The organism is Marmoricola sp. URHA0025 HA25 (assembly GCF_054059435.1).
The window spans coordinates 1128135-1183445 of the sequence record NZ_JBSSCD010000001.1 but is presented as its reverse complement, the minus strand read 5'-3'; the positions used below and the strand labels follow the sequence as shown (position 1 = coordinate 1183445).

General features: G+C 71.2%; 57 protein-coding genes and 2 pseudogenes (1 of these 59 cut by a window edge). 24 read left to right on the top strand and 35 right to left on the bottom strand.

What is annotated here, in order from left to right; all coding sequences use genetic code 11:
- Positions 1 to 659, bottom strand: partial view of an acyl-CoA dehydrogenase family protein gene (locus ACVW00_RS05735; protein WP_457109942.1) — the 5' portion only. It extends 514 nt beyond the left edge of the window; only the first 659 of its 1173 coding nucleotides appear in the window; its start codon is at positions 657 to 659; the stop codon falls past the left edge of the window.
- Between the two features lie 109 nt (positions 660 to 768).
- Between ACVW00_RS05735 and ACVW00_RS05730 the strand changes: the two genes are divergently transcribed.
- The 3 genes from ACVW00_RS05730 (at position 769) to ACVW00_RS05720 (ending at position 1997) form a co-directional block, all read left to right on the top strand.
- On the top strand, positions 769 to 1197 hold the full coding sequence (locus ACVW00_RS05730; RefSeq protein ID WP_457109941.1) for a CoA-binding protein: 429 nt from the start codon (positions 769 to 771) through the stop codon (positions 1195 to 1197).
- Positions 1198 to 1240: 43 nt separating this feature from the next.
- A complete protein-coding gene (gene arfB / locus ACVW00_RS05725) occupies positions 1241 to 1654 on the top strand; it encodes an alternative ribosome rescue aminoacyl-tRNA hydrolase ArfB (RefSeq protein ID WP_457109940.1) in 414 nt (137 codons plus the stop codon).
- Between the two features lie 97 nt (positions 1655 to 1751).
- Positions 1752 to 1997, top strand: a complete 246-nt coding sequence (locus ACVW00_RS05720) for a dsRBD fold-containing protein (RefSeq protein WP_457109939.1) — start codon at positions 1752 to 1754, stop codon at positions 1995 to 1997.
- Positions 1998 to 2006: 9 nt separating this feature from the next.
- Here the strand turns inward: ACVW00_RS05720 and purE are convergent, their stop codons facing one another.
- Both purE and ACVW00_RS05710 read right to left on the bottom strand, forming a co-directional pair.
- Entirely contained in the window at positions 2007 to 2534 is a 528-nt protein-coding gene (gene purE / locus ACVW00_RS05715; protein WP_457109938.1) for a 5-(carboxyamino)imidazole ribonucleotide mutase, read from the bottom strand.
- Complete coding sequence (locus ACVW00_RS05710) at positions 2531 to 3685, bottom strand: 5-(carboxyamino)imidazole ribonucleotide synthase (protein ID WP_457109937.1); 1155 nt, start codon at positions 3683 to 3685, stop codon at positions 2531 to 2533. The genes purE and ACVW00_RS05710 overlap by 4 nt, the downstream gene beginning before the upstream one ends.
- A 59-nt stretch (positions 3686 to 3744) precedes the next feature.
- On the opposite strand from ACVW00_RS05710, the gene ACVW00_RS05705 reads away from it, so the two are divergent.
- Positions 3745 to 4338 carry a mismatch-specific DNA-glycosylase gene (locus ACVW00_RS05705; protein ID WP_457109936.1) on the top strand — a complete coding sequence of 198 codons (594 nt, stop codon included), beginning with the start codon at positions 3745 to 3747 and terminating at the stop codon, positions 4336 to 4338.
- Here ACVW00_RS05705 and ACVW00_RS05700 read toward each other — a convergent pair.
- The 3 genes from ACVW00_RS05700 to ACVW00_RS05690 are packed head-to-tail and all read right to left on the bottom strand — an operon-like array spanning position 4307 to position 6627.
- Positions 4307 to 5323: an adenylate/guanylate cyclase domain-containing protein gene (locus ACVW00_RS05700; RefSeq protein WP_457109935.1), complete on the bottom strand. Its 1017-nt coding sequence runs from the start codon at positions 5321 to 5323 to the stop codon at positions 4307 to 4309. The two genes, ACVW00_RS05705 and ACVW00_RS05700, sit on opposite strands and share 32 nt — an antisense overlap.
- Positions 5310 to 5822 carry a PH domain-containing protein gene (locus ACVW00_RS05695; RefSeq protein WP_457109934.1) on the bottom strand — a complete coding sequence of 171 codons (513 nt, stop codon included), beginning with the start codon at positions 5820 to 5822 and terminating at the stop codon, positions 5310 to 5312. Before ACVW00_RS05695 ends, ACVW00_RS05700 begins: the two co-directional genes overlap by 14 nt.
- Before the next feature lie 7 nt (positions 5823 to 5829).
- A complete protein-coding gene (locus ACVW00_RS05690) occupies positions 5830 to 6627 on the bottom strand; it encodes a biotin--[acetyl-CoA-carboxylase] ligase (protein ID WP_457109933.1) in 798 nt (265 codons plus the stop codon).
- A 68-nt stretch (positions 6628 to 6695) separates the two neighbouring features.
- Here ACVW00_RS05690 and ACVW00_RS05685 point away from each other — a divergent pair, with 68 nt between their 5' ends.
- From ACVW00_RS05685 to rfbA, 4 genes are read left to right on the top strand one after another with little or no spacing between them, the layout of a single operon-like run.
- Positions 6696 to 8315 carry an acyl-CoA carboxylase subunit beta gene (locus tag ACVW00_RS05685; protein ID WP_457109932.1) on the top strand — a complete coding sequence of 540 codons (1620 nt, stop codon included), beginning with the start codon at positions 6696 to 6698 and terminating at the stop codon, positions 8313 to 8315.
- Positions 8312 to 8530, top strand: a complete 219-nt coding sequence (locus ACVW00_RS05680; RefSeq protein WP_457109931.1) for an acyl-CoA carboxylase epsilon subunit — start codon at positions 8312 to 8314, stop codon at positions 8528 to 8530. The genes ACVW00_RS05685 and ACVW00_RS05680 overlap by 4 nt, the downstream gene beginning before the upstream one ends.
- Before the next feature lie 10 nt (positions 8531 to 8540).
- Entirely contained in the window at positions 8541 to 9137 is a 597-nt protein-coding gene (locus tag ACVW00_RS05675) for a Maf family protein (RefSeq protein WP_457109930.1), read from the top strand.
- A gap of 34 nt (positions 9138 to 9171) precedes the next feature.
- Positions 9172 to 10056, top strand: coding sequence for a glucose-1-phosphate thymidylyltransferase RfbA (gene rfbA, locus ACVW00_RS05670; protein WP_457109929.1), 885 nt, complete (start codon positions 9172 to 9174; stop codon positions 10054 to 10056).
- Here the strand turns inward: rfbA and rfbD are convergent.
- Entirely contained in the window at positions 10030 to 10884 is an 855-nt protein-coding gene (rfbD, locus tag ACVW00_RS05665; RefSeq protein ID WP_457109928.1) for a dTDP-4-dehydrorhamnose reductase, read from the bottom strand. The two genes, rfbA and rfbD, sit on opposite strands and share 27 nt — an antisense overlap.
- A 41-nt stretch (positions 10885 to 10925) precedes the next feature.
- Between rfbD and ACVW00_RS05660 the strand changes: the two genes are divergently transcribed.
- Positions 10926 to 11543 carry a dTDP-4-dehydrorhamnose 3,5-epimerase family protein gene (locus ACVW00_RS05660; protein ID WP_457109927.1) on the top strand — a complete coding sequence of 206 codons (618 nt, stop codon included), beginning with the start codon at positions 10926 to 10928 and terminating at the stop codon, positions 11541 to 11543.
- On the opposite strand, the gene ACVW00_RS05655 is transcribed toward ACVW00_RS05660, so the two are convergent.
- The 3 genes from ACVW00_RS05655 to ACVW00_RS05645 are packed head-to-tail and all read right to left on the bottom strand — an operon-like array spanning position 11540 to position 14347.
- Positions 11540 to 12055, bottom strand: a complete 516-nt coding sequence (locus ACVW00_RS05655; protein WP_457109926.1) for a GtrA family protein — start codon at positions 12053 to 12055, stop codon at positions 11540 to 11542. The genes ACVW00_RS05660 and ACVW00_RS05655 overlap by 4 nt on opposite strands.
- A gap of 37 nt (positions 12056 to 12092) precedes the next feature.
- The gene (rfbB, locus tag ACVW00_RS05650) at positions 12093 to 13100 is read right to left on the bottom strand and encodes a dTDP-glucose 4,6-dehydratase (RefSeq protein WP_457109925.1); all 1008 of its coding nucleotides are present in this window, start codon (positions 13098 to 13100) and stop codon (positions 12093 to 12095) included.
- Positions 13101 to 13135: 35 nt separating this feature from the next.
- Positions 13136 to 14347 (bottom strand): acyl-CoA dehydrogenase family protein, encoded by a 1212-nt coding sequence (locus ACVW00_RS05645; RefSeq protein WP_457109924.1) that lies wholly within the window; start codon positions 14345 to 14347, stop codon positions 13136 to 13138.
- 117 nt (positions 14348 to 14464) lie between these two features.
- On the opposite strand from ACVW00_RS05645, the gene ACVW00_RS05640 reads away from it, so the two are divergent.
- The gene (locus tag ACVW00_RS05640; RefSeq protein WP_457109923.1) at positions 14465 to 16252 is read left to right on the top strand and encodes an acetyl/propionyl/methylcrotonyl-CoA carboxylase subunit alpha; all 1788 of its coding nucleotides are present in this window, start codon (positions 14465 to 14467) and stop codon (positions 16250 to 16252) included.
- On the opposite strand, the gene ACVW00_RS05635 is transcribed toward ACVW00_RS05640, so the two are convergent.
- The 3 genes from ACVW00_RS05635 to ACVW00_RS05625 all read right to left on the bottom strand — a co-directional run bounded on the left by ACVW00_RS05635 (position 16249) and on the right by ACVW00_RS05625 (position 19837).
- A complete protein-coding gene (locus tag ACVW00_RS05635; RefSeq protein WP_457109922.1) occupies positions 16249 to 17049 on the bottom strand; it encodes an SDR family NAD(P)-dependent oxidoreductase in 801 nt (266 codons plus the stop codon). The genes ACVW00_RS05640 and ACVW00_RS05635 overlap by 4 nt on opposite strands.
- Before the next feature lie 32 nt (positions 17050 to 17081).
- Positions 17082 to 18305, bottom strand: coding sequence for a SpoIID/LytB domain-containing protein (locus tag ACVW00_RS05630; protein ID WP_457109921.1), 1224 nt, complete (start codon positions 18303 to 18305; stop codon positions 17082 to 17084).
- A 128-nt stretch (positions 18306 to 18433) separates the two neighbouring features.
- Complete coding sequence (locus ACVW00_RS05625; RefSeq protein WP_457109920.1) at positions 18434 to 19837, bottom strand: NAD(P)H-quinone dehydrogenase; 1404 nt, start codon at positions 19835 to 19837, stop codon at positions 18434 to 18436.
- Between the two features lie 64 nt (positions 19838 to 19901).
- Here ACVW00_RS05625 and ACVW00_RS05620 point away from each other — a divergent pair, with 64 nt between their 5' ends.
- Together ACVW00_RS05620 and ACVW00_RS05615 are read left to right on the top strand one after the other, a co-directional pair.
- On the top strand, positions 19902 to 20357 hold the full coding sequence (locus ACVW00_RS05620) for a gamma-glutamylcyclotransferase (protein ID WP_457109919.1): 456 nt from the start codon (positions 19902 to 19904) through the stop codon (positions 20355 to 20357).
- A gap of 10 nt (positions 20358 to 20367) precedes the next feature.
- Positions 20368 to 21162, top strand: a complete 795-nt coding sequence (locus tag ACVW00_RS05615) for a purine-nucleoside phosphorylase (RefSeq protein WP_457109918.1) — start codon at positions 20368 to 20370, stop codon at positions 21160 to 21162.
- Between the two features lie 8 nt (positions 21163 to 21170).
- Here ACVW00_RS05615 and ACVW00_RS05610 read toward each other — a convergent pair whose 3' ends face one another.
- The gene (locus tag ACVW00_RS05610) at positions 21171 to 21611 is read right to left on the bottom strand and encodes a cyclic nucleotide-binding domain-containing protein (RefSeq protein ID WP_457109917.1); all 441 of its coding nucleotides are present in this window, start codon (positions 21609 to 21611) and stop codon (positions 21171 to 21173) included.
- A gap of 125 nt (positions 21612 to 21736) precedes the next feature.
- On the opposite strand from ACVW00_RS05610, the gene ACVW00_RS05605 reads away from it, so the two are divergent.
- Genes ACVW00_RS05605 through ACVW00_RS05590 form a run of 4 tightly spaced genes read left to right on the top strand, consistent with a single transcriptional unit; the run spans position 21737 to position 24445 of the window.
- Complete coding sequence (locus tag ACVW00_RS05605) at positions 21737 to 22132, top strand: MerR family transcriptional regulator (protein ID WP_457109916.1); 396 nt, start codon at positions 21737 to 21739, stop codon at positions 22130 to 22132.
- Complete coding sequence (locus ACVW00_RS05600) at positions 22129 to 23145, top strand: aldo/keto reductase (RefSeq protein WP_457109915.1); 1017 nt, start codon at positions 22129 to 22131, stop codon at positions 23143 to 23145. Before ACVW00_RS05605 ends, ACVW00_RS05600 begins: the two co-directional genes overlap by 4 nt.
- A 24-nt stretch (positions 23146 to 23169) precedes the next feature.
- Positions 23170 to 23967 carry a crotonase/enoyl-CoA hydratase family protein gene (locus ACVW00_RS05595; RefSeq protein WP_457109914.1) on the top strand — a complete coding sequence of 266 codons (798 nt, stop codon included), beginning with the start codon at positions 23170 to 23172 and terminating at the stop codon, positions 23965 to 23967.
- 58 nt (positions 23968 to 24025) lie between these two features.
- Positions 24026 to 24445 (top strand): OsmC family protein, encoded by a 420-nt coding sequence (locus ACVW00_RS05590; RefSeq protein WP_457109913.1) that lies wholly within the window; start codon positions 24026 to 24028, stop codon positions 24443 to 24445.
- Here the strand turns inward: ACVW00_RS05590 and ACVW00_RS05585 are convergent.
- Positions 24420 to 24881, bottom strand: coding sequence for an SRPBCC family protein (locus ACVW00_RS05585; protein WP_457109912.1), 462 nt, complete (start codon positions 24879 to 24881; stop codon positions 24420 to 24422). The two genes, ACVW00_RS05590 and ACVW00_RS05585, sit on opposite strands and share 26 nt — an antisense overlap.
- A gap of 50 nt (positions 24882 to 24931) precedes the next feature.
- Between ACVW00_RS05585 and ACVW00_RS05580 the strand changes: the two genes are divergently transcribed.
- From ACVW00_RS05580 to ACVW00_RS05570, 3 genes and pseudogenes are all read left to right on the top strand, one after another.
- Positions 24932 to 26584 carry a phospho-sugar mutase gene (locus ACVW00_RS05580; protein ID WP_457109911.1) on the top strand — a complete coding sequence of 551 codons (1653 nt, stop codon included), beginning with the start codon at positions 24932 to 24934 and terminating at the stop codon, positions 26582 to 26584.
- Positions 26581 to 26877: pseudogene (locus ACVW00_RS05575) on the top strand (SAM-dependent methyltransferase); the annotation flags it as partial. The gene ACVW00_RS05580 and the pseudogene ACVW00_RS05575, both read left to right, overlap by 4 nt.
- Positions 26878 to 26962: 85 nt before the next feature.
- Positions 26963 to 27229 (top strand): hypothetical protein, encoded by a 267-nt coding sequence (locus tag ACVW00_RS05570; protein WP_457113157.1) that lies wholly within the window; start codon positions 26963 to 26965, stop codon positions 27227 to 27229.
- Here the strand turns inward: ACVW00_RS05570 and ACVW00_RS05565 are convergent, their stop codons facing one another.
- Complete coding sequence (locus ACVW00_RS05565) at positions 27230 to 27865, bottom strand: hypothetical protein (RefSeq protein WP_457109910.1); 636 nt, start codon at positions 27863 to 27865, stop codon at positions 27230 to 27232.
- A gap of 24 nt (positions 27866 to 27889) precedes the next feature.
- Here ACVW00_RS05565 and deoC point away from each other — a divergent pair, with 24 nt between their 5' ends.
- The 3 genes from deoC to ACVW00_RS05550 are packed head-to-tail and all read left to right on the top strand — an operon-like array spanning position 27890 to position 31187.
- Positions 27890 to 28876, top strand: a complete 987-nt coding sequence (deoC, locus tag ACVW00_RS05560) for a deoxyribose-phosphate aldolase (protein WP_457109909.1) — start codon at positions 27890 to 27892, stop codon at positions 28874 to 28876.
- 5 nt (positions 28877 to 28881) lie between these two features.
- Complete coding sequence (locus ACVW00_RS05555) at positions 28882 to 30330, top strand: aldehyde dehydrogenase family protein (protein ID WP_457109908.1); 1449 nt, start codon at positions 28882 to 28884, stop codon at positions 30328 to 30330.
- Positions 30327 to 31187 (top strand): aldehyde dehydrogenase family protein, encoded by an 861-nt coding sequence (locus ACVW00_RS05550; RefSeq protein WP_457109907.1) that lies wholly within the window; start codon positions 30327 to 30329, stop codon positions 31185 to 31187. The genes ACVW00_RS05555 and ACVW00_RS05550 overlap by 4 nt, the downstream gene beginning before the upstream one ends.
- A gap of 4 nt (positions 31188 to 31191) precedes the next feature.
- On the opposite strand, the gene ACVW00_RS05545 is transcribed toward ACVW00_RS05550, so the two are convergent.
- On the bottom strand, positions 31192 to 33714 hold the full coding sequence (locus ACVW00_RS05545; RefSeq protein ID WP_457109906.1) for a response regulator: 2523 nt from the start codon (positions 33712 to 33714) through the stop codon (positions 31192 to 31194).
- A 101-nt stretch (positions 33715 to 33815) separates the two neighbouring features.
- On the opposite strand from ACVW00_RS05545, the gene ACVW00_RS05540 reads away from it, so the two are divergent.
- Positions 33816 to 34448 carry a uridine kinase family protein gene (locus tag ACVW00_RS05540; protein WP_457109905.1) on the top strand — a complete coding sequence of 211 codons (633 nt, stop codon included), beginning with the start codon at positions 33816 to 33818 and terminating at the stop codon, positions 34446 to 34448.
- On the opposite strand, the gene ACVW00_RS05535 is transcribed toward ACVW00_RS05540, so the two are convergent.
- Together ACVW00_RS05535 and ACVW00_RS05530 are read right to left on the bottom strand one after the other, a co-directional pair.
- Positions 34422 to 34856 (bottom strand): hypothetical protein, encoded by a 435-nt coding sequence (locus ACVW00_RS05535; RefSeq protein ID WP_457109904.1) that lies wholly within the window; start codon positions 34854 to 34856, stop codon positions 34422 to 34424. The two genes, ACVW00_RS05540 and ACVW00_RS05535, sit on opposite strands and share 27 nt — an antisense overlap.
- Before the next feature lie 7 nt (positions 34857 to 34863).
- Entirely contained in the window at positions 34864 to 35946 is a 1083-nt protein-coding gene (locus ACVW00_RS05530; protein WP_457109903.1) for an adenosine deaminase, read from the bottom strand.
- 47 nt (positions 35947 to 35993) lie between these two features.
- Here ACVW00_RS05530 and ACVW00_RS05525 point away from each other — a divergent pair, with 47 nt between their 5' ends.
- Positions 35994 to 36446: a MaoC family dehydratase gene (locus ACVW00_RS05525; protein ID WP_457109902.1), complete on the top strand. Its 453-nt coding sequence runs from the start codon at positions 35994 to 35996 to the stop codon at positions 36444 to 36446.
- 72 nt (positions 36447 to 36518) lie between these two features.
- On the opposite strand, the gene ACVW00_RS05520 is transcribed toward ACVW00_RS05525, so the two are convergent.
- The 16 genes and pseudogenes from ACVW00_RS05520 to ACVW00_RS05445 form a co-directional block, all read right to left on the bottom strand.
- Positions 36519 to 37805, bottom strand: coding sequence for a thymidine phosphorylase (locus ACVW00_RS05520; RefSeq protein ID WP_457109901.1), 1287 nt, complete (start codon positions 37803 to 37805; stop codon positions 36519 to 36521).
- Positions 37802 to 38959, bottom strand: a complete 1158-nt coding sequence (locus ACVW00_RS05515; protein WP_457109900.1) for a cytochrome P450 — start codon at positions 38957 to 38959, stop codon at positions 37802 to 37804. The genes ACVW00_RS05520 and ACVW00_RS05515 overlap by 4 nt, the downstream gene beginning before the upstream one ends.
- Entirely contained in the window at positions 38937 to 39341 is a 405-nt protein-coding gene (locus ACVW00_RS05510; protein ID WP_457109899.1) for a cytidine deaminase, read from the bottom strand. The genes ACVW00_RS05515 and ACVW00_RS05510 overlap by 23 nt, the downstream gene beginning before the upstream one ends.
- Before the next feature lie 10 nt (positions 39342 to 39351).
- Positions 39352 to 40614, bottom strand: a complete 1263-nt coding sequence (locus tag ACVW00_RS05505) for an ABC transporter permease (protein ID WP_457109898.1) — start codon at positions 40612 to 40614, stop codon at positions 39352 to 39354.
- Positions 40611 to 41690, bottom strand: coding sequence for an ABC transporter permease (locus ACVW00_RS05500; RefSeq protein WP_457109897.1), 1080 nt, complete (start codon positions 41688 to 41690; stop codon positions 40611 to 40613). Before ACVW00_RS05500 ends, ACVW00_RS05505 begins: the two co-directional genes overlap by 4 nt.
- On the bottom strand, positions 41687 to 43324 hold the full coding sequence (locus ACVW00_RS05495) for an ABC transporter ATP-binding protein (RefSeq protein WP_457109896.1): 1638 nt from the start codon (positions 43322 to 43324) through the stop codon (positions 41687 to 41689). Before ACVW00_RS05495 ends, ACVW00_RS05500 begins: the two co-directional genes overlap by 4 nt.
- Positions 43325 to 43337: 13 nt before the next feature.
- Positions 43338 to 44378 carry a BMP family lipoprotein gene (locus ACVW00_RS05490; protein ID WP_457109895.1) on the bottom strand — a complete coding sequence of 347 codons (1041 nt, stop codon included), beginning with the start codon at positions 44376 to 44378 and terminating at the stop codon, positions 43338 to 43340.
- Positions 44379 to 44525: 147 nt separating this feature from the next.
- Positions 44526 to 45728: an amidohydrolase gene (locus tag ACVW00_RS05485; protein ID WP_457113076.1), complete on the bottom strand. Its 1203-nt coding sequence runs from the start codon at positions 45726 to 45728 to the stop codon at positions 44526 to 44528.
- A gap of 11 nt (positions 45729 to 45739) precedes the next feature.
- A complete protein-coding gene (gene meaB, locus ACVW00_RS05480; RefSeq protein ID WP_457109894.1) occupies positions 45740 to 46732 on the bottom strand; it encodes a methylmalonyl Co-A mutase-associated GTPase MeaB in 993 nt (330 codons plus the stop codon).
- A gap of 17 nt (positions 46733 to 46749) precedes the next feature.
- Positions 46750 to 48843 (bottom strand): annotated as a pseudogene (gene scpA / locus ACVW00_RS05475) (methylmalonyl-CoA mutase); the annotation flags it as partial.
- Between the two features lie 65 nt (positions 48844 to 48908).
- Positions 48909 to 50759: a methylmalonyl-CoA mutase family protein gene (locus tag ACVW00_RS05470; RefSeq protein WP_457109893.1), complete on the bottom strand. Its 1851-nt coding sequence runs from the start codon at positions 50757 to 50759 to the stop codon at positions 48909 to 48911.
- 61 nt (positions 50760 to 50820) lie between these two features.
- A complete protein-coding gene (locus ACVW00_RS05465) occupies positions 50821 to 51588 on the bottom strand; it encodes a hypothetical protein (RefSeq protein ID WP_457109892.1) in 768 nt (255 codons plus the stop codon).
- Positions 51589 to 51651: 63 nt separating this feature from the next.
- Positions 51652 to 51831 carry a hypothetical protein gene (locus tag ACVW00_RS05460; protein ID WP_457109891.1) on the bottom strand — a complete coding sequence of 60 codons (180 nt, stop codon included), beginning with the start codon at positions 51829 to 51831 and terminating at the stop codon, positions 51652 to 51654.
- A gap of 9 nt (positions 51832 to 51840) precedes the next feature.
- The gene (locus ACVW00_RS05455; protein ID WP_457109890.1) at positions 51841 to 52617 is read right to left on the bottom strand and encodes a succinate dehydrogenase/fumarate reductase iron-sulfur subunit; all 777 of its coding nucleotides are present in this window, start codon (positions 52615 to 52617) and stop codon (positions 51841 to 51843) included.
- Positions 52618 to 52626: 9 nt separating this feature from the next.
- A complete protein-coding gene (locus ACVW00_RS05450) occupies positions 52627 to 54510 on the bottom strand; it encodes a fumarate reductase/succinate dehydrogenase flavoprotein subunit (protein ID WP_457109889.1) in 1884 nt (627 codons plus the stop codon).
- Positions 54510 to 55286: a hypothetical protein gene (locus ACVW00_RS05445; protein ID WP_457109888.1), complete on the bottom strand. Its 777-nt coding sequence runs from the start codon at positions 55284 to 55286 to the stop codon at positions 54510 to 54512. Before ACVW00_RS05445 ends, ACVW00_RS05450 begins: the two co-directional genes overlap by 1 nt.
- Between the last annotated feature and the right edge of the window lie 25 nt (positions 55287 to 55311).

The window sequence follows — 55311 nt, the reverse complement described above, 5'->3', positions numbered from 1 at the left end:
TTGTCGAAGTACACCTCGCGGGTCGGGCTGCCCTTGATGCCGAGCTTCTTCTCGGGCGCACCGAACGACACCCCCTCGTCGGACTTCTCCACTACGAACGCCGACATCCGCGCGCGACGGGAGTCCGGGTTGGTCACCGCGATCACGGTGTAGTACTCCGAGACTCCCGCGTTCGTGATCCAGCGCTTGACGCCGTTGAGCACCCAGTGGTCGCCGTCGCGGGCCGCACGCGTGGTCATGCCGGCGGCGTCGGAGCCCGCGTCCGGCTCGGACAGGCAGTAGGAGAACCCACCTTCGCCGCGCGCGAGCCTGCCGAGGTACTTCTCCTTCAGCTCCTCCGATCCGGCGATCTGCACCGGGAGCGAGCCCAGCTTGTTGACCGCCGGGATCAGGCTCGAGGACATGCACACCCGGGCGATCTCCTCGATGACGATCACCGTCGCGAGCGCGTCGGCTCCGGCACCGCCGTACTGCTCCGGGACGTGCGGCGCGTGGAAGTCCGCCGCAAGCAGCGCGGCCGCAGCCTCGTCCGGGTAGCGCGCCTCCTCGTCGACGGCTGCCGCGTACGGCGCGATCTTGTCCTCGGCGAGCTCGCGCACCACCTTGCGGATGGTGCGGTGCTCCTCGGACGGGGCGTACAGCGGGAAGTCATCGGGCATGGCCTGATCCTATGGTCCGGTGAACGACCGCTAACCGTGAGATTCGTCTCCCGAGGACGGCTGGGTACGGCACCGGAATGCACGTCCTGAGGAGGCTGTTGTGACAGACATGAGCAGTGCGCAGGAGAGGTCATGGCACGACCGGGCGGTCGTCGACACGATGCTCGACGACCTCGAGACGTGGGCAGTCGTCGGGCTCTCCGGTGACACCGGACGCACGGCGTACGGCGTCGCCGCGGCCCTGCAGCGGGCCGGCAAGCGGATCGTCCCGATCCACCCGGACGCGCCGACCGTGCTCGGGCAGCAGGGCTATGCGACCCTGGCCGACGTGCCCTTCCCGATCGACGTCGTCGACGTGTTCCGACGCTCCGAGGCGGCCGGCGAGTTCGCCGACCAGGCCGTCGAGGTCGGCGCGAAGGCCGTCTGGTTCCAGCTCGGCGTGGTCGACGAGGACGCGTTCGAGCGCACCTGGGCGGCGGGCGTGCCGATGGTGATGGACACGTGTCCCCTGATCGAGTGGCGCAAGCGCGCCGCATGAGCGAGCGCCGCGAGTGAACCATGAGCCGGGCGGGGACCTCCGCGTGCGCCCCGGCCCGGGGGTGCCGGGCGGCCTGGTGATCCCGGGCAACGAGCTGGTCGAGCAGTTCTCGCGCTCGTCGGGTCCGGGCGGTCAGTCGGTGAACACCGCTGACAGCCGGGTCGAGCTCCGGTTCGAGGTCGCCGCCTCGGCCGCGTTCAGCGAGACGCAGCGGCAGCGGGCCCTGGAGCGCCTCGGGGCGACCGTGGTGATCACGGCCTCCGAGCACCGTTCGCAGCACCGCAACCGCGTGGCCGCCCGCTTGCGTCTCGCCGACCGGATCCGCGGTGCGCTCGCACCGCCGCCGGTCAAGCGCGTTCCGACCAAGCCGAGCCGGGCGTCGCAACGGCGGCGTGTCGACTCGAAGGTGCGCCGCGGGCGGGACAAGGCCCTGCGCGGGCGCGTGCGGGACCAGTAGTCCCGGAGAGCCGAGTCGTTCGGCTCTGTCTGCGGCCACCGGCCCGACGGTTTCCTTGAGGTGGAAGCTCTGCCTGCACCGCCGAGAGGGACACCTGATGAACACCCAGACCTGGCACGTTTCGATCACGCTGGCCGACGACGGCCACAACGTGACCGCCCGGGCACGGCTTGCCGACGGATCGGTCGACGTCGTCGGCCTGGGCGTCGTCTCGACCGCCGTCACCGAGGCGAGCGGCGAGTCGCCGTTCGAGCTGGCTGCGGTGCGCTCCCTGCAAAGCCTCTCGGACGCGCTGAGCTATGCGGCGGAGACCGACCGGTACGCCGCCCTCGACCAGGCCTAGACGGGTCGTCTAGAAGCCGAGCCGGCGGGCTCCGGCCGACTGCTCGCGGACGGCCTTGCCCTTCTCCTGGGCGCTGTCGCGCAGCGACGCCTGGAACTCGGTCATCCGCTGCTGGAGAGCCGGATCGGTCGCCGCGAGGATGCGCACCGCGAGCAGGCCCGCGTTGCGCGCGTTGCCCACTGCCACGGCGGCGACCGGCACCCCTGCCGGCATCTGCACGATCGAGAGCAGCGAGTCCATCCCGTCGAGGTACTTCAGCGGCACCGGTACGCCGATGACCGGCAACGGGGTCACCGAGGCGAGCATCCCGGGCAGGTGCGCTGCTCCGCCCGCACCGGCGATCAGGACCTGCAGCCCGCGACCGGCGGCCCCCTTGCCGTAGGCGAGCATCTCCTCGGGCATCCGGTGGGCGGAGACGACGTCGGCCTCGAAGCCGATGTCGAACTCCTCGAGCGCCTCCCCGGCGGCCTTCATCACCGGCCAGTCGGAGTCGGAGCCCATCACGATGCCGACGCGGGTCACTGGGTTGCTCGTCATTCGCTCTCGTCTCCTAGCTCGCCTGCGAACCATGCTGCCGCATGCCGCGCCCGCTCGAGGCAGTCCTCGAGATCGTCCCCGTAGGCGTTGACGTGGCCGACCTTGCGGCCCGGGCGCAGGGCCTTGCCGTAGAGGTGCACCCGCAGCCGCGGGTCGCGGGCGAGGGCGTGCGGGTAGCCGTCGTAGAGATCCGCGGTCGCTCCGCCGGCTGCCGGGCCGAGGATGTTCACCATCACGGTCCACGGCGCCCGTGCGTCCGGCGCACCGAGCGGCAGGTCCAGGACCGCCCGCAGGTGGTTCTCGAACTGGGACGTGACCGACCCGTCCTGGGTCCAGTGGCCGGTGTTGTGGGGGCGCATCGCCAGCTCGTTGACCAGCACCCGCCCGTCGACGGTCTCGAAGAGCTCGACCGCCAGCACGCCCACGACGGCGAGCTCGCCGGCGACCGTCATCGCGATCTGCTGGGCCTCCACCGCCAGGTCGGGGGCGAGGTCCGGCGCGGGCGCGACCACCTCGCGGCAGATGCCGTCGCGCTGCTCGCTGGCGACCACCGGCCACACGGCCACCTGGCCGGAGGGCGAGCGGGCGACCAGGGCCGAGAGCTCGCGCCGGAAGTCGACGAGCTCCTCGGCGAGGATCTGGACGCCGGTCGCTGCCGCGTGCTCGAAGGCCGCGACCGCATCGGCCTCGGAACTGACGAACCAGACCCCCTTGCCGTCGTACCCGCCCCGGGTGGCCTTCAGCACGCACGGGAAGCCGAAGGCGGCCACCTCCTGGGGCGTCTCGACGACCAGGTTGCGCGGGCACGGGATGCCGAGCCGGCCGAGCGCCTCGCGCATCACCGCCTTGTCCTGCGCGTGGACCAGTGCGTCCGGCCCGGGCCGCACGGCGATCCCGTCGGACTCGAGCGCGTGCAGGTGCTCGGTCGGCACGTGCTCGTGGTCGAAGGTGACGGCCGCGCACCCGTCGGTCACCAGCCGGAGAGTGGTCAGGTCGGTGTAGTCGCCGACCTCGCAGTCGGGGATGACCTGGGCGGCCGAGACACCGGCGGCCTCGGCGAGCAGCCGGAGGGGGATGCCGAGCGCGGCGGCGGGCTCGGCGAGCATTCGGGCGAGCTGGCCGCCACCGATGATCGCGACCGTCGGGGACACGGGGTGACCCTATCGAGTGCCGCCGAACCGCGGCCCACGCTGTGGCTATCTTGGCCACCGTGCCCCGCTTCACCCGTGCCGAGCTCGACGCCCACCGCGGCGACGTCGTGCCCGACCTCGTCGGCGAGGACCTGCGGCTGCTGTTCGTCGGCATCAACCCGGGGCTGTGGACCGCTGCGGTGCAGACCCACTTCGCGCACCCGGCCAACCGGTTCTACCCCGCGCTGCTCGCGGCCGGGATCATCGAGCGACGGATCGACCCGGCGGCCGGGATGACCGACGAGGACAGGGCCCACTTCGTCTCCCGCGGCCTGGGGATCACGAACCTGGTGGCCCGCGCGAGTGCGCGCGCCGACGAGCTCACGGCGACGGAGCTGCGCGAGGGTGGCGCCCGCCTGGTCGAGCGCGTCGAGCTGTGGCGCCCGGCCGTCGTCGCGGTCGCCGGGATCACGGCGTACCGGACCGCCTTCGGCGCGCGGAAGGCCGTCCCGGGCGCGCAGCCGGAGGCCCTCGGAGGCTCACAGGTGTGGGTCGTCCCGAACCCGTCCGGGCTGAACGCCCACGACACGGTGGCGACGCTGGCCGTCGCGTACCGCGCCGCTGCGGAGGCCGCCGGGGTCGTCAGTGGCGAGGACGGGTCCGGCGAACCGTGACCGGCTCCACGTCACCGAAGCCGCGCAGAGGACGGGCCGGCAGCTTGCGGGTCTCGAAGTCGGCGGCCGGCAGCAGCTCGGCGGTGCGCTCGTCGATGATCACCCGGTTGCGGCGGGCAACGGCCGTGAAGCGGGCGGCCAGGTTGACCGGCGGGCCGTAGACGTCGCCCATGCGCAGCACCAGCGGACCCGTCGCGATCCCGATCCGTACGTCGGGAAGCCGCTCGTCGCGCCCGACCACGGCGATGATGTCCAGGGCGATGTCGATGGCCTCGACCGGATCGATCTCGAGGAACAGCACCGAGTCGCCCAGCGTCTTCACGACCCGTCCGTTGTGGTCGGCGATGACGTCGGCGCAGCGGCTCTCGAAGATCTCGACGAGGTCGCCGAGCTCGTTCTCGCCCAGCTCGTTGCTCAGCGCCGTGAACGCGACCAGGTCGGCGAAACCAACGGTCGCCTCGGTGGCCGGCTCGTCCTCGTCGGAGGCGAACGCCTCGATGCGCGCGACCGACGCGGCGAGGTGGCGGCGCCACGCGTAGACGAGCAGCCGGTCGAAGCGCGGGGCGAGCTCCTCGACGAGGTGCACCGAGGCCCGCATCAGGTCCACGGACGCACCGTCGCGCTCGGTGAACTCCTCGACCGCCGAGGAGAGCGTCGCCACCTCCCAGTCCGCCAGCCGGGCCACCGTGAGGCCGACCGCGCGGGTCAGCCGCAGCATCGTCTCGAAGTCGACGCCGGTCTCCCTGACAGCGGCGGCGACCAGGATCAGCGCCTCCTGGTCGGCGCTGGTGAAGGCGTTCTGGTTGGCGGCGTCGGGAAAGCCGAGCGCGCGCCACAGCCGCCGGGCGTCGTCGAGGGACACTCCCGCCGCGGCGGAGACGTCAGTGCCGCTCAGGCCGGGAGCCTCGCCGAGGATGGCGCGCTCGAGGTCGGCGGCGGACGGTGCGTCTGCGGCGGGATCGGTCGCGGGCTCAGGTCCCGTCATCGTTCTTGGCGTCCTGGCGCTCGCCGTGGAAGAGCAGGTCCGAGAGCTGCAGCTGCAGCTTCTCGACGCGAGGCACGTCGTGCAGCGCGACCCGGCCCTGCTCGCTCGCGTCGGAGACCACGAGCGTGCCGCACCCGAGGAGCCGGTCGAGCAGGCCCTTCTCGTAGGACACGTCGCTGATCCGGGCCAGCGGGATGTCGTGGCCGGTGCGGCTGATCACGCCCGAGTGGGTGGTCAAGCGGCGGTTGGTGACGGTGTAGGTCGTGGTGAACCAGTTCAGGAACGGCCACAGGCTGTAGACGGCGACGACCACGCCGACGACCACCCAGATGGCGGTGAGCCACACCTTCCGGTTGCTGTCGGGAAGGCTGGAGAGGTAGCCACCGACACCTGCCGCCACGATCAGCACGAGCGCCGGCGCGAGCAGCGCCTTCACGTGCGTGCGGGTGGACCAGACGACGTGCTCGCCCTGGTTCAGGAGCTTGGGATTGATCGCCACGTGTGGATCATGTCACGTCGGGACGCACGTGGAGGACGTCTCCGGCACCCACCGCGCGACCGGCGACGACCAGCCTGCCGTGCGCATCGACGTCGTCGGCCCGTCCCGCGAGCACCTCGCCGTCGGGGAGGTGCACCTCGACGTCCAGGCCGATCGTGGAGCACGCCTGCCGATAGCGGACGAGGAGCCCGCGCGGGTCCGCGGCGAGTTCGGTGAGCGTGTCGGCGAGCGAGCCGGCGACCGCGCCGAAGACCGCGGTCCGGTCGGCGTCGGCACCCGCGGTCGCGAGCGAGGTGGCCGTGGGCACCGGGAGCTGCTCGCGCGTCATCCCGACGTTGATGCCGATGCCGATCACCGCGAGCGGCCGGGCGGCGTCGCGAGGGTTCGGCACCCGTTCGAGCAGGATGCCGGCGACCTTGCCGGTGCCGCCGTCGGGCAGCGGGAGCAGCAGGTCGTTGGGCCACTTCAGCGCCGGCTCCAGCCCGGTCGAGCGTCGTACCCCGTCGGCGACGGCGAGCGCGGTCGCGAGCGGGAGCAGCGGCCAGTCCTCGTCGGCCAGCCCGGGGTCGACCACCGCGGAGAAGGTGAGCGCCGAGCCGGGTGGCGTCTCCCACTGCCGGTCCAGGCGACCGCGGCCGGACGTCTGGTGGTCGGCCAGCACGATCGTCCCGGCAACGGGGTCGTCGGCCGCGAGCGCGTTGGTCGAACCGGCCGAGGGCAGCAGCCGCACCGTCCATGCCGCGCCGGCGGCAGCGCTCACCGCGTCGGGCTCGAGGGGTGACCAGGAAGCTTCGTGATCGGGCACAGGCACTAGATTGGCCCACGTTCAGCCCGAGAGCCACCAGAGCCACCACCCCACCAGGAGCCGACAGCGTGAGCGCACATCCCGGCGAGGGGACCGACGTCCCGACCGACATCGACATCCACACCACCGCGGGCAAGCTGGAGGACCTCGAGCGACGCATCGACGAGGCCGTGCACGCGGCCTCGGACAAGGCCGTCGAGAAGCAGCACGCCAAGGGCAAGATGACCGCCCGCGAGCGCATCGAGCAGCTCTTCGACGAGGGCTCGTTCGTCGAGCTCGACGAGCTGGCGCGGCACCGGTCGACGGCCTTCGGGCTGCAGAAGAACCGCCCGTACGGCGACGGCGTGATCACCGGCTACGGCACCGTCGAGGGTCGCCAGGTGTGCGTGTTCTCCCAGGACTTCACCATCTTCGGCGGCTCGCTCGGCGAGGTGTACGGCGAGAAGATCACCAAGGTGATGGACCTCGCGATGAAGACCGGCTGCCCGATCGTCGGGATCAACGAGGGCGCCGGCGCCCGCATCCAGGAGGGCGTGGTCAGCCTGGGTCTGTACGGCGAGATCTTCCGCCGCAACGTGCACGCGTCCGGCGTGATCCCGCAGATCAGCCTGATCATGGGCTCGTGCGCCGGCGGCCACGTGTACTCCCCCGCGGTCACCGACTTCACCGTGATGGTCGACGGCACGTCGAACATGTTCATCACTGGCCCCGACGTGATCAAGACGGTCACCGGCGAGGACGTCACGATGGAGGAGCTCGGCGGCGCCCGCACCCACAACACGAAGTCCGGCAACGCCCACTACATGGGCTCCGACGAGGACGACGCGCTGGACTACGTCAAGGCGCTGCTCTCCTACCTGCCGCAGAACAACCTCGACGAGGCGCCGTCGTACGCCGAGGAGGCGGACCTCGAGCTGTCGGACATCGACCGTGCGCTGGACGTGCTGATCCCGGACTCGCCCAACCACCCCTACGACATGCACGAGGTCATCCAGGCGATCCTGGACGACCAGGAGTTCCTCGAGGTGATGCCGCTCTTCGCGCCGAACATCCTCATCGGGTTCGGCCGGGTCGAGGGCAAGTCGGTCGGCGTCGTCGCGAACCAGCCGATGCAGTTCGCCGGCACCCTGGACATCGACGCCTCCGAGAAGGCCGCCCGCTTCGTGCGCACCTGCGACGCGTTCAACATCCCGGTGCTGACCTTCGTCGACGTCCCCGGCTTCCTGCCCGGCACCGACCAGGAGTGGAACGGCATCATCCGGCGCGGCGCGAAGCTCATCTACGCCTACGCCGAGGCGACCGTGCCGCTGGTCACCGTGATCACCCGCAAGGCCTACGGCGGTGCCTACGACGTGATGGGCTCCAAGCACCTCGGCGCGGACATCAACCTGGCCTGGCCCACCTCGCAGATCGCCGTGATGGGCGCCCAGGGCGCCGCCAACATCGTGCACCGCAAGACGCTCAAGCAGGTGGAGAAGGACGGCGGTGACGTCGAGGCCAAGCGGGCCCAGCTGATCACCGAGTACGAGGACGCGCTGGCGAACCCGTACGTCGCGGCCGAGCGGGGCTACATCGACGCGGTCATCGCGCCGCACGAGACCCGCGCCGAGGTCGTCCGGGCGCTGAGGCTGCTGGCGACCAAGCGGGAGACGCTGCCGCCCAAGAAGCACGGGAACATCCCCCTGTGAACGAGCAGACTGGGGCACCCAACCTCACGATCATCAACGCAGACGCAACCCCCGAGGAGGTCGCTGCCGTCGTGGCCGTGTTCGCGGCGCTGCAGGCACCGCCGACGGAGGACCGGCGCCCCCGGCACGAGTGGGCTGCCCACACCCGGAAGATGCGCACGACTCTCCGCCGCGGCCCGGGAGCGTGGCGCGCGAGCGGCCTGCCCCACCAGTGAGGTCCTGCTGATGGCCACGCCGCGCCTCATCCTCGCTTCCGCGTCACCGGCGCGCTTGCGGACGTTGCAGGCGGCCGGGCTGCGGCCCGAGGTCATCGTCAGCGGGGTGGACGAGGACGGCGTCGAGGCCGACGACACCGCGGAGCTCGCGCTCAAGCTGGCCCAGCTCAAGGCGGTGGCGGTGGCGGCCCACCAGCCGCGGGCCCTGGTGATCGGCTGCGACTCGGTGCTCGAGTTCGAGGGCGAGGTGCTCGGCAAGCCCGCCGACCCCGCGGACGCGACGGAGCGCTGGCACCGGATGCGCGGCAAGTCCGGGGTGCTGCACACCGGCCACTGCGTGATCGACACCCATCGCGAGGTGTGGCTGGCCCGGAGTGCGGCGACCCAGGTCCGGTTCGCCGCCCTGAGCGACGACGAGATCGACGCGTACGTCGCCACCGGTGAGCCGCTCGCCGTCGCCGGGGCGTTCACGATCGACGGCCTCGGATCGGCGTACGTCTCGGGGATCAGTGGCGACCCGCACAACGTCGTCGGGATCAGCGTCCCCCTGCTGCGGCTGATGTTCGACGAGCTCGGGTTCGTCTGGCACGAGTTCTGGGCCACCTGAGCCGGCCGCACTCGCACACGGCAGACTGGCACCCATGCGCGGAATCATCCTCGCCGGCGGCACCGGCTCCCGGCTGCACCCGATCACGCTGGGGATCAGCAAGCAGCTGGTCCCGGTCTACGACAAGCCGATGATCTACTACCCACTCTCGACGCTGATGCTGGCCGGCATCAGGGACGTGCTGGTGATCACCACGCCCCACGAGGCCGAGGGCTTCCAGCGGCTGCTCGGCGACGGTACGCAGTTCGGCATCTCGATCAGCTACGCCCAGCAGCCCTCGCCCGACGGCCTGGCACAGGCGTTCACGATCGGCGCCGACTTCATCGGCGGTGAGCCGAGCGCGCTCGTTCTCGGCGACAACCTCTTCTACGGCCACGGGTTCGGCCGCACGCTCGGGCGCCTCAGCCACCTCGACGGCGCGATGGTGTTCGCCTACTGGGTGGCGGACCCGGAGGCGTACGGCGTGGTCGAGTTCGACTCGTCCGGGACGGCCATCTCCCTGGAGGAGAAGCCCGTGCAGCCGCGCAGCCACTACGCGGTCCCGGGGCTGTACTTCTACGACAACGACGTCGTCGCGCTCGCCCGCGACCTCAAGCCGTCGGCGCGCGGCGAGTACGAGATCACCGACCTCAACCGGGCCTACCTCGACCAGGGGCGGCTGCGCGTCGAGGTGCTCGAGCGCGGCACCGCCTGGCTCGACACCGGCACGTTCGACTCGATGATCGACGCCGGCAACTTCATCCGCACCGTCGAGAAGCGGCAGGGCCTCAAGATCGGCGCGCCCGAGGAGGTCGCCTGGCGGCAGGGGTTCCTGAGCGACGACGAGCTGCGCGAGCGCGCGGAGTCGCTCACGAAGTCCGGTTACGGGACCTACCTGCTCGAGCTGCTCGCCTCAGGAGCGGCCGAGCACCTCGACTGAGGCCTGCTCCCACCGCTGCGCCCAGTCGCCGATCGGTGCGACGCCGAGGCGCTCGAGCGCCCCATGCCCCAGCACGGAGTACGCCGGTCGCGGAGCCGGCCGCTGGAACGCCGTCGAGTCGGTCGGCGTGACGATCGACGGGTCCAGGCCAGCGGCCGCGACGACCCGCTGCGCGAAGCCGAACCAGCTCGTCTCGCCGCCGGAGGTGGCGTGGTAGGTGCCCGCGGGCGCGTCCGCCTCGACGAGCCGGGCCACCAGGTCCACGACGTCGCGGGTCCACGTCGGCTGACCAACCTGGTCGTCGACGACCGCCACCGATCCGCGGTCCTGCGCCACGCGGGCAATCGTCTTCGGGAAGCAGTTGCCGTGGGCGCCGTACAGCCAGGCGGTGCGGACGATCAGGTGTCCGTCGGGCAGGCCGTCGCGCACGGCCGTCTCGCCGGCACCCTTCGTCCGGCCGTAGGCGGACCGCGGGGACAGCGGCGCGTCCTCGGCGTACGGGGAGGTCGCGTCGCCCGCGAACACGTAGTCGGTGCTGATCTGGACCAGCCGGGTGCCGGTCGCCGCGGCCGCCGCGGCCAGCACGGCCGGGATGGTGGCGTTGGCCACCAGCGCGTCGTCCTCGCGCGCCTCGGCGTCGTCGACGGCGGTCCACGCCGCGCAGTTGAGCACCACGTCGACGTCGCCCAGAGCCGCCTTGACGGCCGTGGCGTCGGTGAGCTCGAGGTCGCCGAGGTCGACGCCCAGGACGTCGTGCCCGCGCGCGGCCAGGATCTCCGTCGCGTCCGTGCCGAGCATGCCCTTGGCGCCCGTGACCATCCATCGCATGCGGCTCAGGCTACCGACCGGCGGGCCGGTATCGTGCGCACGTGCTGATCGAAGAGACGAAGATCCCGGGCGCCTTCGCCGTCACGCCGCAGCAGCACCGCGACGACCGCGGCGTGTTCCTCGAGTGGTTCCGCTCCGACACGTTCGCCGAGACGACCGGCCACCCGTTCTCGATCGCACAGGCCAACTGCTCGGTCTCCGCGGCCGGCACGATCCGCGGCATCCACTTCGCCCAGCTCCCGCCGAGCCAGGCGAAGTACGTGACCTGCCCCTCCGGCGCGATCCTGGACGTCGTGGTCGACATCCGGGTCGGCTCGCCGACCTTCGGCCAGTGGGACGCCGTGCGCCTCGACGACCAGGACCGCAAGGCGCTCTACCTCGCCGAAGGCCTCGGCCACGCGTTCCTCGCGCTGGAGGACGGCACGGTCGTCAACTACCTGTGCTCGGCGCCGTACGCCCCGGGCCGTGAGCACGGCGTGCACCCGCTCGACGCGGGCATCGGCATCGAGTGGCCCACCGAGGGCCGCGACGGCTCACCGCTGACGCTCTCGCTGTCCCCGAAGGACGACCAGGCGCCCGGTCTCTCCGACCTGGTCGACAGCGGTCTGCTGCCGACCTACGAGGCGCAGCAGGCCTTCGTCCGGTCGCTGGCGACCTAGGAGAGGTCCTCGGTCAGCTCCTCGTGGCGACCGTCGTCCTGCGGTGACTGCCAGAACGACCGGGGCGCGACCCGCGGCGTGTTGAAGACGAACCGGCGGAACGCCCAGAAGCGGAAGGCGTTGCCGAGCAGGGCGCCCACGACGTTGCCGGACATGTTGTCGGCGTAGATCGAGTCCCAGTGCATGACGTGGCGGGTCACCCAGAGGCAGGTCACCGGGATCACGAACGACGCAAGGTTGATCGCGACGTAGGTCAGCATGCCGTCGCCGGGCCCGGCAGCGTGACGGTGGCGGAACGCGTAGTGGCGGCTTCCGTAGTAGCTGACGAACATGCCGACGCTGTTGGCGAGCAGGTACGCCGGGATCACGTGGTCGTTCAGGGGCCCGTCGAACCAGCCCTTGAGCCCATGGACCAGCGCGTTGAACAAGAAGACGGCGACGACCGTCGCGGCGACGTTGACCGCCGAGAAGCGTGCGAGCTCACCGGTGAGCCGGCGGAGTCTGCGGTTCACCTGGCCGCAGGCCCGGGTGCGCGCGGCGATCGCCGCGTCACTTGCTGACGACCTGTTGGGTCAGCGCGTACTTCGCCTCGGTCGCGTCCTTCATCGGCCGCCACCACGACTCGTTGTCGCGGTACCAGGCGATCGTGGCGGTGAGACCGTCGCGGAAGCCCTCGTAGCGCGGCGTCCAGCCCAGCTCGCTGCGCAGCTTGCCGGCCTCGATCGCGTAGCGGCGGTCGTGGCCGGACCGGTCGGTGACGTGGTCGTAGGCGTCTGCGTCCTGGCCCATCAGCTCGAGGATCATCGAGATCACGTCGCGGTTGTTCATCTCGCCGTTCGCGCCGATCAGGTAGGTCTCCCCCACACGGCCCTTCTCGATGATCGTCCACACCGCGTCGTTGTGGTCGTCGACGTGGATCCAGTCGCGCACGTTGAGCCCGTCGCCGTAGAGCTTGGGACGGATGCCGTCGATCACGTTCGTGATCTGCCGGGGGATGAACTTCTCGACGTGCTGGCGAGGACCGTAGTTGTTCGAGCAGTTCGAGATCGTCGCCCGGAGCCCGAAGGAGCGCACCCAGGCGCGGACCAGGTGGTCGGAGCCGGCCTTGCTCGCGGAGTACGGCGAGCTCGGGGTGTAGGGCGTGTCCTCGGTGAACTTCTTCGGGTCGTCGAGCTCGAGGTCGCCGTACACCTCGTCGGTGGAGATGTGGTGGTAGCGGACCCCGTGCCGCCGGGCTGCCTCGAGCAGGGTGAAGGTGCCGACCAGGTTGGTCCGGATGAACGGGCTGGGGTCGGCGAGCGAGTTGTCGTTGTGCGACTCGGCCGCGAAGTGCACCACCACGTCGGCATCACCGACGAGCCGCTCGACGGTGCCCTCGTCGGCGACGTCGCCCTCCACGAACCGGATCCTGTCCTCGACCCCGGTCAGCGAGGCCATCGACCCGGCGTAGGTCAGCGCGTCGAGCACCGTCACGTCGGCATCGGGCCGTGTCGCGAGCGTGCGGTGGACGAAGTTGCTGCCGATGAAGCCAGCACCTCCGGTGACGAGGATCCTCATGCCGCACAGGTTAGCCGCCGGGGTCGGCGTGCCGGTCACTCGACCGGCAGACCGAGCCCGCGCGCGATCAGCATCCGCTGCACCTCCGAGGTGCCCTCGCCGATCTCGAGCACCTTCGCGTCGCGGTAGAGCCGGGCCACCTGGTACTCCTCCATGAACCCGTAGCCGCCGAACACCTGGGTGGCGATCCGGGTCGCGGTGACCGCGGACTCCGTGGCGTAGAGCTTCGCCACCGCTGCAGCGCGCTTGAACTGCGCGACGGGGGCGCCGGCGTCCTTCATCCAGGCGGCCCGGTAGGTCAGCAGGCGGCTCGCGGACAGCATCACCTGGAGGTCGGCGATCTGGAACGCGACACCCTGCTTGCGCCCGATCGGCACGCCGAACGTGGTGCGCTCCCCGGCGTACTGGACGCACTGGTCGACGCAGGCCTGGATGCACCCGACCGCGAGTGCCGCGATCGCGACCCGGCCGTCGTCGAGCGTGGCCAGGAACTGCGCGTAGCCACGACCGCGCTCACCGAGGAGGTTCGACTCGGGGACCCGGACCCCGTCGAAGGTGAGCGGGTGGGTGTCCGAGGCGTGCCAGCCGAGCTTGTCGTAGGCCTTCTCGGCGGTGAAGCCGGGCGTGCCCGCGGGCACGATGATCGTCGAGATCTCGACCTTCTCCTCCCCGGTGGTCGAGCTTGTCGCCCGGTCGTTCGAGGTTGGCCCGGTGCGCGCCGTCACGGTGACCAGCGAGGTGATCTCGGACCCCGAGTTCGTGATGAACTGCTTGGCGCCGTCGATCACCCACTCGCCCTCGACCAGGGTCGCCCGGGTGCGCGTCGCGCCCGCGTCAGAGCCGGCACCGGGCTCGGTGAGGCCGAAGCCGGCGAGCCGGCGGCCGGCGACCAGGTCGGGCAGCCAGGTCTGCTTCTGCTCCTCGGTGCCGTAGGTGAGGATCGGGTTGATGCCGAGGCCGACCGCGGCCTCGAGGGTGATCCCGATCGACTGGTCGACGCGGCCGAGCTCCTCGATCGCCAGGCACAGGCTGGTGAAGCCGCCCTCCTCGCCGCTGAGGCCGGCGCCGCCGTACTCCTCGGGCGCCGTCAGCCCGAAGAGCCCGAGCTCGCCCATCTTCTGCACCACGTCGACCGGGAAGTGGTGGTTGCGGTCCCACTCGGCGGAGTGCGGGGCGATCTCCTTCTCGGCGAAGTCACGCACCGTGCGGCGGAACTGCTCGTGCTCGGGAGAGAGGTCGAAGCTCATGACGCCATCGTAAGCCACCGGTTAACGATTGTTAACTTGTGGCCGCTGAGACCCGGCGTGGCGGTACCCGTCGCGACCAATAGACTCCCGAAGGATCACAGACACCGAGGAGTTCGCGTGCCCGAGACGAAGCCGCTGCAGAAGGTCCTGGTCGCCAACCGGGGCGAGATCGCCGTCCGGGTGGTGCGCGCGTGCAAGGACGCAGGCATCGGCAGCGTCGCCGTGTACGCCGACCCCGATCGTGACGCCCTGTTCGTCCGGCTCGCCGACGAGGCCTACAGCCTCGACGGTTCCACGCCCGCCGACTCCTACCTCGACATCGCCAAGATCATCGACGTCGCCAAGCGCAGCGGTGCCGACTCGGTCCACCCGGGCTACGGGTTCCTCGCCGAGAACGCCGTCTTCGCCCAGGCCGTGCTCGACGCCGGGCTGGTCTGGATCGGCCCGCCGCCCGACGCGATCGAGGCCCTCGGCGACAAGGCCAAGGCCAAGCAGATCGCGCAGAAGGCCGACGCGCCGCTGGCCCCCGGCACCAAGGATCCCGTCAAGGACGCCGACGAGGTCGTGGAGTTCGCGAAGGCCAACGGCCTGCCCGTCGCCATCAAGGCGGTCTTCGGCGGCGGCGGCCGCGGCCTCAAGGTCGCCCACACCCTCGAGGAGATCCCCGAGCTCTACGAGTCCGCCGTCCGGGAGGCGGTCACGGCGTTCGGCCGCGGCGAGTGCCTGGTCGAGAAGTTCCTGCACCACCCCCGCCACGTCGAGACCCAGTGCCTGGCCGACCAGCACGGCAACGTCGTGGTGGTCTCGACGCGCGACTGCTCGCTGCAGCGGCGCAACCAGAAGCTCGTCGAGGAGGCGCCCGCGCCGTTCCTGACCGGCGAGCAGGTCGAGAAGCTCTACGAGTCGTCGAAGGCGATCCTCAAGGAGGCCGGCTACGTCGGCGCCGGCACGTGCGAGTTCCTGGTCGCGGAGGACGGCACCATCTCGTTCCTCGAGGTCAACACGCGGCTCCAGGTCGAGCACTGCGTCTCCGAGGAGGTCACGGGCATCGACCTGGTCCGGGAGATGTTCCGGATCGCCGCCGGCGAGGAGCTCGGCTTCGGCGACCCCGAGGTCGTCGGCCACTCGATCGAGTACCGGATCAACGCCGAGGACGGCGGCCGCAACTTCATGCCGGCGCCCGGCACGCTCACCGAGTGGGCTCCCCCGCAGGGGCCCGGGGTCCGCGTCGACGGCGGCTACGAGAAGGGCGAGACGATCCCGGGTGCGTTCGACTCGCTGATCGCCAAGCTGATCGTCACCGGCCGTGACCGGACCCAGGCGCTCGAGCGCTCGCGCCGCGCGCTCGCAGAGTTCCGCGTCGACGGGATGCCGACCGTGATCCCGTTCCACCGGGCGGTCATCGACGACCCGGCGTACGTCGGCGCCTCGAACCCGTCGGGTGAGGGCGACTTCACCATCTACACCACCTGGATCGAGTCCGAGTTCGACAACCGGATCGAGCCCTACGGGGGCGACGTGGCGGAGGCCGAGGAGGCCGTCGAGCGCCAGAAGGTGACCGTCGAGGTCGGCGGACGTCGTCTGGAGGTCGTGCTCCCCGGCGGGCTGGGTGGCCTGTCGACGGGTGCCGCCGCGGGCCCGAAGAAGCCGAAGCGCACGACCGGCAAGAAGGCCGGCGCCGCGGCATCGGGCGACGCCGTCGCCAGCCCGATGCAGGGCACCATCGTCAAGGTGGCCGTCGAGGACGGCGCGACCGTCGCCGAGGGCGACGTGGTCGTGGTGCTCGAGGCGATGAAGATGGAGCAGCCGCTCAAGGCGCACAAGGCCGGCACCGTGACGGGTCTGACCGCCGAGGTCGGCGCGACCGTGACGCACGGCCAGGTGCTCTGCGAGATCAAGGACTAGCGCAGCCCCGGGTGCTGGCGCGCGAGCAAGGGCACCAGCAACCGGCGCGGTGCGAACCGGCCGAAGGCGGCTGCAGGGCGGTTCAGGGCTCCGGGAATGACGACGACCCGACCGCGGTCCATGCCGTCGACGGCAGCACGCGCGACCTCGGTCGCCGAGACCCACATGAACGACGGCAACGAGGTCTCGAAGTCGTGCCGGTCGAAACCGGCCGCCTCGCCGAACCCGGTGTCCACGGGTCCGGGGCACAGTGCCGTGACGCTGACCCCGGTGCCGGCCAGCTCTCCGGAGAGGCTCTCGGTGTAGCTGAGCACGAACGCCTTCGCGGCGCCGTACGTCGCCTGGCCCGGCAGCGGCTGGAACGCCGCCATCGACGCGACGTTGAGCACCGCGCCGCGGCCGCGCTCGACCATGCCGGGCAGGACGCGGCTGCACAGGTCGACGACAGCGGCCACGTCCACCTCGACCAGGTTGAGCTCGGCGTCCGGGTCGCTGCGGTGCACGGGACCCAGCGTGGACAGGCCGGCGTTGTTGACCAGGACGTCCGGTGCCAGCCCGAGGCCGGTCACCCGGCCCAGCAGGTCGGCGCGGACCGTGCGGTCGGACAGGTCGGCGACGACGACATGAGCCTGCTCGCCGAGCTCGGCCGCGAGCTCTGCGAGCTTGCTCTCGGAGCGCGCCACCAGGACGACCTGGTGGCCCCGGGCGGCCAGGTTGCGCGCGATCTCCGCCCCGATGCCGGAGGAGGCGCCGGTGACGACGGCGCAGCGGTCAGGTCCGGGCGGGGGCAGGCTCATGTCGGCACCCTAGGTGCCCGACCGAACGCTGGCTACGGCACCGGGTCGAACGTGAAGTAGGCGGACCGCAGGCCGTACAGCCTGCGGAAGTCGTCCCCGCTGATCGTCGCCGTATTCGTGATCGGTGTGCCGGTCACTGTCACGGTCTGGACCCAGCCACCCGCGTCGAACAGTCGGTCGGCCTCGCGCTTGGTGATGCGCACGGACGTCAAGGTGCCGAAGCCGGGATGATCCACCTGCATCTTTGCGTCGAGCTTCGCGGTGTCGACATTCACCTTCCAGTGGATGTAGGGGCTGACCGCCTTGTCGTACGCGTCCGCCTGCGCGGGAAGGTATGGCTGACTGCCTGCAGAGCTCCAACCGCCGTTGCTGGAGGAGAACTGTGCGAACGCGTACTGACCGCCGTAGACCAGTGTCTGACCTGCAGTCGCCTCAGCCGCTGCGTTGGTCGACGCCTGCTCGGTCGGCACGCCGTCGACCGCCACGCCGCGGTACACCTGGCACGCCGTCGTGTCGCACAGGTCGTAGTAGCGGGTCGCGTGGTCGGCGCGTTCGCGGGCCGCATACGTGCGTGCCGCCACGGCCTGTGCCTTCAGCGCCTCCGGGTGCCACGACGCCGGCATCTCGGCGGGGATCACCCCCCGGAGGTAGGTGTCCAGGCGAATGACGTTGACGGTGTCACCGTTCGTGAACCGGAGCTTGCCGCGGTAGACGCGACTGGCCCCGCCCGGAAGCTTGAGGGTGAGCGGCCCGGCCGACGACTTGAGCTCGCCGTCGCCCGCGAGGGCCTTGCGACCGCCGGTCTTGTACAGGTGCCAGCGGCCGGTCTTGAAGTAGACCCGGGTCTGGCCGGCGACGGTCTTGAGCCGCCATGCCCGCGCATGCTTCCGCAGCTTGTAGGTCCGCCCGTTGCCGAGGTCGTGGACCCTCAGCCGAGGGGCCTGGGCGATCTTGAGGTTGTTGTCGGTGTCGCCGCTGATCAGCACCCGCACCTTCCCGACCGCCGGTGCGAGTGCGGTGGTCGGGTAGTAGAACGCGAGGATCTGCTGGTAACCCTGGCCGGCCTCGGCGGCACCCCTCGCTCCCCACTGGGACATCCCGTGGCCGTGCCCGAAGCCGTCGCCGGTGACGACGAGCGCGGGGTTGGCCGGCTGCGGGTCGTCCACGCTCGACGCTGCCTGGGCAGCGTTCCCGGCAAGCACGAGCGCCGCCGTGGCGGCGAGCGCGGTCAGGATGCCTGTGGTCCGGATGTGCATGCGTATCCCTGTGGCTGGTGGGTGAGGAGTGAAGCATCCATCATGCACGGCCGGTCAACCTCGCGCAGGAACATGAGCGCTGGTGAACGAAGCACAGCCGGGGAACTACGTCGCTGTCAGCCCGAGGCTCAACGCGGGTGGTGGAGCCGCCGGGCGGCCTCGGCGATCGAGCCGCTGTTGGAGGGATAGACCGTGAACGCCTGGGCGAGCTGATCGGCGGTGAGCGACTCGGCCACCGCGACGGAGACCGGGTGGATCAGCTCGCTCGCGCGCGGACCGACCACGACGCCGCCGACGATGATCCCGGTGCCGGGGCGGGCGAAGAGCTTCACGAAGCCGTCGCGCACGCCCTGCATCTTGGCGCGGGCGTTGCCGGCGAGCTCGAGGCGCACGACCTCGGCGTCGATCTCGCCGTTGTCGACCGCCTGCTGCGACCAGCCCACGGTGGCGATCTCCGGCGCCGTGAACACGTTCGAGGACACCTTCTTCAGGTCCAGGGGCGCGACCGCGTCGCCGAGGAAGTGCCACATGGCGATCCGGCCCTGCATGGCGGCGACCGAGGCGAGCATGAGCACCCCGGTGCAGTCACCGGCTGCGTAGACACCACGGGCCGTCGTGCGGGAGACCCGGTCCACCACGACGTACCCGCCGTCGTCGAGCCTGACGCCCGCCTCCTCGAGGCCGACACCGGTCGTGTTCGGCACCGAGCCGAGGGCGAGCAGGCAGTGCGACCCGGTTACCGAGCGGCCGTCGGTGAGCCGCACGGTCACCTCGTCGCCGGTCCGCGTGACCGACTCCATCCGCGACTTCGACAGCACGGTCATGCCGCGCCGGGTCAGCACCTGCTGGAGCACCTCGGCCGCGTCGGCGTCCTCGCCGGGCAGCACCCGGTCGCGCGAGGAGACCAGGACGACGTCGATGCCCAACGCCATGTAGGCGCTCGCGAACTCCGCACCCGTGACGCCGGAACCGACCACGATCAGCCGGCTCGGCATCTCGATCAGGTCGTAGACCTGCTCCCAGGTGAGGATCCGCTCGCCGTCGGGTTGGGCGGACGGCAGTGTGCGAGGCGCGGCGCCGGTGGCGACCAGCACCGCGTCGGCGGCCAGGGTCTCGGTGCCGCCGTCGGGCAGGTCGACCACCACGCGTTGCGGGCCGCCGAGCCGGCCGTGGCCGACGACGACCTTGACCCCGTCGCGCTCGAGCCGCCGGCCGATGTCGCGCGACTGCTCGGCCGCGAGCCGGAGCACCCGGGCGTTCACACGAGCCAGGTCGACGTGGACCGGCGACGTTGCGTCCTCGTCGGCGATGCCGACCCCGAGCTCGGGAGCGGTGGACAGGTCGGTCATCAGCTCGGCGGTGGCGATCAGCGTCTTGCTCGGCACACAGTCGGTCAGCACCGCGGAGCCTCCGAGGCCGTCGGAGTCGACCACGGTCACGTCCGCGCCGAGCTGTGCCGCCACGTGTGCCGACTCGTAGCCGCCGGGTCCGCCACCGATGATCACCACAGAAGTCGCCCGGTCGTCCGTCACCCGCACATTGTCGCGTACCGCGTCGGAGGGCCGTGCGCGAGCCCGCTTGTCCTACCCTTCTCGGGTGACGTTGTACGCCGCCTACGGGACGAACCTGGACCCGGCCCGGATGAGCGAGCGGTGCCCGCACTCCCCCTTGCGCGACACCGGCTGGCTGCAGGGCTGGCGGCTCACCTTCGGCGGCGAGGACCACGGCTGGGACGGCGCGCTCGCCACGGTCGTCCAGGACCCCTTCGAGCAGGTCTTCGTCGCGATCTACGACGTCACCGAGGAGGACGCGAGCGCCCTGGACAGCTGGGAGTCCGCCGACACGGGGCTCTACCGCAAGGCCAAGGTCCGCGTCTCGACCATGACCGACGAGTGCGTCGCCTGGATCTACGTGCTCGACGCGTTCGAGGGAGGGCTGCCCTCGGCGACGTACCTGGGCGTGCTCGCCGACGCGGCCGACGCCGCGGACGCGCCCGCCGACTACGTCTCCGCGCTGCGCCAGCGGCCCTGCAGGAGCACGTTCGGCGGCTAGAGTCCCTGCGGTGAGCAACCCTGCCGACGCAGCCACCGAGGCTGCCACCGCCCTCGCCGACCTGACCGGTGTCCGCCGGCACGACGTCGCCCTCGTGATGGGGTCCGGCTGGCTCCCCGCAGTCGACGCGCTCGGGGAGGCCACCGCGGAGATCAGCACGACGGACCTGCCCGGCTTCGCTGCGCCGGCGGTCGTCGGCCACGCCGGCCGGATCCGCTCGGTGCGCGCCGGTGACAAGCAGCTGCTCGTCTTCCTCGGGCGCACCCACTTCTACGAGGGCCTCGGGGTGCGCGCGGTGGTCCACGGCGTCCGCACCGCCGCAGCGGCCGGCTGCCGGGCGATCGTGCTCACCAACGGCTGCGGGGGGCTGAAGGAGTCCTGGAAGCCGGGCACCCCCGTGCTGATCAGCGACCACATCAACCTGACCGCCACGTCGCCGATCGAGGGCGCGAACTTCGTCGACCTCACCGACCTCTACAGCCCCCGTCTGCGTGAGCTGTGCCGCCAGGTCGAGCCCGAGCTCGACGAGGGCGTGTACGTGCAGTTCCCCGGGCCGCACTACGAGACCCCCGCCGAGATCGGCATGGTGCGGGCGATGGGCGGCCACCTGGTCGGGATGAGCACCACGCTCGAGGCGATCGCGGCGCGCGAAGCCGGTCTCGAGGTCCTCGGGATCTCGCTGGTCACCAACCTCGCGGCCGGGATCAGCGGCGAGCCCCTGAACCACGCCGAGGTGCTCGAGGCCGGCAACGCCGCGGCCAGCCGCATGGGCGCCCTGCTCGGGGCCATCGTGCCGGGGATCTGACTCGGCGGTCAGGCGGTCTTGCGCAGGACGGCCTCGCCCACCAGGGCACGGAAGTACGCGTCCTCCGCGTGCAGCTGCTCGAAGGCCTCCCGCCCCAGGTGCAGGGCGACGACGTCGGTCGCGGAGACCACGGTCGCGGACCGGAGCCGGCGGCGCAGGATGCCCAGCTCGCCGAGGACCTCGCCGGGCCGGCAACGGCCGAGCTGCTCGCCGCGGCGCCGTACGTCGACCTCGCCGCTGAGCAGCACGTAGGCCTTGTCGGGCGCCGTGAGCTCGGCGAGCATCGCCCAGCCGGGGCGGACGTGCACGATCCGGCCGAGGTCGACCATGCGGTTCAGGAGCGCGGACGGCGCGTCGGTGAACGTGGGAGCGCTGCCGACGAGGCGGAGCTGGGCGCGGACGTCGCCTCGCGGGACGGGGCCGCCGGAGGTCATCGATCGGTTCACCATGGGAGGGGTGCCTTTCAAGGAGGGTGCAGGTCCGAGAGCGGTCACCTCCCAGAGAGGCCGCGAGCCCTTCGTCAGATACGTGCGCACGTTTGACTTCGAGTGCACTCGAAGCCCAGACTGCACCGATGAGCATGACCATCGCCGAGGCCGCGGCGCACACCGGCCTGACCACGCACACGCTGCGCTACTACGAGCGCGACGGCCTGATGCTGCGCGCGGTCGACCGGGCGGCGAGCGGACATCGCCGCTACGACGAGCGCGACCTGATCTGGATCGACCTGATCGCCAAGCTGCGCGGCACCGGCATGCCGATCAGCGACGTACGCCGGTACGCCGCGCTCGTCCGGTCCGGCGAGGGCAACGAGGCCGAGCGGCTCGCGCTGCTGCGGGACCACCGCCAGCGGGTGCTCGCCCAGCTGGCCGAGGTGCAGGAGCACCTGGGTGCCATCGACCGCAAGATCGGCATCTACGCGGAGAAGTTGACTTCGAGTGCGCTCGAAGCACAAGACTTGTCCGCATGACTGATTCCTCCACCACACATCGCACGCTCGGGACCGCCGCACCGCTGGAGGTCTCCGCACTCGGGCTCGGCTGCATGGGCATGTCGGAGTTCTACGGAGCACCCGACGAGGGCGAGGGCATCGCGACCATCCAGCGCGCCCTCGACCTCGGCGTGACCTTCCTGGACACCGCGGACATGTACGGCCCGTTCACCAACGAGCAGCTGGTCGGCAAGGCCATCGCGGGTCGCCGCGACGAGGTCCAGCTCGCGACGAAGTTCGGCAACGAGCGCCGCGCCGACGGCAGCCGGGTCGGCATCAACGGCCGGCCCGAGTACGTCCACGCGGCCTGCGACGCCTCGCTCGAGCGGCTCGGCGTCGACCACATCGACCTGTACTACCAGCACCGCGTGGACAAGTCGGTGCCGATCGAGGAGACGGTCGGGGCCATGGCGGAGCTCGTGCAGGCCGGCAAGGTGCGCCACCTCGGACTGTCGGAAGCGTCCGCGGCCAACATCCGCAAGGCGCACGCCGTGCACCCGATCACCGCGCTGCAGACCGAGTACTCGCTGTTCACCCGCGACCTGGAGGACGAGATCCTGCCGACGCTCCTCGAGCTCGGCATCGGGCTGGTGCCGTACTCCCCGCTCGGCCGTGGCCTGCTGACCGGGCGGATCACGAGCGAGGACGCGCTGTCTGCGGACGACTCGCGGCGTTCGGCGTACTTCCCGCGGTTCCAGGGCGAGGCGCTCAAGGCCAACCTGGCGCTCGTCGCGCGGGTCCAGGAGATGGCCCTGGACAAGGGCTGCACTCCGGGCCAGCTCGCGCTCGCGTGGGTGCTCGCCCAGGGCCCTCGGCACGGTCTCGGCGTCGCGCCGATCCCCGGCACCAAGCGCGTGCGCTACCTCGAGGAGAACGTCGCCTCGCTCGAGGTCGCACTGAGCCCGGACGACCTGACCGCGCTCGAGCGGGCCGTCCCGCGGGATGCGGTCGTGGGCGCGCGCTACGGCGACATGAGCTCGATCGACGCCTGAACTACCGGCCGGTAACATGGTGGCATGAGGTACGTCGCCCACGAGACCACCGACGGCATCGCGCACGTGCGCCTGACCCGGCCGGACAAGCTCAACGCCCTGACCCTCCAGACGCTCGACGAGCTGGTGGCCACGGCGCGCGAGCTGCGCAAGGACCGCAGCCTGCGCGCCGTGGTGCTCAGCGGCGAGGGCGCGTCCTTCTGCGCCGGCCTCGACTTCGCGTCCGCGTTGAAGAGCCCGGCGGGGATCGCGAAGGCGTTCGTGCCGCGGCCCTTGCGCGGCACCAACACCTTCCAGGAGGCGTGCTGGGCCTGGCGGAGGCTGCCCGTGCCGGTGATCGCGGCGGTCGAGGGCCACTGCTACGGCGGTGGCCTGCAGCTCGCGCTGGCCGCGGACTTCCGGGTGGCCACGCCCGACTCCGAGTGGTCGGTCCTCGAGGCGCGCTGGGGGCTGATCCCGGACAGGACGGGGATCCGCACGCTCGCCGAGCTCGTCGGCATCGACACCGCCAAGCGGCTGACGATGACCGCGCAGATGCTCAGCGGCAAGGAGGCGGCCGACCTGGGGCTGGTCACCGAGCTCGCCGCCGACCCGGTGGGCGCGGCCACCGAGCTGGCGCAGCAGATCGCGCAGCGCTCCCCCGACTCCGTCGCGGCGGCGAAGCGGCTGTTCGACCGCAGCTGGACCGCATCGCCGCGGAAGACGTTCGCGCGCGAGCGCCTCGAGCAGCTGGTCCTGCTCGCGACGGCGAACACGCGCGCGGCACGCGAGGCGGCGTTCCGGAAGGTGCCGCCGGTCTTCGGACGGCGCACCCTGCGCTGAGACGGCTTGGCTACGCTGGCGAGGCCCGCCTGACGCAACCCACGATGGAGTGCACACGATGACTGACCGCAAGGCAACGACCATCTGGACCGGCCCCCTCGCCACCGGATCCGGCACCGTCACCCTCGACACCTCGGGCGTCGGTTCCTACGACGTGACCTGGGCCTCGCGCGCGGAGGAGGCGAACGGCCGGACCAGCCCCGAGGAGCTCATCGCGGCAGCGCACTCGTCGTGCTTCTCGATGGCGTTCTCGGCCCGCCTCGCGAAGAACGAGACCCCCCCGGAGCGCCTCGAGACCAGCGCCGTCGTGACGCTCGTCCCGGGCACCGGCATCACCCGCTCGGCACTGACCGTCGTCGGCACCGTGCCCGGCATCGACGAGGCGACCTTCCTGGAGCTGGCCCAGGACGCCAAGGCGAACTGCCCGGTCTCGCAGGCGCTCTCGGTCGAGATCACGCTGGACGCGAAGCTGTCCTGAACCTGGCGGCGAGCCCGCGCTCGGCGCCGCGCATCATCCACGAGTGGTTGGCGCGCAGCAGTGGCCGGACTACGTACGACGCCCACCGGAACGCCGGCGCCACGGCACGCACCTGCTGCTCGAAGTCGAGCCGGGTGCCGCCGGGTGCCGGCGCGAGCCGCCAGTGCGCGAACCCCTGGATCGGCCCGTCGATGGCGACGCGGAGCGAGTCAGGGTCGCGGTCCTCGGCGTGCAGGGCCAGCTCGAGGTCGTAGGGCAGCAGCGAGCGACACACCACGAGCGCGTCGTCCGGCCCGAGGCTGGCGACCGCCCGGACCTGGGGCCACCAGTCCACGTAGCGCTCCAGGTCGAGCAGCACCTCGTGCACGCGGTCGGGCGGCGCCGGCGTCTCCCAGACCTCCTTGAAGACGTACTCGGTCGGCCTGCGCGTTCCCACCGCTCCATCATGACGGGCAGGCGGTGGCCGCGTGGCATAGCGTTCACGACATGAACGACGACCTACTCTCGCGAGCCCGGGCCTGGGCGGCCGAGGACCCCGATCCGGTGACCGTGGCCGAGCTCGAGCGGCTGATCGCGGCCGGGGACACGGCCGAGCTCGAGGACCGGTTCGACGGCACCCTGGAGTTCGGCACCGCCGGCCTCCGGGGCGCGCTGGGAGCCGGCCCGCGGCGGATGAACCGGGTCGTCGTGCTCCGCGCCGCGGCGGGCCTCGCGGCGTACCTGCGCCAGAGCGTTGACTCCGGCTCCGTCGTGATCGGGTACGACGCGCGCCACAACTCCGACGTCTTCGCCCGCGACACCGCCGAGGTGATGACCGGCGCCGGGCTGCGCGCCCACATGATGCCGCGGCCGCTCCCGACGCCGCTGCTCGCCTACGCGATCGGCGACCTCGGCTGCGTGGCCGGCGTGATGGTGACGGCGAGCCACAACCCGCCCCAGGACAACGGCTACAAGGTCTACCTCGGCGACGGCAGCCAGATCGTGCCTCCCGCCGATGCCGACATCGCCGCCTGCATCGCCGCGGTCGGCGCACTGGCCGACATCCCGCGCGGTGACGGCGGCGAGGTGCTCGGCAAGGACATCGTCGAGCGCTACGAGGCGTCCGTCGCGGCGCTGGTCGACGGCGGTCACGCGGCCGCACGACGTGACCTGCGGATCGTCTACACACCGATGCACGGCGTCGGCGGCACCACCGTCCAGCGGGTGCTCGACCTCGCCGGCTTCCCGGCGCCGCACGAGCCACCGGCGCAGGCCGAACCGGACCCCGACTTCCCCACCGTCGCCTTCCCGAACCCCGAGGAGCCGGGCGCGATGGACCTGGCGCTCGCACTGGCCACCGAGGTCGGCGCCGACATCGTGGTCGCCAACGACCCGGACGCCGACCGCTGCGCGGTGGGTCTGCCGCCCACCTCGTCCAGCACTGGGCACGGCTGGCAGATGCTCCGCGGCGACGAGGTCGGGGCCCTCCTCGCCCACCACCTGCTGGCGCAGGGCCGGCGGGGTGTCTACGCGCAGTCGATCGTCTCCTCGAGCCTCCTGGGCAAGATGGCGGCCGCCGCCGGGCAGCCGCACCAGGAGACGCTCACCGGGTTCAAGTGGATCGGGCGGATCCCGGGGCTGGCGTTCGGCTACGAGGAGGCGCTCGGCTACTGCGTGGACCCCACGCACGTGAAGGACAAGGACGGGATCTCCGCGCTGCTGCTGGTCTGCGAGCTCGCGGCGTCCGTCAAGGCGGAGGGACGCACCCTGCGCGACGTGCTCGACGACATCGCCCGGACCCACGGCCTGCACGCCACCGACCAGCTGAGCGTCCGGTTCAGCGACCTCGAGCAGATCCCCGCCACCATGGACCGGCTGCGCGAGCACCCTCCGACCTCGCTCGGCGGGTTCGCGGTCGAGCACGTCGAGGACCTCTCCCAGGGCACCGCCGACCTGCCGCCGACGGACGGGCTGCGCTACCGGCTCGCCGACCGGGCCAGGGTGATCGTGCGCCCGTCGGGCACCGAGCCGAAGGTGAAGTGTTACCTCGAGGTGGTCGTGCAGGTCGAGGACTCCGGGGATGTCGATGCCGCCCGGATCTCCGCGGCCGGGCGGCTCGACGCGATCCGCGGTGACGTGCAGAAGGCAGCCGGGCTGTGATCGGCGGCCACGTCGTCGGGCGGGTGTGGAACGACCACCTCCTGCCCCGGCTCACCGCGATCAGCTGCTCGGACCGCAGCACCGGGCGGTGGCGCGACCAGGCACTTGCCGGTGTGTCCGGAGACGTCCTGGAGGTCGGCTTCGCCAACGGCACCAATTTGCTGCACTACCCCGAGTCGGTACGCCGGGTGCACGCCGTCGAGCCCTCGGACGTCGCCTGGCGCAAGGCGGCCGGCCGGATCAGGGCGTTCGGGCGGCCGGTCGAGCGGATCGGACTCGACGGTGCCCACGTCGCGCTCCCCGACGCCAGCGTGGACTCGGTCGTCTCGGCGTTCACCATGTGCACGATCCCGGGATCTCGAAGGGGCGCTCGCGGAGATGCGACGCGTGCTGCGTCCCGGCGGGTCGCTGCACTTCGTCGAGCACGGTCTCTCGCCGGACGCGGAGGTCGCCGACCGGCAGCACCGGTGGACGCCGCGCTGGAGCAGGGTGGCGGGCGGGTGCCACCTCGACCGCGATGTCCCGTCGATCGTCGAGGACGCCGGATTCAACCTCTCCGACCTCGAGGCGTTCTACATGCCGGGCCCCGCCGCGGCGAAGCCGTTCGGGTGGCTCTCGATCGGCCGCGCCGAGCCGACCACCTGATCAGGAGAAGAAGCTCACCACGACCGCCACGGCGAGCAGCACCAGCCCGGACAGCTCCCACGTCGCCCAGGTGCGGCGCGGGCCCCGATCGTCGGCCGGCTCCGCTCGCGCCCGGTCGGCGGCCAGCAGGATCTGCTCGGTGACGAAGTCGGCGACGCCGTCCGCGTCGAGGTCGCCCTGCGGGCCCTTCGGCTTCGCGTTCTGGTCCATCGTGTACGTCGCACCGAGACCGGTGAGGCCGACGGCGCGCCTCGTGCTGGTCCGTCCGCCCCGCAGCGAACGCACCGGCCGACCGACGGCGACACCGTCGAAGCGACCGTCGTCGGTGTGGATGTGGGTGACCGCGCGGACCGAGACCCGGCGTACCTCCGCCAACGGGACGTGCCAGGAGCTGAAGGCGTTGCGCAGCTCGACCTCTCTCGTGCCGATCACCACGCGCGGCCGCAGCATGTAGCACCAGACGAGCAGGCCGAACATCGCGGTCACGAACGCGAACCGGATGGTGGGCACGGACCGGTCGTCGACGAGCACCACCACCAGCACCAGGCCGGCGAGAACCAGGCCGAACCAGCCCGCACCGGTGCCCGACGTCGGGGTGAACCGGCGCTCGCCGCCGCTGTCCGCCGAAGCACTCACGACACTGAGCCTAGACTGGCGGCCGTGACCACGTGGCAGGCAACGGCGCCGACGACCGGACCGGCGAGCTTCGCCCAGGAGACCGCCAACGAGGCATCGCTGCGGCGGTTCCTCCACGGCCTCCCGGGCGTGGACCAGGTCGGTGCCGAGCAACGCGCCGCGGCACTCGGCACCCGGTCCATCAAGACCGACTCCAAGCGCCAGGCGATCGACCTGGCGATCCGGATGGTCGATCTCACCACCCTCGAGGGCATGGACACCCCCGGCAAGGTCCGCGGGCTCGCGTCCAAGGCGATGCGACCGGATCCGGCCGACCCGACGTGCCCGGCCACCGCGGCGCTGTGCGTGTACGGCGACATGGTCGGCGTGGCCCGTGAGGCCCTGGGCTCGAGCGGCGTGCACGTGGCGGCGGTCGCGACCGCCTTCCCGAGCGGCCGCGCCGCACTCGACGTGAAGCTCGCCGACACCGTCGATGCCGTCGCCGCGGGCGCCGACGAGATCGACATGGTGATCGACCGCGGCGCCTTCCTCGCCGGTCGCTACCTCGAGGTCCACGACGAGATCGCCGCCGTCCGCGAGGCCTGCATCCGTCCCGACGGGTCGTCGGCGCACCTGAAGGTCATCCTGGAGACCGGCGAGCTCCAGACCTACGACAACGTCCGCCGTGCCGGGTGGCTGGCGATGATGGCCGGCGGCCACTTCATCAAGACCTCCACCGGCAAGATCCAGCCGGCCGCGACCCTTCCGGTGACGCTGGTGATGCTCGAGGCGGTCCGCGACTTCCGCGAGGCGACCGGCCAGCAGATCGGCGTGAAGCCGGCCGGTGGCATCCGCACCAGCAAGGACGCGATCAAGTACCTGGTGATGGTCAACGAGGTGGCCGGTGCCGACTGGCTCGACCCGGACTGGTTCCGCTTCGGCGCCTCGACGCTGCTCAACGACCTGCTCATGCAGCGCACCAAGATGCAGACCGGCCGCTACTCGGGCCCCGACTACTTCACCCTGGACTGATCACGATGCCAACCGCAAAGAACGCTGTCGAGTTCGAGTACTCCCCGGCACCCGAGGCGCGCAACGTCGTCGACATCAAGCCGTCGTACGGGCTCTTCGTCGACGGCGAGTTCGTCGACGGTCACGGGCGGTCGTTCAAGACGATCAGCCCGAGCACCGAGGAGGTGCTGGCCGAGGTCGCCGAGGCCGACGAGGCCGACGTGGATGCTGCGGTGAAGGCCGCGCGCCGCGCCTACACCCGGGTCTGGTCGAAGATGTCCGGTGCCGAGCGCGGCAAGTACCTCTTCCGGATCGCCCGGATCCTCCAGGAGCGGTCGCGCGAGTTCGCGGTGCTGGAGTCGATCGACAACGGCAAGCCGATCAAGGAGTCGCGCGACGTCGACGTACCCCTTGCTGCGGCGCACTTCTTCTACTACGCGGGCTGGGCCGACAAGCTCGAGTACGCCGGCCTCGGCGCCGATCCCCGACCCCTCGGTGTCGCCGGACAGGTGATCCCGTGGAACTTCCCGCTGCTGATGCTCGCGTGGAAGATCGCGCCGGCACTCGCGTGCGGCAACACCGTCGTGCTGAAGCCGGCCGAGACGACGCCGCTGACGGCGCTGCTGTTCGCCGAGGTCTGCCAGCAGGCCGACCTGCCGGCCGGGGTCGTGAACATCGTCACCGGCGCCGGTGAGACCGGTCGCCTGATCGTCTCGCACCCCGACGTCGACAAGGTCGCGTTCACCGGCTCCACCGACGTGGGCCGGGCGATCGCGAAGGCCGTCGCGGGCACCGAGAAGAAGGTGACCCTCGAGCTCGGCGGCAAGGCCGCCAACATCGTCTTCGACGACGCACCGGTCGACCAGGCGGTCGAGGGGATCGTCAACGGGATCTTCTTCAACCAGGGCCACGTCTGCTGCGCCGGCTCGCGGCTGCTCGTGCAGGAGTCCGTCGCAGAGGACGTGCTCGCCCGGCTCAAGCGCCGGATGGGCACGCTGCGGGTCGGTGACCCGCTGGACAAGAACACCGACGTCGGCGCGATCAACTCCGCCGAGCAGCTTGCCAAGATCCGCGAGCTCTCCGACATCGGCGAGGCCGAGGGCGCCGGCCGCTGGTCGCCGGAGTGCGAGCTGCCGAGCCACGGCTTCTGGTTCCCGCCGACGATCTTCACCGGCGTCAGCCAGGCCCACCGGATCGCGCGTGAGGAGATCTTCGGACCCGTGCTCAGCGTGATCACCTTCCGCACCCCGAAGGAGGCGGTCGAGAAGGCCAACAACACCCCGTTCGGGCTCTCCGCCGGCGTGTGGAGCGACAAGGGGTCGCGGATCCTCTGGATGGCGTCGCGGCTGCGGGCCGGCGTCGTCTGGTCCAACACGTTCAACAAGTTCGACCCGGCCAGCCCGTTCGGCGGCTACAAGGAGTCGGGCTACGGCCGCGAGGGCGGCCGCCACGGGCTGGAAGGCTACCTGCGATGAACGCGCGCCTGGACGTCCGGAAGACCTACAAGCTCTACATCGGCGGCGACTTCCCGCGCTCGGAGTCCGGTCGCTCCTACGTGGTCAACGACGCCAAGGGCCGGTTCCTGGCGAACGCCGCGCAGGCGTCGCGCAAGGACGCCCGCGATGCCGTCAAGGCGGCCAGGGCCGCCTTCGCAGGCTGGTCCGGCCGCACGGCGTACAACCGCGGGCAGGTGGTCTACCGCATCGCCGAGGTGCTCGAGGGCCGGCGCGACCAGTTCGAGGCCGAGCTGCGGAGCGCGGAGGGGCTCGCGGTCGGCAAGGCCCGCGCGTACGTCGACGCGGCGGTGGACCGGCTCGTGTGGTACGCCGGCTGGGCCGACAAGATCGCCCAGGTCACCGGCAGCGCCAACTCCGTGGCCGGGCCCTACTTCAACCACTCGGCCCCCGAGCCGACCGGCGTCGTGGCGATCGTCGCGCCGTCCGGCCCGCTGCTCGGGCTGGTCAGCGTGGTCGCGCCGGTGATCGTCACCGGCAACACGTGCGTGGTGGTCGCCAGCGAGCCGCACCCGCTCACCGCGATCACGCTGGGCGAGGTGATGGCCACCAGCGACCTGCCGGGAGGGGTCGTCAACGTGCTCACCGGCTCGGTCGCCGAGATCGCGCCCTGGCTCGCCTCGCACATGGACGTCAACGGCCTGGACCTGACCGGCGTGGCGGACGCCGAGCTGGCCCGCTCGCTCGAGGAGTCGGCCGCCGACAACCTCAAGCGGGTACGTCGTCCCGGCCTCGAGGACCTGCTCGCCCCGCCACCACTGGACCGGATGACCCGCTTCCTGGAGACCAAGACGGTCTGGCACCCGATGGGGATCTGACGGATCAGACCGCCGGGACCCACCGCTCCAGCATCGCCAGCACGACCTTCTTCTCGATCGGCTTCGCCAGGTAGTCGTCCATGCCCGCTGCCAGGCAGCGTTCCCGCTCGCCGTCGGTGACCGTCGCCGTCATCGCGATGATGGGCGTGCGCCGGCCGCCGCCCTCGAGTCGGCGGATCTCCCGGGTCGCGTCGTAGCCGTCCATCACCGGCATCTGCACGTCCATCAGGATCGCGTCGAACGAGCGCCGGCCGAGGAGCTCGACCGCCTGCCGGCCGTCGCCGGCCATCTCCGGGGTGTACCCCAGGTGCGTCAGCAGACCTGCGGCGACCAGCTGGTTGACCTCGCCGTCGTCGACGACGAGCACTGTCCCGCGAGAGCCGACGCTCGTGGGATCCGGCACAGCGACGGGCTCGTCCGGGGCGCGGTCGGCGACGACCCTTTCCAGGGTGCGCCGGAGCCGGGACATCAGCACCGGCTTGGTGAGGGCAGCCGAGATCGACGCCGCACGTGCCTCGGCGTCGGTCACCGTCGGACCGGAGGTCATCAGCACGAGCGGTACGCCGGCGAGCGTCGGTTCGGCCTGGATGCGCCTCGCGAGGTCGAGCCCGTCGACGTCGGGCATGCACAGGTCGAGCAGGCCGACGTCGTACGGCCGGCCGGCCAGGGACGCCTCGCGCAGTCGCTCCATCGCGGGCCCGGCGCCGTCGACGACGTCGACGGACATCTCCCAGTGGTGGAGCTGGTCGTGCAGGATGGTGCGGTTGGTCGCATTGTCGTCGACCACGAGGACGCGGAGCCCGATGAGCGAGGACGAGGCCGATGAGGTGGGCACCGGGACCTCGTGGCTCAGCTCGAGCGGGACCGCGAACCAGAAGGTGCTCCCGGCGCCCGGGGAGCTCTGCACGGCCAGCTGTCCGCCCATGGCATCGACGAGCTGACGGCTGATCGACAGACCGAGCCCGGTGCCGCCGTACTCGCGAGTGGTCGAGGAGTCGGCCTGGGAGAAGGGTTCGAACAGCCGGTCGCGGTCCTGCGGCGCCAGCCCGATCCCGGTGTCGGTGACCTCGAAGCGGACCACGTACCGGTCGTCGACGCGGTCGTCGAGTCCGACCCGGACGATCACCTCCCCCTGGGCCGTGAACTTCACTGCGTTGCCGGCGAGGTTGAGGAGCACCTGGCGGATCCGGTGCGGGTCTCCGCGCAGCCCGCTCGGCAGCTCCGGTGAGCAGTACGCCAGCAGCTCGAGCCCCTTCGCCATCGCGGGTTCGCCGACGATCTCGGCGACGCTCTCGACCAGCTCGACGAGGTCGAAGTCGATCTCCTCGAGCTCCAGGTGGCCGGACTCGATCTTGGAGAAGTCGAGGATCTCGTTGATGACGCCCAGCAGCCCTTGTCCGGCGGTCTGCACGCCCTCGGCGTACTGCCGCTGCCGTTCATCCAGGCTCGTGGTGAGCAGCAGCTCGTTGAGCCCGATCACGCCGTTCATCGGCGTCCGGATCTCGTGGCTCATCGTGGCGAGGAAGGTCGACTTCGCCCGCGAGGCGGCCAGGGCGTCGTCACGCGCTCCGGCGAGGTCGCGGCGCAGCTCGGTCTCCGCCACGAGCAGCCGCCAGACCCGCAGCACGGTGATCGCGACGATCACCACGCCGGCGACGACGCCCTCGGTGGCCGGGACGTCGCGGCCACGGACGGCGGCTGCGAGCAGCAGTGCGGGTGGGACCAGCAACGGGAGCACGGCGAGGCCGAGCTGCCCGAGCGGTGTGCGGACGGCGCGGGCCTCGTCGACCGGCGCGGTCGGGTCGGGGCGGCGCCAGGTCGAGGTCGCCATCAGCAGACCGCCGACCATCCAGCCCACGTCCAGGACGGCCAGGAGCTCACCGGAGGCCCACGCCTGCATGTAGCCGAAGTCCGAGGCCAGCCAGCAGCCGATGCCCACGGCGAAGGGCACGCCGAGCACCTCCCGGTGCGCGCGGACGGACAGCATCCGGATCGCCAGGGCAAGGAGGACCGCGTCGAGCACCGGGTAGCCGCCCAGGACCAGACGGGTGGACATCGAGACCGAGGTGTCGGTGACGATGCCGCGCACCGCGACGCTCCAGAGCAGGAGGACGGTGACGACCGCCACGGTCAGCGCATCCACCGCGGCGTCGGTGTTGATCCTGCGCGCATCGTGGCGCTGGCTCAGCACGATCGCGAGCATCGCCGCCGCGAGGAAGACGTAGCTGGCGTAGTACGCGATGTCGGCGAGCGAGACGTCCGGATCGCGCCCCGACCAGGTGTACAGGTCGTAGACCACGTCCCCGAGCGCCGAGGCGGCCAGACCGGTGGTGATCAGGAGCAGCACGCGTCGGCGGTCGGGCGAGGAGCGCGTCCCGAGGGCAGCGACCACGGGCGCGGCGAGGATCACCGCCAGGTACGTCGTGTCGCCCAGCGGGCCCGAAGGCCGCACCAGGTGCAGGACGACGAGGGCCGCGGTCAGCGCCCCGAGCACGATCGCGGGCCGCTGCGGGGTTCGCACGACCACTCCGGTCAACCTCCCTGTCCCCCTCAGGGTAGGTCGTCAAAGGCTGGTTTTGCCCTGCTTTGGCCGCGTGTCCCCGCCCGCACGGATGTGAGACTGTCCGGGTGCCAGCGCCGGTCCGCTCCAGGGTGATCGTGATCGCCGGGCCGTCAGGGTCCGGCAAGACGCGACTGTGTCGTCGGCTCGGGCTCCCGGTGCTGAGCCTCGACGACTACTACAAGGACGGCGACGACCCGTCGCTGCCGACCGTCGACCTCGCCGGCGGTGCCCCGATCGTCGACTGGGACTCCCCCGGCTCGTGGCGCCTCTGCGACAGCCTGGCGGCCATCGAGACGCTGTGCCGCGAAGGTGCGGTCGACGTGCCGGCGTACGACATCTCGCAGAGCCGGCGCACCGGCCGGCACCGGCTGGAGCTCGCGGGGTCGGCGTACTTCGTGGCTGAGGGCATCTTCGCCCAGGAGGTCGTCGCGCAGTGCCGGGAACGTGGTCTTCTGGCGGCCGCCATCTGCCTGACCCAGCACCCGGTCGTGACGTTCCTCCGCCGGCTCAGCCGCGACCTGCGCGAGCACCGGAAGCCCCCCGGCGTGCTGGTGCGCCGGGGGCTGCGCCTGCTGCGGGAGCAGCGCCGGGTCGTGGCGCACGCCGAAGCGCTCGGGTGCGTCGTCCTCCACCCGGACGCGGCGTACACGTGGATCCAGGGACTGGTCGCCTCAGCCCCTGACCGGCCGGCCCGGTAGGGCGAGCAGGGCCGACCACTGGGCCACCGCGCACGCGGCCACCACCAACATGCCCGTCCACGCGCCCGGCAAGGCGTGGTAGTCGTCGAGCCGGTTGACGTTCGAGAGCCCGAACCACATCCCGAGCGCGACCAGCGACGCGACCCACGCCGCCGCCCGGCGCATCCACCACCGGTCCAGGACCACGGCGGCGACGCCGATCAGCACCACTCCGATGACGAACCACGGGTATCCCTCGGTGCTGTCGCCGAGCGCCCGCCAGCCGGACGAGGTGATGACGGCATCGCGCTCGCTGTCGTAGTGCCTGAACCATGGCAGGCCGAGGTCGACCAGGGCGCCGATCACGGCTGCGACCTGCAGCGCGTCGGCGAGATCGCGCGCGCGACGTCGTCCCGAGTCGTCGGTCACGCCGACCTCACTTCCCTTCGGCGGCCAGGGCGGCGTACCCCGGCTTGACCACCTCGTTGATGATCCGCAGCCGCTCGTCGAACCGGAGGAACGCCGACTTCATCGCGTTGACGGTGAACCACTGCAGGTCGTCCAGACCGTAGCCGAAGGCCTCCGAGAGCGCGGTCATCTCGCGGGTCATCGACGTCCCGCTCATCAGCCGGTTGTCGGTGTTGACCGTGACCCGGAAGCGCAGCTCGGTCAGCAGGCCGATCGGGTGCTCGGCGATCGACGGCGCTGCGCCCGTCTGGACGTTCGAGTGCGGGCACATCTCCAGCGGGATCCGCTTGTCCCGGACGTACGCCGCCAGCCTGCCGAGCACCGGCTGCCCGTCCGTGCCGGTGGTGATGTCGTCGATGATCCGGACCCCGTGGCCCAGGCGGTCGGCCCCGCACCACTGGATCGCCTCCCAGATCGACGGCAGCCCGAACGCCTCGCCGGCGTGGATGGTGAAGTGCGCGTTCTCGCGCTGGAGGTACTCGAAGGCGTCCAGGTGTCGCGTCGGCGGGTAACCGGCCTCGGCGCCGGCGATGTCGAAGCCGACCACCCCGTCGTCGCGGTGCGCGACCGCGAGCTCGGCGATCTCCCTCGAGCGCGCCTGGTGGCGCATCGCGGTGAGCAGCTGGCGCACGACGATCGAACCACCTGCCGCGGCCTGACCCTCGTCGAACCCGTGCTGCACTGCCGCGACGACCTCCTCGAGCGACAGGCCGGCTTCCAGGTGCTGCTCCGGGGCGTAGCGCACCTCGGCGTACACGACGCCGTCCGCGGCGAGGTCCTCGACGCACTCACGGGCGACCCGGGCGAGGTTGTCGGCGGTCTGCATCACGGCGACGGTGTGGGTGAACGTGTCGAGGTAGCGCTCCAGCGACCCGGAGTCGGCCGACTCGGTGAACCACCGGCCGAGCGAGTCGGCATCGGGTGCCGGCAGATCGTGGCCCGCCTCCGCGGCCAGCTCGACGATCGTCGCGGGCCGCAGGCCGCCGTCGAGGTGGTCGTGGAGCAGGACCTTCGGGACGCGGTGGATCAGCTCACGGGTAAGTTCTGCCATGGCCGCCATACAACCAGAGCCCCCGAGCTGACCCAGGAGTGTCGTCGATGCGCGTGTTCAGCACCTTCGAGGAGATCGAGGCCGCCGCGGGCGAGGAGATCGGGACGACGGACTGGGTGGAGATCACCCAGGACCGGGTCAACCAGTTCGCCGACGCCACCGGCGACCACCAGTGGATCCACGTCGACGAGGAGAAGGCGAAGGCGGGTCCGTTCGGCGGCACCATCGCCCACGGCTACCTCACCCTCTCCCTGGTGCCGTGGCTCAGCTCTCTGGTCTTCGACCTGGACACCCCCGGCGCGAAGCTGAACTACGGCGTCAACAAGGTCCGCTTCCCCAACCCCGTGCGGGTCGGCTCGCGGGTCCGCGCCCGGGTCACCGTCGGCGAGGTCACCGATCTCGCGGCCGGCAAGCAGCTCACCCTGCGCTACGTCATCGAGATCGAGGGCCAGGACAAGCCGGCCTGCGTCGCCGAGACCGTGGTCCTGCTGCTCCCCTGACCGTCGAGTTGGGGGTCCCTACCCGTTCAGTTCGGAAAGAATTCCTCGATTCAACGGTCAGGATTCCCCAACTCAACGGATGCGGGCGTGGACCAGTGGTGTCGGTGTGTACGCCGTGCCGGCGGGCGCGATGTCGAAGCCTCCGTCGAGGGACTCCAGCGCGCGCTCGAACCGGTCCGGCTCGTCGGTGTGCAGGGTCAGCAGCGGCCGGCCCGCGGTGACCTGGTCGCCCGGGCGGGCGTGCCACTCGACCCCGGCTCCGGCCTGCACGTCGTCGCCCTGCTTGGCCCGGCCGGCGCCGAGCCGCCACGCGGCCAGGCCGACCGCCATTGCATCCAGCCGGGTCAGCACGCCCGAGGCGGGTGCCGTCACCACGTGCTGGTCGGTCGCCGTCGGCAATGGCGCGTCGGGGTCACCGCCCTGCGCCGCGATCATCGACCGCCAGGTGTCCATCGCGGCGCCCGAGGCCAGCACGTCGGCCGGGTCGACGTCCTCGCGACCCGCGGCGGCCAGCATCTCGCGAGCCAGCTCCAGGGTCAGCTCGACGACGTCGGCGGGACCGCCTCCGGCCAGCACCTCGACCGACTCGCGCACCTCGAGGGCGTTGCCGGCGGTCAGCCCCAGCGGCGTCGACATGTCGGTGAGCAGGGCCACCGTGCGCACCCCGGCGTCGGTGCCGAGCGCGACCATCGTCTCGGCGAGCTCGCGTCCACGGTCGAGGTCCTTCATGAACGCCCCGGTGCCGACCTTCACGTCGAGCACCAGCGATCCGGTGCCCTCCGCGATCTTCTTGCTCATGATCGAGCTCGCGATCAGCGGGATGGCCTCCACCGTGCCGGTCACGTCGCGCAGCGCGTAGAGCTTCTTGTCCGCCGGCGCCAGCCCGGCGCCGGCGCCGCAGATGACCGCGCCGACGCTCTCGAGCTGGGCGAGCATCTCCTCGTTGGACAACGAGGCCCGCCAGCCCGGGATCGACTCCAGCTTGTCGAGCGTGCCGCCGCTGTGCCCGAGGCCCCGGCCGGAGAGCTGGGGAACCGCCACGCCGCACGCGGCGACGAGCGGGGCCAGCGGCAGCGTGATCTTGTCCCCGACCCCGCCGGTCGAGTGCTTGTCGGCGGTCGGCCGCGACAGGCCGGAGAAGTCCATCCGCTCGCCCGAGGCGATCATCGCCGCCGTCCAGCGGGCGATCTCGCGCCGGCCCATGCCGTTGAGCAGGATCGCCATCGCCAGCGCAGACATCTGCTCGTCGGCCACGACACCGTTGGTGTAGGCATCGACGACCCAGTCGATCTGGCTGTCGGAGAGCTCGCCGCCGTCACGCTTGGCGACGATCACCTCGAGGGCGTCGTGCTGGTTCATGGTTTCGCCTTCCTGCTCACCGGCACACTCTTGTGGCCGCGGAGCACGAAGGTGCCGCGGCTCTCGGGCTCACCGGCCAGCGCCAGCGAGGGGTACGTCGCGACCAGCGTGGCCAGCGACTCGTTCAGCTCCATCCGCGCCAGCGGGGCGCCCAGGCAGAAGTGCACGCCGACACCGAACGCGACGTGGTTGTTCGGCGCCCGGTCGACCCGGAACTCGTCCGGCGCCTCGAAGACGGCCGGGTCGCGGTTGGCCGAGCCCAGGAGCACGGCGATCCTCTGCCCGGGCTCGACGACGACACCGCCCACCTCGACCGGCTCGGTCGCGGTGCGCTCGAAGAGCTGCAGTGCCGAGTCGAAGCGGAGCATCTCCTCGACGGTCGGAGCGAGGTCCTCGGCCGGCCGGAGGCGTCGACGCAGCATCGCGACCAGCCCGTTGCCGAAGACGTTCACCGACGCCTCGTGGCCGGCGTTGAGCAGCAGCACGACGGCTGCCACGACCTCGTCCTCGGAGAGCTCGGTGGAGACCAGGTCGCTGATCAGGTCGTCGCGTGGGTCCGCCCTGCGCTCGGAGACGAGCTCGCGGACCAGACCGGCGAAGTCACCGGCCGCGGTGACCGCGGCATCGACCACGTCGGGGCCGGGGGCCGGCTCGTACATCCGCACGATGGCCTGCGACCACCGGCGCAGCGAGGACGCGTACGACGCCGGGACGCCGAGCAGCTCGGCGATGACCAGGACGGGGAGCGGCTCGGCGTACTGGCCGATCAGGTCGAAGTCGTCGTCGACCTCGGCGAGCAGCTCGGCCGCCAGCTCGCGCACGCGCGGCCGCAGCCGCTCGACGTGCCCGCGGCTGAAGGCGGCGGCGACCGGCCGGCGGAGCCGAGTGTGCTCGGGCGGCTCGTTCTCCATCATCTGGTTGCGGTGCAGCAGATTGAACGGCTCGAGGTAGCCGGCCGGCTCACGGTCGCGCCAGAGCCTGCCGAGCCGCCGGTCGCGCTGGATCGCGCTCACCGAGGCGTGGTCGAAGGCGAGATACATCTGCGTCGGCTCGTGCCAGGCCACGGCGTGCCGGGCGCGCTCCTCGGCGAGGTACGGGTACGGATCCGCGACGACCTCCGGGGAGCTCAGGTCAATCGAGGTCGTGCTCGACATGCTCGAGGTCCTCCGGCCCGAACGCCTGCGGCAGGACCTCGGACATCGGCAGCTCGCCCTTCGGCGTGAGCAGCACCAGCTCTGGCCCGCCGTTCTCCCAGAGCAGCTGCCGGCATCGTCCGCACGGCATGATCACCTCTTCGTGCTTGTTGACGCACACCACGTGGGTGAGCCGGCCACCGCCGGTGACGTGCAGCTGGGAGACCATGCCGCACTCCGCACACAGCGCCACGCCGTACGCAGCGTTCTCGACGTTGCACCCGACGACGGTGCGGCCGTCGTCCACCAGGCCGGCCGCCCCGACCTGGTAGTCGGAGTACGGCGCGTAGGCCTTGCGCATCGCGGCGACGGCCGCGCCGCGCAGGTCGTCCCAGTCGGTCACCCTGCCCCCGTCATCCAGCCGAGCCCTTGCGATAGCGCAGGCCGTCGGCCTTGGGCATTCGCAGCCGCTGGGCGGCGAACGCCAGCACCACCAACGTGGTGAGGTACGGCGTCATGCCGGTGAAGTCGCCGGGGATCTCGTCGGTGGCCAGGTAGATCACCAGCAGCAGGAGTCCGACGCCCGCTCCGACCGCTGCCTGGACCCGACGGCCCCGGATGAACCAGTAGACCGCGAGCACGAGCAGCAGCACGGCGATGCCGAGCAGCAGCGCGTGCACCGACGTGGTGCCGCTGCGCAGCCGCAGGGCGTCGGTGTAGCCGAACAGACCGGCGCCGGACAGCAGCCCGCCGGGACGCCAGTTGCCGAAGATCATCGACGCCAGGCCGATGTAGCCGCGCCCACCGGTCTGGCCCTCGCGGTAGTGGCCGGCGTCCTCGACCAGGAAGGCACCGCCGAGCCCGGCGAGCCCGCCGGAGATGATCACGGCGACGTACTTGTAGAGGTAGACGTTGACGCCGAGCGACTCCGCCGCAGCGGGGCTCTCGCCGCAGGACCGCACCCGCAGGCCGAACGACGTCCGCCACAGCACCCACCAGCTGAGCAGGAACAGAGCCAGCCCCAAGAGGGTCAGCAGCGACAGCCGGGTGGTGAACCCGGCCAGGATCGAGGCCACGTCGGAGACGAAGAACCAGTGCTTGTCCTCGAGGTTCTTCGCGGCGTCGGCCAGGCCGGGGATGTCGAAGGTCGGCAGTGCGTCCACGCCCGGTGACTGCGTGGGCCCTCCGCCGGGCTTGCCGGTGAACAGCAGGCCGGCGAGGTAGCGCGCGGCACCGGCGGCGATCACGTTGATCGCGACGCCGGACACGATGTGGTCGACCCCGAACGTGACCGTGGCGACCGCGTGCAGCAGGCCGGCGAGCGCACCGAAGATGACCGCGAAGACGACGCCTGCCCACAGGCCCCACTGGTAGCCGGCGAACCCGGCGCCGAGGGTGCCCATGATCAGCATGCCCTCGAGCCCGATGTTGACCACGCCCGAGCGCTCCGACCACAGTCCGCCGAGCCCGGCCAGGGCGATCGGCATCGCCGCCCGGATCGAGGCGCGGATGGTGCCCGAGGAGTCGATGTCGTCGGCGCCGGTCACGACCCGGAGCACGGAGATCGCCAGGATCGCCACGGCCAGGCCGAGCAGCACCCAGGGCCAGGTGATCCGGAACGACTTCTCGGGCCGCTTCGCGGGGGCCGGCGCGGGTGCAGCGGTCGTGGTCGTCATGCCGGCACCGCCTCGAGCTGCCGGGCGACCTGTCGTTGCTCGGCCGCGTTGTTGTAGCGGCGGACGATCTCGTAGGCGACCACGACCGAGAGCACGATCACGCCCTGGATGATGCTGACGATGTCGTTGGAGACGTTGGCGGTGATCTGCAGCGCGTTGGCCTGCTCGTTGAGGTAGGCGAAGAGAGCCGCGCCGAAGGCGATCCCGACGGCGCTGTTGCGGCCGAGGAGCGCGACCGCGATGCCGGCGAAGCCCAGGCCGGACTGGAAGGTCACGCCGTAGTTGTGGTACGCGCCGAACAGCAGCGGCATCCCGATCAGGCCGGCGACCGCGCCGCTGATCAGCATCGTGTAGACCACCATCCGCTTGACGTTGACGCCGCTCGCGATCGCCGCGCTCTCGGACATGCCGGTGGCGCGGAGGTTGAAGCCGAACGTGGTCCGGCTGAGCAGCACCCAGAAGACGATGCCGGCGACGACCGCGAGCAGCGAGAGCGTGAAGACGCGGTTCACGGCACCCGGGACGAAGTCGAGCCCGGCGAGCTGGCTGCTGAGCGGGATGTCCTTGGTGTGGATGTTGTTGCTCCCCTTCACCGCGACCTTGTTGAGGAAGTAGGACACCAGGTACGTCGCGATCGCGTTGAGCATGATCGTCGAGATCACCTCGCTGACCCCGCGGGTGACCTTGAGCAGCCCGGCGATGCCGGCCCACATCGCACCCGCGAGCATCGCGGCCACGATCGCGAGGACGATGTTGAGGGCGCCGGGGAGCCAGGCCTCGCCGGCGATGTACGCCGCGGCGAACGCGGCGACGCGGTACTGCCCGTCCACGCCGATGTTGAACATGTTCATCCGGAACCCGATCGCTGCTGCCAGGCCGGACAGGTAGAGGATCGCGCCGTTGTTGATGATGTTGACGACGTTGCGCGCCTTCGGCCGCGAGAACAGCACCCGCCAGACGTCGAGGACCGGGTCGCCGGCGGCCAGCAGGATCAGCGTCGTGACCAGCATCGCGAAGAGAAGCGCCAGGACGGGCGCGGCGAGCGTGGTGGCGGCACGTCGGAGGTCGAGCTTCATGACGACACCGCCGCCCCGGTCATCGCCGACCCGAGCTCCTGCGGGGTCACCGTCTGGGGGTCCATCCGGGCGACCAGCTGGCCGCGGAGCATCACCTCGATGGTGTCGGACAGGCCGATCAGCTCGTCGAGGTCGGCCGAGATCAGCAGCACGGCGAGGCCGCGCCGCCGGGCCTCCTTGATGTGGTCCCAGATGGCGGCCTGGGCGCCGACGTCGATCCCTCGTGTGGGGTGGGCGGCGATCAGCACGATCGGCTGGCTGCTCATCTCGCGCCCGACGATCAGCTTCTGCTGGTTGCCGCCGGACAGCGCCCGCGCAGTCGTGTCGATCGACGGGGTGCGCACGTCGTACGCCGCGACGATCCGCTCGGTGTCGGCACGGGCAGCCTTGCGGTCGATGAGCGGTCCGGCGACGTTGGGCTCGCGGGTCTGGTGGCCGAGCACGCGGTTCTCCCAGATCGGCGCGTCCAGCAGCAGGCCGTGGCGCTGGCGGTCCTCGGGGATGTAGCCGATGCCGGCCTCACGACGCCGGGCAGTGGTCCAGTGGGTGATGTCCTCGTCGCCCAGGGTGATCGAGCCGGTGGCCCTCCGCATCCCCATGATCGCCTCGACCAGCTCTGCCTGGCCGTTGCCCTCCACGCCGGCGATGCCGAGCACCTCACCGCGGTGGATGGTCAGCGAGATCCCGCTGAGCAGGTCGCGCCCGCCGTGGGTGTCCGGCAGGCTCATGTCGCGCACCGACAGGAGCACCTCGTCGGTGACCGTCGAGGTCTCGGTGCTGGGCGAGGGAAGCTCGGAGCCGACCATCAGCTCGGCGAGCTGGCGGGCCGTCGTCTGCTTCGGGTCGACGGTCGCGATGGTGGTGCCTCGCCGCATCACGGTGACGTCGTCGGCCACGGTGAGCACCTCGTCGAGCTTGTGCGAGATGAACAGCACCGTCAGGCCCTCGGCCTTGAGCCCACGCAGGTTCTCGAAGAGCTCGTCGACCTCGTGCGGCACCAGCACCGCGGTCGGCTCGTCGAGGATGATCGTCTTCGCGCCGCGGTAGAGCACCTTGAGGATCTCCACGCGCTGGCGGTCGCCGACACCGAGGTCGTCGATCAGCCGGTCGGGATCGACGTCGAAGCCGTAGGCGCGGGCCAGCTCGTGGATCCGGTCGCGCGCCCGGTCGCCGCTGCCGTGCAGCTTCTCGGCACCGAGGACGACGTTCTCGAGGACGGTGAGGTTGTCGGCCAGCATGAAGTGCTGGAAGACCATGCCGATGCCGGCGGCGATCGCGTCCGAGGGCGAGTGGAAGGTCACCTCGGCCCCGTCGACCTCGATGGTCCCGGAGTCGGGTCGCTGGACGCCGTACAGGATCTTCATGAGGGTCGACTTGCCGGCGCCGTTCTCGCCGACGAGGGCGTGGACGGTGCCGCGCCGCACGGTCAGGTTGACGTCGTCGTTGGCGATCACGCCCGGGAAGCGCTTGCCGATGCCCGTGAGCCGGACGGCCGCATCGGTCGCGCCGACAGCCGTCCCGCCGGCTGTGCCGACCGCCTCGTTGTCGTCGATGGTCGAACCCTCCCTCAGCTGAGCACGACGGGAACTCGTGAGCCCGGGACGAACGCTACCGCGCGTCCGGCCCGGGCTCACAGAGGCAGAGCAGTTACTCCTTCGGCACCGTGATCTTGCCGTCGATGATCTGCTGCTTGTAGTCGTCCAGCTTCGACTTGATGTCGTCGACCTGACCACCGGTCGTGGAGTAGTCCACACCGCCGGCCTTGAGGTCGAAGATCTGCGTGCCGGTCAACGGCGAGCCGTCCTTGGCGCTCTTGATGAAGTTGTAGACCGCGACGTCGACCTTCTTGAGCATCGAGGTCATGATGACGTCGGCGACCTTGGGGTCGGCCGTCTTCGCCTGGTCGGAGTCCACGCCGATGGCCTTCGCGCCGGCCGCCTTCACGGCCTCGAACACGCCGCCGCCGGAACCGCCGGCCGCCGCGTAGATCACGTCAGCCTTGGCGTCGAGCATGCCCTCGGCCGCGGTCTTGCCCTTGGCCGGGTCGTTGAACCCGGTGAAGTCCGGAGGGGAGGTCAGGTACTGCGACTTGATCACGATGTTCGGGTTGGCCGCCTTGGCGCCGGCCGTGTAGCCCGCCTCGAACTTGTGGATCAGCGGCACGTCGACACCGCCCACGAAGCCGATGGTGCCGGTCTTCGACTTCAGCGCCGCAGCCGCGCCGACGAGGAAGGAGCCCTGCTCCTCGGCGAAGACGAGGTTGGCGACGTTGGGGCCGGTGGTGTCGGTGCTGTCGATCAGACCGAAGTTCACGTCGGGGTACTGCGGTGCGACGGCCTTGACGGCGTCGGCGTAGGCGAAGCCCACCGCGATGACCGGGTTGTAGCCGCCCTCGGCCAGCTGGACCAGCCGGTCCTCCTTGGCTGCCTCTGCCTCGTCGGGCGAGGCCTCGGACTCACTGGCCTTGACGCCGAAGTCCGTCTTGGCCTTGTCCAGGCCGGCTGCAGCAGCGTCGTTGAACGACTGGTCGCCACGCCCACCGATGTCGTAGGCCATGCCCACCTTGATGGTGGCCTTGCCGCTGCTCGTCTTGCCGTCACTGCTCTTGTCGTCGTTGTTGCTGCCGCAGCCGCTGATCATCAGCGAGACGACCGCAAGGGCGACACCGATCTTGCTCAACCTGCGCAAGATGTCCTCCTTGGTTGTGTTCGCACCGTAAGGACACGGCGCCGATCCACCGGCACCCTAGTCGGGCCCCGCTCCCGCGAGTAGTGGAATCGGGCCAATCGCCGGTTCGTTAGCAGGTCGTGACCAAGCGGGCTAGCGTGCGGCGGGTCAGCGGGCGTGGAGGGCCGCGATCGCAGCCGCGGCGAGCACCTTGGCCGCGATCGGCACCGCGCCCTCGTCGACGCGCAGATCACCCTGGTGCAGGTCGTACGTCGGCCCGCCGGGCGTGCGGGTGCCCAGGCGAGCCATCGCGCCGGGCACGTGCTCGAGGAACCATGCGAAGTCCTCGCCACCCAGGCTCTGGGTCGTCGAGACGTGACCCGCATCGCCCACGACCGCCTCGATCGCGTGCGCCAGCAGCATCGTGGACGCGTGGTCGTTGATCACCGGCGGCACGCCGCGGACGTAGATGACCTCCGGCGTCACGCCGTACGGCTCCACGATCTGGCTGACCGTCTCGCGCACGAGCTGCTCGGCGTCTCCCCAGGCGACCGCGTCGAGCATCCGGACCGTGCCGGCCGCGCGGCCGATCGCCGGGATCACGTTCATCGCCGATCCCGCCCGGACCAGGCCCCAGACCACACTGACGCCGGCACGCGGGTCGAGCCTGCGCGAGAGCACGGCAGGCAGCTCGGTGACGAGCTTGCCGAGGGCGAAGGTGAGGTCCTCGGTGAGGTGGGGCCGCGACGTGTGCCCGCCCTTGCCGGTGAGGCGGACGTCCAGGGAGTCCGCGGCGCCGGTGAGCGGACCCTCCCGCAGCCCGAGCTGCCCGACGTCGACGCCCGGGTCGCAGTGCAGCCCGAAGATCCTCTGGACGCCGTCGAGCGCGCCGGCCTTCACCGACATCAGCGCACCGCCCGGCATGATCTCCTCGGCCGGCTGGAAGACCAGCCGCACCCTGCCCGGCAGCTCCGCGGCGACCGACTCGAGGGCCAGGCCCGCGCCGACCAGGCCCGCCGTGTGCACGTCGTGGCCGCACGCGTGCGCGACCCCGTCGATGGTGCTGCGCCAGGGGTCCCCGGTCAGGTCGACCACAGGAAGTGCGTCCAGGTCGGCACGCAGCGCGATCACCGGCCCGGGGTTCGTGCCGATGTCGGCCATCAGGCCGGTGCTGCCCAGCTGGCGGGTGACCACGCCGGCCTCGGCGAGCCGCTTGGCGACCAGGCCGGTGGTGCGCTCCTCGTGCCACGAGAGCTCGGGATGGGCGTGCAGGTCCCTGCGGAGCTCGACCAGCTCGGCACTGAGCTCGTCGACGCGGGCGCTCGCACCCAGCGTCAGTTCACTCGGCGTGAGAGGGGAGTCGGCGGACACAAGGGTCAAGGTTACCGGTGGGCGTCCTTGTCGTAGGCGTTGAGGAGGCGGTCCGCCGCGACCGGCGCGGCCAGGTCGCCCGACAGCACCGCCCCACGGATCTCCTCGCGGATCGCTGCCACACCGGGTGACCGGCGCAGCCGCTCGGCCAGCTCGTCGCGCACGAGCGCCCAGGTGAACTCGAGCTGCTGCTCGGCACGCTTGCGGGCCAGGCCGTCGTCGCCGAGGAACTCACGGTGGGCGAGCACCCGCTGCCAGACCTTGTCGACGTCGCGGCCCTCGAGGCCCGAGCAGGTGAGCACGGGCGGCACCCAGCTCTTCCCGCCGGCGTACACCATCCGGAGGGCACCGGAGAGCTCGCGGGCGGCGGAGCGTGCCTCGACCTCCCGGTCGCCGTCGGCCTTGTTGACCGCGATCACGTCGGCGATCTCGAGGATGCCCTTCTTGATGCCCTGCAGCTGGTCACCGGTCCGGGCGAGGGTGAGGAACAGGAAGGTGTCGACCATCCCCGCGACGGTCACCTCCGACTGGCCGACCCCGACCGTCTCGACGAGCACCACGTCGTACCCCGACGCCTCGAGCACGAGCATCGCCTGCGAGGTCGCCCGGGCGACACCCCCCAGCGTGCCGGCCGCGGGCGAGGGGCGGATGTACGCCGCGGGGTCCGCGGAGAGCTTCGACATCCTGGTCTTGTCGCCGAGCACGGAGCCGCCGGTGCGCACGCTCGACGGGTCGACGGCCAGGACGCCGACCCGGTGGCCGGCCGCGGTCAGGTGGGTACCGAGCGACTCGATGAACGTCGACTTGCCCACTCCCGGCACGCCGGAGATGCCGACCCGGACCGCCTTGGTGGAGGTGTCGCTCAGCTCGGTCAGGAGCTCGCGGGCGAGGGCGCGGTGGTCGGAGCGCGAGCTCTCCACCAGCGTGATCGCCCGACTGACCGCCGCACGCTCCCCCGCCCGGACCCCGGCGACCAGGGTCTCGACAGGCTCGGGACTCGACACGCTCGACCTCCGGTCGCTCAGTGACCGAGCCGGGCCGACAGCTTGTCGAGGAGCTCGAGTGCCGACTCCGCGATCACCGTCCCGGGCAGGAACACCGCCTCGGCACCGATCTCCTTGAGCACCGGCACGTCGTCGGGCGGGATGACTCCGCCCACGACCACCATGATGTCTCCGCGCCCCAGGTCGGCGAGCGCCTGCTTGAGCGCCGGCACCAGGGTGAGGTGGCCCGCAGCCAGGGAGTTCACCCCGACGACGTGCACGTCGGCGTCGACCGCCTGCTGCGCGACCTCCTCCGGAGTGCTGAAGAGAGGTCCCACGTCGACGTCGAAGCCGAGGTCGGCGAACGCGCTGACGATGACCTTCTGGCCGCGGTCGTGGCCGTCCTGGCCCATCTTGGCGACCAGGATGCGCGGGCGGCGACCCTCGTCCTCGGCGAACTTCGCGGTCGCGTCGAGGACCTTCGCGACGACCTCGTTCGAGCCCGCCTCGCGCTTGTACACACCCGAGATCGTACGGATCACCGCCTGGTGCCGGCCGTAGACCTTCTCCAGCGCGTCGGAGATCTCGCCGACCGTCGCCTTCGCGCGCGCAGCGTCGACCGCCAGCGCGAGCAGGTTGCCGTCCAGCGAGCCGTTGACTGCGCCCTCGGCGGCGGAGGCGGTGAGCGCGGCCAGCGCACGATCGACCTCACCCTGGTCGCGCTCGGCCCGGAGCCGCTCCAGCTTGGCGATCTGCTGCTTGTAGACCTGGTCGTTGTCGACCCTGAGCACGTCGAGCGGGTCCTCGTCGGCCAGGCGGTAGGTGTTCACCCCGATCAGCTTCTGGGCACCTGCGTCGATCCGCGCCTGGGTGCGGGCGGCGGCCTCCTCGATGCGCATCTTGGGGATGCCCTGCTCGATCGCCTTCGTCATGCCGCCGGCGGCCTCGGCCTCCTGGATGTGCGCCCAGGCGCGGGTGGCCAGGTCGTGGGTCAGCCGCTCGACGTAGTACGACCCGGCCCACGGGTCGATCGTGCCGGTGGTGCCCGACTCCTGCTGGAGCAGCAGCTGGGTGTTGCGCGCGATCCGGGCCGAGAAGTCGGTCGGCAGCGCGATCGCCTCGTCGAGCGCGTTGGTGTGCAAAGACTGCGTGTGGCCCTGGGTGGCCGCCATCGCCTCGATGCAGGTCCGCTGGACGTTGTTGAACACGTCCTGTGCGGTCAGCGACCAGCCCGACGTCTGGCTGTGGGTGCGCAGCGACAGCGACTTCTCGTTCTTCGGGTCGAAGTCGCGCACGAGGCGCGCCCACAGGGCGCGGGCCGCGCGCATCTTCGCGACCTCCATGAAGAAGTTCATCCCGATCGCCCAGAAGAAGCTCAGGCGCGGCGCGAACGCGTCGATGTCGAGACCGGCGGCCAGGCCCGCGCGGATGTACTCCACGCCGTCGGCCAACGTGTACGCGAGCTCGAGGTCGTTGGTCGCCCCTGCCTCCTGGATGTGGTAGCCGGAGATCGAGATCGAGTTGAACCGCGGCATCTTCGCCGCCGTGTAGGCGAAGATGTCGGAGATGATCCGCATGCTCGGCGCCGGCGGGTAGATGTAGGTGTTGCGGACCATGAACTCCTTGAGGATGTCGTTCTGGATCGTCCCCGTGAGCTGCTCCGGCTTCACCCCCTGCTCCTCCGCCGCGACGATGTAGAGCGCCAGCACCGGCAGCACCGCGCCGTTCATCGTCATCGAGACCGACATCTCGTCGAGCGGGATGCCGTCGAAGAGCGTGCGTGCGTCGTAGATCGAGTCGATCGCCACACCCGCCATGCCGACGTCACCGCGCACCCGCGGGTGGTCGGAGTCGTAGCCGCGGTGCGTGGCCAGGTCGAACGCGACCGACAGGCCCTTCTGCCCGGCCGCCAGGTTGCGCCGGTAGAACGCGTTGGACTCCTCGGCGGTCGAGAACCCGGCGTACTGGCGGATCGTCCAGGGCTGGGTGGTGTACATCGTCGGGTACGGACCCCGCAGGAACGGGCTGAGCCCGGGCCAGGTGTCCAGGGCGTCGAGGCCGTCGAGGTGCTCGGGACCGTAGACCGGGAGCACCGGGATGCCCTCGGGGCTCTCCCACGGCTCTGCTCCGCCGGTGGTCGACCCCGTCGAGACCGAGGCCCCCTCGAGGGAGAGGCCCGCGAAGCTGTCCGGCACGCTCATCGAAGCTGCTCCCTCGTCCGGCGCAGGAAGTCCAGCGCGTCCACTCCGGCCGCGCAGGTGTCGTCGACCTCCGCCCCCCAGGACGGATCGAGCTTGCCGGCCAGGATCACCCAGCGCGCACCGGCCTCGCGCAGCGCGGCGACCAGCTCGGCCCCCCACGCGGCGTAGGAGGAGTCCGCGCCGGTGAGGCACACGACGGGCTGGCCGCCCTGCGGCCCGGTGTACGCCGCGAGCACGGCGGCCACGTCGTCCGCGCGTCCCGGGTTCACCACCGCGACGCCTCCGGCGGCGAAGAGGTTGCTCGCGAACGTCGCCCGTGCCGTGTGCGCCGCGACCGTGCCCATCGTGGCCAGGAACACCTTGCCCTCGGCCGGCTCGTCGCGCAGCTCCTCGAAGGCGCGGCCGTAGGGTCGCACCGGCACGGCTCCTTCGGCGTACGGACGTCGCTCGGGCACCGTCTCGGCGAGGTTGGGGAACTCCGAGAGACCCGTGATCGGGCGCTTCCGCCGGGCGATCTGGGCGTCCCGCTCGCGGACGACCGACTCGATGCGCTCCGCCAGCGAACCGTCGCGCACGGCGGCCTCGGCACCGCCGTGCCCCTCGAATTCAGCCCCGTCGATCCGCCCGAGCTCCTCCCAGGCCGCGACGGCCAGGTCGTCGGTGAGCTTCTCGATGGCGTAGGCACCACCCGCCGGGTCGGTGACCCGGGCGACGTGCGACTCGTGCACGAGCAGCGCGGAGGTGTTGCGGGCGATCCGGCGGCCGAACGCCTGCGGAAGCCCGAGCCGGAGGTCGAAGGGCAGCACCGTCACCGCGTCCGCCCCGCCGACGCCGGCGGCGAACGCGGCCACGCAGGTGCGCAGCATGTTCACCCAGGGGTCGTACCTGGTCATCATCGGACGCGAGGTGACGACGTGCTGACGCTGCCGGCACGCGGTCGGTGACGCTGTGTCGACCCCGCTGAGCTCGAGCATCCGCGCCCACAGGCGGCGGGCGGCGCGCAGCTTCGCGATGGTGGCGAACTGGTCGTCGGTGGCGGCGTAGCGGAACTCCAGGAGCGCGGCCGCCTCCTCGACGCTGTGACCTCCGGCGACGAGCACGCGGAGGTACGCCGCCCCGGCAGCGAGCGTCCACGCCAGCTCCTGGACGTCGGACGCTCCCAGGTCGTGCACGGCGGTCCCGTCGACCACGAGGGCGAGGCAGCCCAGGTCGCCCGCGATCCGCGCCACCGAGGTGACAGTGTCGTCCCAACCGGTCGAGCTTCGGGTCGTCGAGCCTGACGAGGTCCCCCGGACGAGCGCGCCCAGGGGGTCGGCGCCGAGGTTGGTGCCGTCGGCCAGTCCGGCGGTCGAGCGTGCCGACTCCCCCGCGAACCCGGCGAAAGCCCGGGCGGCGGCGACGGGGTCGGACGCGTCGAGCACAACCGGCGCCACGTCGAGGAGCACGCCGGCCAGCGCCGTACCGAGGTCCTCGACCGGTACGCCGCCCGCACCCACCTGGAGCCAGACCGAGGTGACGCCGTTCTCGAGGTCCGTCTGGACGTCGGCGGCCGTGGCCTTCGGGTCGGGGTCGGCGAACCACGCGCGCACGTCCCACTCGCCGACCCGGTCCGGACGCCCCGCGGTCTCGAGGTCGTCGACCAGGTCAGGCGTGCCGAGCGGCGTCACCGCGATGCCGTCGAGCGTCCGGCGACCGAGCTTCTCCCAGGCCAGCTCGTCCGGGTCGTCCGCGGTCAACCGCCCGGACCTGCGCAGCACGGCCGCGGCGATCTTCTCCCAGTCCGCGCGCGTGTGCACGGAGCCGGACGCGAGCGCGACTGGACCCCCTTGGTCCTCCGGTGAGGTCATGATCTGCAGGATAGGTGTCGCGCGCGGACCATGAGAACGGCCCGCACGTGTGGGAGATCTCTCAGCGACCGCGCTCCGCGTCAGTTGCTCCGGGGCCGACACCCTGGACGTACCGGTCGACCGCCTCGGCGACCAGATCGGCCGGCGGGCGGCCGGTCCTGCGGGACAGCTCGTCGATGGCGGCGGCGCGGGCACCGGCGAGGTCGACGCGCAGCAGGGAGCCAGGCGCGCGGTTCGGCGCGTCCGGTTCGCGGCGGCCACCGAACTTCGCGAGCGCGATCGTGACCAGGGTCCCGAGCACGTCCAGGATCGCGAGGACCCCGATCAGCCGCCACAGGTCGTCGGGACCCGACTCGCCCAGGATCAGCCCGCTGACCACCACCGCGAGCAGGACGGCCAGCCCGATCGTCGGCCAGAGCACGAGCCCGAGCGAGCTCCGGGCCCCGGCCAGTGCCAGGAGCAGGCAGACCTGGGCCAGCGTCACGGCGCCCACGACGCCGACACCGAAGGCCTTCAGGGTTCCCTCGGAGTCGCTGTCGAAGAGGTCCCAGTCGAGCCACACCAGCGACAGCGACGTGACGACCGGGAGCACGAGCACGACGGCACCCGCAACACCGACCGCAGCCCAGCGCGTGCCGGCGGTGGCGAGGTAGCAGAGCACGCAGATGCTCGCGCAGCCGACGATCAGCGTGGTGAGCAGGACCCGGGCCTCGCCCTCGCCGAAGGACCCGCCCGCGAGCAGCGCGACGATGCCCATCAGCGCGGCCAGCGAGAAGGAGCCGATGGTCAGGGTGGCCGCCGTACGGCGGAAGGCACTCGTCTCGTTCATGACCTCAGCCTGACGGAGAGCCGGTGCGGGGCGCCTGAGTCGGGGTACTCAGGTCGGGGGTCGCTAGAGCTCCTCGCGCCCGTCGTTGTCCTTGTTGCGGATCCCGATCCGGTTGCCCAGCCACACCAAGGGGTCGAACTTGCGATCCACGACGCGCTCCTTCATGGGGATGAATTGGCGCTGCGTCGGTGAGCTCGTGGTCCGAGCCCAGCGCTGTCCGGAGGTCTCGACAGGCTCAACCACCGGCGGTGGCTAGAGCTCCTCGCGCCCGTCGTTGTCCTTGTTGCGGATCCCGATCCGGTTGCCCAGCCACACCAAGGGGTCGAACTTGCGATCCACGACGCGCTCCTTCATGGGGATGATCGCGTTGTCGGTGATCTTGATGTTCTCCGGGCAGACCTCGGTGCAGCACTTGGTGATGTTGCACAGGCCGATGCCGGCGGTGTCCTGGGCGCTCGCCCGGCGGTCCTTGGTGTCGAGCGGGTGCATGTCCAGCTCGGCGTACCGCAGGAAGAACCGCGGGCCCGAGAACGCCTGCTTGTTCTCCTCGTGGTCGCGCACGACGTGGCAGGTGTTCTGGCAGAGGAAGCACTCGATGCACTTGCGGAACTCCTGCCCGCGCTCCACGTCGACCTGCATCATCCGGCGCTTGCCGTCGGCGTCGCGGGGGCCGAGCTCGACCGAGGGCAGCTCCTTGGCCTTCTCGTAGTTGAAGGAAACGTCGGTGACGAGGTCCCGGATCACCGGGAAGGTCCTCATCGGCGTGACCGTGATGGTCTCCTCGGGCTCGAAGTCCGAGAGCCGGGTCATGCACAGCAGCCGCGGCTTGCCGTTGATCTCCGCGCTGCACGAGCCGCACTTGCCGGCCTTGCAGTTCCACCGGACCGCCAGGTCGCCCGCCTGGGTCGCCTGGAGCCGGTGGATCGCGTCCAGGACGACCTCGCCCTCGGAGACCTCGACGGTGTAGTCGCCGAGCTCTCCCCCGGACTGGTCGCCGCGCCAGACGCGCATCTTCAGGTCGTAGGACATGCCGGGCTCCTATTCGAAGTACTTCTTCAGGTCGTCGGGCATCTGCGGCAGCGGCTGCTCGGCCAGCGTGACGCCCTCTCCGGTGTCGTCGAGGCGGACCACGAGGTTCTTGGCTCCCCACTCCGGGTCGGGACCGGGGAAGTCGTCGCGGGTGTGGCCGCCCCGGGACTCCTGGCGCTGGAGCGCGGCGCGGGCGATGCTCTCGGAGACCAGCAGCATGTTGCGCAGGTCCAGGGCCAGGTGCCAGCCGGGGTTGTACTGCCGGTGGCCCTCCACGACCATCGACCGGGCCCGCTGCTTGAGCGCGTCGAGCCGCTCCAGCGCCTGCTGGAGCTCGTCGGCGGTGCGGATGATCCCGACCAGGTCGTTCATCGACTGCTGCAGGTCGGACTGGATCGTGTACGGGTTCTCGCCGCCCTGCACCTCGAACGGGGCCAGCGCGCTCTGCTGCGCCTCCTTGACCTCGTCCTCGACCACCGCCGGCCGGACCTCCCCCAGGCCGTCCGCGTACGACGCCGCCGCCTCACCGGCCCGTCGCCCGAAGACCAGCAGGTCGGAGAGCGAGTTGCCGCCCAGCCGGTTGGAGCCGTGCATGCCGCCCGAGCACTCCCCGACGGCGTACAGGCCCGCCACCAGGCTCTGCTCGGTGTCGGCGTCCACCTCGATGCCGCCCATCACGTAGTGGCAGGTCGGCCCGATCTCCATCGGCTCGGCGGTGATGTCGACGTCGGCCAGCTCCTTGAACTGGTGGTACATCGACGGCAGCCGGCGCTTGATGAACTCGGGCGTCCGCCGCGACGCGATGTCGAGGAACACGCCACCGTGCGGTGAGCCACGCCCGGCCTTGATCTCGGAGTTGATCGCCCGGGCGACCTCGTCACGCGGCAGCAGCTCAGGGGGCCGGCGGTTGTTCTTCTTGTCGTCGTACCACCGGTCGGCCTCCTCGATCGTGTCCGCCGTCTCGGCCTTGAAGAAGTCCGGGATGTAGTCGAACATGAACCGCTTGCCCTCGGAGTTCTTCAGGATGCCGCCGTCGCCGCGCACCGACTCGGTGACCAGCAGCCCCTTCACCGACGGCGGCCAGACCATGCCGGTCGGGTGGAACTGGACGAACTCCATGTTGATCAGCGAGGCACCGGCGCGCAGCGCGAGGGCATGGCCGTCGCCGGTGTACTCCCAGGAGTTCGAGGTGACCTTGAAGGACTTGCCGATGCCGCCGGTCGCGAGGATGACCGAAGGCGCCTCGAAGACCACGAAGCGGCCGGTCTCGCGCCAGTAGCCGAAGGCACCGGCCACGGATCTCGACTGGGCTCGATCACCAGAAGACTCGGCTCGATCACCGGGGCCGAGCAGCAGCTCGGTGACGGTGCACTCCATGAACACGTCGATGCCCAGGGCCACGGCCCGCTGCTGGAGGGTGCGGATCATCTCCAGGCCGGTGCGGTCGCCGACGTGGGCGAGGCGGGCGTACTTGTGGCCGCCGAAGTCACGCTGGGAGATCAGGCCGTCGGCGGTGCGGTCGAAGAGTGCTCCCCAGTCCTCGAGCTCCATGACCCGCTCGGGTGCCTCCTGCGCGTGCAGCTGGGCCATCCGCCAGTTGTTGAGCATCTTCCCGCCACGCATGGTGTCGCGGAAGTGCACCTCCCAGTTGTCCTCCGGGTAGACGTTGCCCATCGACGCCGCGATGCCGCCCTCGGCCATCACGGTGTGCGCCTTGCCGAGCAGCGACTTGCAGACGATGGCGGTCCGCGCGCCGGCCTCGTGGGCCGCGATCGCGGCGCGAAGCCCGGCCCCGCCGGCCCCGATCACCACGACGTCGTACTGGTGCCGCTCGATGCCGCCGGCGGCCTCGGCGGACATCTCGTTGCCGGTCATGGGGTGGCGCTGCGTCATCAGAAGAACCTCGGGTCGGTGATGGTGCCGTGCGCCAGCAGGTAGACGTAGAGGTCCACGGCGGCGACGGAGAACAGCGAGAGCCAGGCCCACAGGGCGTGCCGGGCGTTCTCCTTCGAGACCCAGGTCCACAGGCGGTAGCGCACCGGGTGCTTGCTGAAGTGCCGGAGCCGCCCGCCGGTGATGTGCCTGCAGGAGTGGCACGACAGGGTGTACATCCAGATCAGCGCGGAGTTCACCACGAAGAGCACGGTGCCCAGGCCCATGTGGATGCCGGAGGACTCGCCCTTCGCCGGCCCGAACGCGAGGATCGTCTCCCAGGTCAGGAAGCTCGCGACCACGACGGCGCCGTACCAGAAGTAGCGGTGCAGGTTGTTCAGCAGCAACGGCAGCCGCGTCTCGCCGGAGTAGCCACCGTGGGGTTCGGCGACGGCGCACGCCGGCGGCGACAGCCAGAACGACCGGTAGTAGGCCTTGCGGTAGTAGTAGCAGGTCATCCGGAAGCCGAGCGGGAAGATCAGGATCACCAGCGCCGGGGAGAGCCGCCACCAGTCGGCGATGACCGGGAGGGTCGTCTTGTCGTTGCAGGCGTGGGTGACGCACGGGGAGAAGAACGGCGACATGTACGGGTCGGCGTAGAAGTACTTGCCGACGAACGCCCGGTACGTCGCGAAGACGACGAACGCGGCGAACACGACGAAGGTCGTCGCGGGCGCCAGCCACCACCGGTCGTTGCGGAGCGTCCTGGCCTCGATCTGCGCTCGCGTCGGTCCCATGACCCCGCCAGCCTGACGGCCGGTC

Excerpts from the sequence above, each read along its gene's own strand:
- ACVW00_RS05605 (WP_457109916.1), top strand. The coding sequence starts at position 21,737 with ATGAGCATGACCATCGCCGAGGCCGCGGCGCACACCGGCCTGACCACG.
- ACVW00_RS05465 (WP_457109892.1), bottom strand. The coding sequence starts at position 51,588 with ATGAACGAGACGAGTGCCTTCCGCCGTACGGCGGCCACCCTGACCATC.
- ACVW00_RS05530 (WP_457109903.1), bottom strand. The coding sequence starts at position 35,946 with ATGGCAGAACTTACCCGTGAGCTGATCCACCGCGTCCCGAAGGTCCTG.
- ACVW00_RS05600 (WP_457109915.1), top strand. The coding sequence starts at position 22,129 with ATGACTGATTCCTCCACCACACATCGCACGCTCGGGACCGCCGCACCG.
- purE (WP_457109938.1), bottom strand. The coding sequence starts at position 2,534 with ATGACGAGCAACCCAGTGACCCGCGTCGGCATCGTGATGGGCTCCGAC.
- ACVW00_RS05470 (WP_457109893.1), bottom strand. The coding sequence starts at position 50,759 with ATGACCTCACCGGAGGACCAAGGGGGTCCAGTCGCGCTCGCGTCCGGC.
- ACVW00_RS05610 (WP_457109917.1), bottom strand. The coding sequence starts at position 21,611 with ATGGTGAACCGATCGATGACCTCCGGCGGCCCCGTCCCGCGAGGCGAC.
- ACVW00_RS05455 (WP_457109890.1), bottom strand. The coding sequence starts at position 52,617 with ATGTCCTACGACCTGAAGATGCGCGTCTGGCGCGGCGACCAGTCCGGG.
- rfbD (WP_457109928.1), bottom strand. The coding sequence starts at position 10,884 with ATGCGATGGATGGTCACGGGCGCCAAGGGCATGCTCGGCACGGACGCG.
- ACVW00_RS05570 (WP_457113157.1), top strand. The coding sequence starts at position 26,963 with ATGCGACGCGTGCTGCGTCCCGGCGGGTCGCTGCACTTCGTCGAGCAC.
- ACVW00_RS05720 (WP_457109939.1), top strand. The coding sequence starts at position 1,752 with ATGAACACCCAGACCTGGCACGTTTCGATCACGCTGGCCGACGACGGC.
- ACVW00_RS05550 (WP_457109907.1), top strand. The coding sequence starts at position 30,327 with ATGAACGCGCGCCTGGACGTCCGGAAGACCTACAAGCTCTACATCGGC.
- ACVW00_RS05580 (WP_457109911.1), top strand. The coding sequence starts at position 24,932 with ATGAACGACGACCTACTCTCGCGAGCCCGGGCCTGGGCGGCCGAGGAC.
- ACVW00_RS05515 (WP_457109900.1), bottom strand. The coding sequence starts at position 38,959 with ATGTCGAGCACGACCTCGATTGACCTGAGCTCCCCGGAGGTCGTCGCG.
- rfbB (WP_457109925.1), bottom strand. The coding sequence starts at position 13,100 with ATGAGGATCCTCGTCACCGGAGGTGCTGGCTTCATCGGCAGCAACTTC.
- ACVW00_RS05520 (WP_457109901.1), bottom strand. The coding sequence starts at position 37,805 with ATGAACCAGCACGACGCCCTCGAGGTGATCGTCGCCAAGCGTGACGGC.
- ACVW00_RS05555 (WP_457109908.1), top strand. The coding sequence starts at position 28,882 with ATGCCAACCGCAAAGAACGCTGTCGAGTTCGAGTACTCCCCGGCACCC.
- ACVW00_RS05635 (WP_457109922.1), bottom strand. The coding sequence starts at position 17,049 with ATGAGCCTGCCCCCGCCCGGACCTGACCGCTGCGCCGTCGTCACCGGC.
- ACVW00_RS05675 (WP_457109930.1), top strand. The coding sequence starts at position 8,541 with ATGGCCACGCCGCGCCTCATCCTCGCTTCCGCGTCACCGGCGCGCTTG.
- ACVW00_RS05700 (WP_457109935.1), bottom strand. The coding sequence starts at position 5,323 with ATGACGGGACCTGAGCCCGCGACCGATCCCGCCGCAGACGCACCGTCC.
- ACVW00_RS05525 (WP_457109902.1), top strand. The coding sequence starts at position 35,994 with ATGCGCGTGTTCAGCACCTTCGAGGAGATCGAGGCCGCCGCGGGCGAG.
- ACVW00_RS05730 (WP_457109941.1), top strand. The coding sequence starts at position 769 with ATGAGCAGTGCGCAGGAGAGGTCATGGCACGACCGGGCGGTCGTCGAC.
- ACVW00_RS05500 (WP_457109897.1), bottom strand. The coding sequence starts at position 41,690 with ATGAAGCTCGACCTCCGACGTGCCGCCACCACGCTCGCCGCGCCCGTC.
- ACVW00_RS05450 (WP_457109889.1), bottom strand. The coding sequence starts at position 54,510 with ATGACGCAGCGCCACCCCATGACCGGCAACGAGATGTCCGCCGAGGCC.
- ACVW00_RS05445 (WP_457109888.1), bottom strand. The coding sequence starts at position 55,286 with ATGGGACCGACGCGAGCGCAGATCGAGGCCAGGACGCTCCGCAACGAC.
- ACVW00_RS05590 (WP_457109913.1), top strand. The coding sequence starts at position 24,026 with ATGACTGACCGCAAGGCAACGACCATCTGGACCGGCCCCCTCGCCACC.
- rfbA (WP_457109929.1), top strand. The coding sequence starts at position 9,172 with ATGCGCGGAATCATCCTCGCCGGCGGCACCGGCTCCCGGCTGCACCCG.
- ACVW00_RS05645 (WP_457109924.1), bottom strand. The coding sequence starts at position 14,347 with ATGAGCTTCGACCTCTCTCCCGAGCACGAGCAGTTCCGCCGCACGGTG.
- ACVW00_RS05630 (WP_457109921.1), bottom strand. The coding sequence starts at position 18,305 with ATGCACATCCGGACCACAGGCATCCTGACCGCGCTCGCCGCCACGGCG.
- ACVW00_RS05595 (WP_457109914.1), top strand. The coding sequence starts at position 23,170 with ATGAGGTACGTCGCCCACGAGACCACCGACGGCATCGCGCACGTGCGC.
- ACVW00_RS05505 (WP_457109898.1), bottom strand. The coding sequence starts at position 40,614 with ATGACGACCACGACCGCTGCACCCGCGCCGGCCCCCGCGAAGCGGCCC.